52 protein-coding genes, 2 tRNA genes and 1 pseudogene (1 of these 55 cut by a window edge) are annotated in these 47,696 nt (G+C 62.7%); 36 read left to right on the plus strand and 19 right to left on the minus strand.

All coding sequences use genetic code 11. The annotated features are described in order from the left end of the window. Positions 1-310, minus strand: the 5' portion of a protein-coding gene (locus ACUY2Y_RS01130) for an RNA polymerase sigma factor (RefSeq protein ID WP_259902468.1). Its footprint begins 233 nt before the window's first position; 310 of the gene's 543 nt are visible here — the first part of the coding sequence; its start codon is at positions 308-310; its stop codon lies off the left edge, out of view. A gap of 197 nt (positions 311-507) precedes the next feature. On the opposite strand from ACUY2Y_RS01130, the gene ACUY2Y_RS01135 reads away from it, so the two are divergent. The 3 genes from ACUY2Y_RS01135 (at position 508) to ACUY2Y_RS01145 (ending at position 2,916) form a co-directional block, all read left to right on the plus strand. Next, a complete protein-coding gene (locus ACUY2Y_RS01135) occupies positions 508-2,067 on the plus strand; it encodes a catalase (protein WP_448324451.1) in 1,560 nt (519 codons plus the stop codon). Positions 2,068-2,233: 166 nt separating this feature from the next. Next, positions 2,234-2,518 carry an antitoxin gene (locus tag ACUY2Y_RS01140; protein ID WP_448324452.1) on the plus strand — a complete coding sequence of 95 codons (285 nt, stop codon included), beginning with the start codon at positions 2,234-2,236 and terminating at the stop codon, positions 2,516-2,518. Then, positions 2,515-2,916 carry a type II toxin-antitoxin system VapC family toxin gene (locus ACUY2Y_RS01145; RefSeq protein WP_448324453.1) on the plus strand — a complete coding sequence of 134 codons (402 nt, stop codon included), beginning with the start codon at positions 2,515-2,517 and terminating at the stop codon, positions 2,914-2,916. Before ACUY2Y_RS01140 ends, ACUY2Y_RS01145 begins: the two co-directional genes overlap by 4 nt. 3 nt (positions 2,917-2,919) lie before the next feature. Here the strand turns inward: ACUY2Y_RS01145 and ACUY2Y_RS01150 are convergent, their stop codons facing one another. From ACUY2Y_RS01150 to ACUY2Y_RS01175, 6 genes are read right to left on the minus strand one after another with little or no spacing between them, the layout of a single operon-like run. Then, the gene (locus tag ACUY2Y_RS01150) at positions 2,920-3,255 is read right to left on the minus strand and encodes a Na+/H+ antiporter subunit G (RefSeq protein WP_448324454.1); all 336 of its coding nucleotides are present in this window, start codon (positions 3,253-3,255) and stop codon (positions 2,920-2,922) included. Then, positions 3,255-3,521, minus strand: coding sequence for a cation:proton antiporter (locus ACUY2Y_RS01155; RefSeq protein ID WP_210575411.1), 267 nt, complete (start codon positions 3,519-3,521; stop codon positions 3,255-3,257). Before ACUY2Y_RS01155 ends, ACUY2Y_RS01150 begins: the two co-directional genes overlap by 1 nt. A 2-nt stretch (positions 3,522-3,523) precedes the next feature. Then, on the minus strand, positions 3,524-4,033 hold the full coding sequence (locus ACUY2Y_RS01160; RefSeq protein WP_448324455.1) for a monovalent cation/H+ antiporter subunit E: 510 nt from the start codon (positions 4,031-4,033) through the stop codon (positions 3,524-3,526). Further along, the gene (locus ACUY2Y_RS01165; protein ID WP_448324456.1) at positions 4,033-5,562 is read right to left on the minus strand and encodes a monovalent cation/H+ antiporter subunit D family protein; all 1,530 of its coding nucleotides are present in this window, start codon (positions 5,560-5,562) and stop codon (positions 4,033-4,035) included. Before ACUY2Y_RS01165 ends, ACUY2Y_RS01160 begins: the two co-directional genes overlap by 1 nt. Further along, entirely contained in the window at positions 5,562-5,951 is a 390-nt protein-coding gene (locus ACUY2Y_RS01170) for a cation:proton antiporter subunit C (RefSeq protein ID WP_259902460.1), read from the minus strand. Before ACUY2Y_RS01170 ends, ACUY2Y_RS01165 begins: the two co-directional genes overlap by 1 nt. Continuing rightward, a complete protein-coding gene (locus tag ACUY2Y_RS01175) occupies positions 5,948-8,917 on the minus strand; it encodes a DUF4040 family protein (protein ID WP_448324457.1) in 2,970 nt (989 codons plus the stop codon). The genes ACUY2Y_RS01170 and ACUY2Y_RS01175 overlap by 4 nt, the downstream gene beginning before the upstream one ends. A 120-nt stretch (positions 8,918-9,037) precedes the next feature. On the opposite strand from ACUY2Y_RS01175, the gene ACUY2Y_RS01180 reads away from it, so the two are divergent. Together ACUY2Y_RS01180 and ACUY2Y_RS01185 are read left to right on the plus strand one after the other, a co-directional pair. Beyond that, a complete protein-coding gene (locus ACUY2Y_RS01180; RefSeq protein WP_448324458.1) occupies positions 9,038-10,603 on the plus strand; it encodes a hypothetical protein in 1,566 nt (521 codons plus the stop codon). Positions 10,604-10,697: 94 nt separating this feature from the next. Next, positions 10,698-10,922 carry a hypothetical protein gene (locus ACUY2Y_RS01185; protein WP_296146347.1) on the plus strand — a complete coding sequence of 75 codons (225 nt, stop codon included), beginning with the start codon at positions 10,698-10,700 and terminating at the stop codon, positions 10,920-10,922. A 57-nt stretch (positions 10,923-10,979) separates the two neighbouring features. Here the strand turns inward: ACUY2Y_RS01185 and ACUY2Y_RS01190 are convergent. Next, positions 10,980-11,056 (minus strand) — tRNA-Pro (locus ACUY2Y_RS01190). Between the two features lie 94 nt (positions 11,057-11,150). Continuing rightward, positions 11,151-12,065, minus strand: coding sequence for a metallophosphoesterase (locus ACUY2Y_RS01195; protein WP_448324459.1), 915 nt, complete (start codon positions 12,063-12,065; stop codon positions 11,151-11,153). Positions 12,066-12,106: 41 nt separating this feature from the next. Here ACUY2Y_RS01195 and ACUY2Y_RS01200 point away from each other — a divergent pair, with 41 nt between their 5' ends. Beyond that, the gene (locus ACUY2Y_RS01200) at positions 12,107-12,556 is read left to right on the plus strand and encodes a GatB/YqeY domain-containing protein (RefSeq protein ID WP_448324460.1); all 450 of its coding nucleotides are present in this window, start codon (positions 12,107-12,109) and stop codon (positions 12,554-12,556) included. Here ACUY2Y_RS01200 and ACUY2Y_RS01205 read toward each other — a convergent pair. Then, complete coding sequence (locus ACUY2Y_RS01205) at positions 12,553-14,946, minus strand: penicillin-binding protein (protein WP_448324461.1); 2,394 nt, start codon at positions 14,944-14,946, stop codon at positions 12,553-12,555. The genes ACUY2Y_RS01200 and ACUY2Y_RS01205 overlap by 4 nt on opposite strands. A 287-nt stretch (positions 14,947-15,233) precedes the next feature. On the opposite strand from ACUY2Y_RS01205, the gene ACUY2Y_RS01210 reads away from it, so the two are divergent. The 5 genes from ACUY2Y_RS01210 to ACUY2Y_RS01230 all read left to right on the plus strand — a co-directional run bounded on the left by ACUY2Y_RS01210 (position 15,234) and on the right by ACUY2Y_RS01230 (position 17,495). Beyond that, on the plus strand, positions 15,234-15,491 hold the full coding sequence (locus tag ACUY2Y_RS01210; RefSeq protein ID WP_448324502.1) for a WhiB family transcriptional regulator: 258 nt from the start codon (positions 15,234-15,236) through the stop codon (positions 15,489-15,491). Between the two features lie 10 nt (positions 15,492-15,501). Further along, positions 15,502-15,654, plus strand: coding sequence for a DUF4177 domain-containing protein (locus ACUY2Y_RS01215; RefSeq protein ID WP_087117007.1), 153 nt, complete (start codon positions 15,502-15,504; stop codon positions 15,652-15,654). Next, a complete protein-coding gene (locus ACUY2Y_RS01220; protein WP_448324462.1) occupies positions 15,654-16,130 on the plus strand; it encodes a RidA family protein in 477 nt (158 codons plus the stop codon). Before ACUY2Y_RS01215 ends, ACUY2Y_RS01220 begins: the two co-directional genes overlap by 1 nt. 53 nt (positions 16,131-16,183) lie before the next feature. Further along, on the plus strand, positions 16,184-16,996 hold the full coding sequence (locus ACUY2Y_RS01225) for an MBL fold metallo-hydrolase (protein WP_448324463.1): 813 nt from the start codon (positions 16,184-16,186) through the stop codon (positions 16,994-16,996). Between the two features lie 67 nt (positions 16,997-17,063). Then, a complete protein-coding gene (locus ACUY2Y_RS01230; RefSeq protein WP_448324464.1) occupies positions 17,064-17,495 on the plus strand; it encodes a hypothetical protein in 432 nt (143 codons plus the stop codon). 87 nt (positions 17,496-17,582) lie between these two features. Here ACUY2Y_RS01230 and ACUY2Y_RS01235 read toward each other — a convergent pair whose 3' ends face one another. Continuing rightward, positions 17,583-18,650, minus strand: a complete 1,068-nt coding sequence (locus ACUY2Y_RS01235; RefSeq protein WP_448324465.1) for an HNH endonuclease signature motif containing protein — start codon at positions 18,648-18,650, stop codon at positions 17,583-17,585. Between the two features lie 124 nt (positions 18,651-18,774). Next, positions 18,775-19,458, minus strand: a pseudogene (gene glxR, locus ACUY2Y_RS01240) (CRP-like cAMP-activated global transcriptional regulator GlxR). Positions 19,459-19,694: 236 nt separating this feature from the next. Between glxR and nth the strand changes: the two are divergent. Genes nth through ACUY2Y_RS01260 form a run of 4 tightly spaced genes read left to right on the plus strand, consistent with a single transcriptional unit; the run spans position 19,695 to position 22,939 of the window. Beyond that, entirely contained in the window at positions 19,695-20,495 is an 801-nt protein-coding gene (gene nth, locus ACUY2Y_RS01245) for an endonuclease III (protein WP_448324466.1), read from the plus strand. After that, positions 20,492-21,040 carry a TlpA family protein disulfide reductase gene (locus ACUY2Y_RS01250; protein ID WP_448324467.1) on the plus strand — a complete coding sequence of 183 codons (549 nt, stop codon included), beginning with the start codon at positions 20,492-20,494 and terminating at the stop codon, positions 21,038-21,040. The genes nth and ACUY2Y_RS01250 overlap by 4 nt, the downstream gene beginning before the upstream one ends. Further along, on the plus strand, positions 21,041-21,727 hold the full coding sequence (locus tag ACUY2Y_RS01255) for an NUDIX hydrolase (protein WP_296148449.1): 687 nt from the start codon (positions 21,041-21,043) through the stop codon (positions 21,725-21,727). Positions 21,728-21,754: 27 nt separating this feature from the next. Beyond that, positions 21,755-22,939, plus strand: a complete 1,185-nt coding sequence (locus ACUY2Y_RS01260; RefSeq protein WP_448324468.1) for a MarP family serine protease — start codon at positions 21,755-21,757, stop codon at positions 22,937-22,939. Here the strand turns inward: ACUY2Y_RS01260 and ACUY2Y_RS01265 are convergent. The 3 genes from ACUY2Y_RS01265 to ACUY2Y_RS01275 all read right to left on the minus strand — a co-directional run bounded on the left by ACUY2Y_RS01265 (position 22,936) and on the right by ACUY2Y_RS01275 (position 25,382). Next, positions 22,936-23,835 (minus strand): alpha/beta fold hydrolase, encoded by a 900-nt coding sequence (locus tag ACUY2Y_RS01265; RefSeq protein WP_448324469.1) that lies wholly within the window; start codon positions 23,833-23,835, stop codon positions 22,936-22,938. The genes ACUY2Y_RS01260 and ACUY2Y_RS01265 overlap by 4 nt on opposite strands. Before the next feature lie 68 nt (positions 23,836-23,903). Further along, positions 23,904-24,464: a phage holin family protein gene (locus tag ACUY2Y_RS01270; RefSeq protein WP_448324470.1), complete on the minus strand. Its 561-nt coding sequence runs from the start codon at positions 24,462-24,464 to the stop codon at positions 23,904-23,906. 78 nt (positions 24,465-24,542) lie between these two features. After that, positions 24,543-25,382, minus strand: coding sequence for an HAD family hydrolase (locus tag ACUY2Y_RS01275; RefSeq protein WP_448324471.1), 840 nt, complete (start codon positions 25,380-25,382; stop codon positions 24,543-24,545). A gap of 310 nt (positions 25,383-25,692) precedes the next feature. On the opposite strand from ACUY2Y_RS01275, the gene ssd reads away from it, so the two are divergent. From ssd to ACUY2Y_RS01310, 7 genes are all read left to right on the plus strand, one after another. Beyond that, the gene (gene ssd, locus ACUY2Y_RS01280; RefSeq protein ID WP_448324472.1) at positions 25,693-26,751 is read left to right on the plus strand and encodes a septum site-determining protein Ssd; all 1,059 of its coding nucleotides are present in this window, start codon (positions 25,693-25,695) and stop codon (positions 26,749-26,751) included. Then, positions 26,744-27,889, plus strand: coding sequence for a TadA family conjugal transfer-associated ATPase (locus tag ACUY2Y_RS01285; RefSeq protein WP_448324473.1), 1,146 nt, complete (start codon positions 26,744-26,746; stop codon positions 27,887-27,889). The genes ssd and ACUY2Y_RS01285 overlap by 8 nt, the downstream gene beginning before the upstream one ends. Further along, positions 27,886-28,665, plus strand: a complete 780-nt coding sequence (locus ACUY2Y_RS01290) for a type II secretion system F family protein (RefSeq protein WP_448324474.1) — start codon at positions 27,886-27,888, stop codon at positions 28,663-28,665. Before ACUY2Y_RS01285 ends, ACUY2Y_RS01290 begins: the two co-directional genes overlap by 4 nt. Further along, positions 28,662-29,267: a type II secretion system F family protein gene (locus ACUY2Y_RS01295; protein ID WP_448324475.1), complete on the plus strand. Its 606-nt coding sequence runs from the start codon at positions 28,662-28,664 to the stop codon at positions 29,265-29,267. The genes ACUY2Y_RS01290 and ACUY2Y_RS01295 overlap by 4 nt, the downstream gene beginning before the upstream one ends. Positions 29,268-29,397: 130 nt before the next feature. Then, positions 29,398-29,598 (plus strand): DUF4244 domain-containing protein, encoded by a 201-nt coding sequence (locus tag ACUY2Y_RS01300; protein ID WP_210576092.1) that lies wholly within the window; start codon positions 29,398-29,400, stop codon positions 29,596-29,598. 8 nt (positions 29,599-29,606) lie between these two features. Then, positions 29,607-29,921, plus strand: a complete 315-nt coding sequence (locus ACUY2Y_RS01305) for a hypothetical protein (protein WP_448324476.1) — start codon at positions 29,607-29,609, stop codon at positions 29,919-29,921. Further along, positions 29,918-30,265, plus strand: a complete 348-nt coding sequence (locus ACUY2Y_RS01310; RefSeq protein WP_448324477.1) for an Rv3654c family TadE-like protein — start codon at positions 29,918-29,920, stop codon at positions 30,263-30,265. The genes ACUY2Y_RS01305 and ACUY2Y_RS01310 overlap by 4 nt, the downstream gene beginning before the upstream one ends. On the opposite strand, the gene ACUY2Y_RS01315 is transcribed toward ACUY2Y_RS01310, so the two are convergent. After that, on the minus strand, positions 30,262-32,616 hold the full coding sequence (locus tag ACUY2Y_RS01315; RefSeq protein WP_448324478.1) for a DEAD/DEAH box helicase: 2,355 nt from the start codon (positions 32,614-32,616) through the stop codon (positions 30,262-30,264). The genes ACUY2Y_RS01310 and ACUY2Y_RS01315 overlap by 4 nt on opposite strands. A 167-nt stretch (positions 32,617-32,783) precedes the next feature. Here ACUY2Y_RS01315 and ACUY2Y_RS01320 point away from each other — a divergent pair, with 167 nt between their 5' ends. Next, entirely contained in the window at positions 32,784-32,987 is a 204-nt protein-coding gene (locus ACUY2Y_RS01320) for a cold-shock protein (RefSeq protein ID WP_076598122.1), read from the plus strand. 79 nt (positions 32,988-33,066) lie between these two features. Here ACUY2Y_RS01320 and ACUY2Y_RS01325 read toward each other — a convergent pair whose 3' ends face one another. Further along, entirely contained in the window at positions 33,067-33,693 is a 627-nt protein-coding gene (locus tag ACUY2Y_RS01325) for a DedA family protein (RefSeq protein WP_210573024.1), read from the minus strand. Positions 33,694-33,914: 221 nt separating this feature from the next. Here ACUY2Y_RS01325 and topA point away from each other — a divergent pair, with 221 nt between their 5' ends. Next, positions 33,915-36,851 (plus strand): type I DNA topoisomerase, encoded by a 2,937-nt coding sequence (gene topA / locus ACUY2Y_RS01330; RefSeq protein ID WP_448324479.1) that lies wholly within the window; start codon positions 33,915-33,917, stop codon positions 36,849-36,851. A gap of 221 nt (positions 36,852-37,072) precedes the next feature. Here topA and ACUY2Y_RS01335 read toward each other — a convergent pair whose 3' ends face one another. Continuing rightward, positions 37,073-38,599, minus strand: a complete 1,527-nt coding sequence (locus ACUY2Y_RS01335; protein WP_210572781.1) for an adenylate/guanylate cyclase domain-containing protein — start codon at positions 38,597-38,599, stop codon at positions 37,073-37,075. Positions 38,600-38,673: 74 nt separating this feature from the next. On the opposite strand from ACUY2Y_RS01335, the gene ACUY2Y_RS01340 reads away from it, so the two are divergent. The 12 genes from ACUY2Y_RS01340 to ACUY2Y_RS01395 all read left to right on the plus strand — a co-directional run bounded on the left by ACUY2Y_RS01340 (position 38,674) and on the right by ACUY2Y_RS01395 (position 46,925). Beyond that, entirely contained in the window at positions 38,674-39,909 is a 1,236-nt protein-coding gene (locus ACUY2Y_RS01340) for a DNA polymerase III subunit delta' (protein WP_448324480.1), read from the plus strand. Positions 39,910-40,054: 145 nt separating this feature from the next. Further along, positions 40,055-40,130: transfer RNA gene (locus tag ACUY2Y_RS01345), tRNA-Thr, on the plus strand. An 89-nt stretch (positions 40,131-40,219) separates the two neighbouring features. After that, a protein-coding gene (locus ACUY2Y_RS01350) for an IS3 family transposase (RefSeq protein ID WP_448324481.1) occupies positions 40,220-41,562 on the plus strand; the annotation gives its coding sequence in 2 pieces (ribosomal slippage) (positions 40,220-40,661 and positions 40,661-41,562; 1,344 coding nt in all). A gap of 207 nt (positions 41,563-41,769) precedes the next feature. Then, the gene (locus ACUY2Y_RS01355; RefSeq protein ID WP_448324482.1) at positions 41,770-41,925 is read left to right on the plus strand and encodes a hypothetical protein; all 156 of its coding nucleotides are present in this window, start codon (positions 41,770-41,772) and stop codon (positions 41,923-41,925) included. Continuing rightward, a complete protein-coding gene (locus tag ACUY2Y_RS01360) occupies positions 41,864-42,787 on the plus strand; it encodes an aminoglycoside phosphotransferase family protein (RefSeq protein WP_448324483.1) in 924 nt (307 codons plus the stop codon). The genes ACUY2Y_RS01355 and ACUY2Y_RS01360 overlap by 62 nt, the downstream gene beginning before the upstream one ends. Positions 42,788-42,950: 163 nt before the next feature. Then, positions 42,951-43,496, plus strand: a complete 546-nt coding sequence (locus ACUY2Y_RS01365) for a hypothetical protein (protein WP_448324484.1) — start codon at positions 42,951-42,953, stop codon at positions 43,494-43,496. Next, complete coding sequence (locus tag ACUY2Y_RS01370; RefSeq protein ID WP_448324485.1) at positions 43,493-44,029, plus strand: flavoprotein; 537 nt, start codon at positions 43,493-43,495, stop codon at positions 44,027-44,029. The genes ACUY2Y_RS01365 and ACUY2Y_RS01370 overlap by 4 nt, the downstream gene beginning before the upstream one ends. Position 44,030: 1 nt before the next feature. Continuing rightward, positions 44,031-44,540, plus strand: coding sequence for an N-acetyltransferase family protein (locus ACUY2Y_RS01375; RefSeq protein ID WP_448324486.1), 510 nt, complete (start codon positions 44,031-44,033; stop codon positions 44,538-44,540). Beyond that, the gene (locus ACUY2Y_RS01380; RefSeq protein ID WP_448324487.1) at positions 44,527-44,937 is read left to right on the plus strand and encodes a nuclear transport factor 2 family protein; all 411 of its coding nucleotides are present in this window, start codon (positions 44,527-44,529) and stop codon (positions 44,935-44,937) included. The genes ACUY2Y_RS01375 and ACUY2Y_RS01380 overlap by 14 nt, the downstream gene beginning before the upstream one ends. Next, complete coding sequence (locus ACUY2Y_RS01385; RefSeq protein ID WP_448324488.1) at positions 44,934-45,362, plus strand: ester cyclase; 429 nt, start codon at positions 44,934-44,936, stop codon at positions 45,360-45,362. The genes ACUY2Y_RS01380 and ACUY2Y_RS01385 overlap by 4 nt, the downstream gene beginning before the upstream one ends. After that, a complete protein-coding gene (locus ACUY2Y_RS01390; protein WP_448324489.1) occupies positions 45,295-46,110 on the plus strand; it encodes a class I SAM-dependent methyltransferase in 816 nt (271 codons plus the stop codon). Before ACUY2Y_RS01385 ends, ACUY2Y_RS01390 begins: the two co-directional genes overlap by 68 nt. Further along, positions 46,107-46,925 carry a hypothetical protein gene (locus ACUY2Y_RS01395; RefSeq protein WP_448324490.1) on the plus strand — a complete coding sequence of 273 codons (819 nt, stop codon included), beginning with the start codon at positions 46,107-46,109 and terminating at the stop codon, positions 46,923-46,925. Before ACUY2Y_RS01390 ends, ACUY2Y_RS01395 begins: the two co-directional genes overlap by 4 nt. Here the strand turns inward: ACUY2Y_RS01395 and ACUY2Y_RS01400 are convergent. Then, the gene (locus ACUY2Y_RS01400) at positions 46,922-47,278 is read right to left on the minus strand and encodes a ribbon-helix-helix protein, CopG family (RefSeq protein WP_448324491.1); all 357 of its coding nucleotides are present in this window, start codon (positions 47,276-47,278) and stop codon (positions 46,922-46,924) included. The genes ACUY2Y_RS01395 and ACUY2Y_RS01400 overlap by 4 nt on opposite strands. Between the last annotated feature and the right edge of the window lie 418 nt (positions 47,279-47,696).

Here is a 47,696-nt window from a genome sequence, read left to right on the forward strand (position 1 = left end):
CGTCGTACTCCGCCGCCGCTTTCCGAGGTCGGGCCATGTCGTGGCGTACCGAATCCACCCACGCACGCCGCGCCAACGACAACAACCACGTCCGTGCACTCGATCGCGCCGCGAAGCGGGGGAGCGCCCCCAACACCCGCAAATACGTCTCTTGCGTCAAGTCATCCGCCTGCTCCCTGCCCGCCAAATGAGCCAGCAGGCGCCACACATCGTCGTGGGTCAAGCGAATGAACTCAGACAACGCCTGCTTATCGCCACGCCCAGCCCGCAAGGCCAGATCCGTGACATACGCGTCGTCCCTTTTATTCACGAGTGCAGACGTTACCAGCATAAACAGCGATGACCTGCGAACGATTGCTGATTAGCGTTCTAAAGCTGACAGCCCGCTGCGGAATAGTTCAAACAAAGGAATGAGTTAGGGCGAACTTGGTTGAAGGGCCTATAGCGCGTGCGTAGTGTCGGATTCACCAGTGAATCAAACCTGATTTAACGAGGAGGGCCATCTACATGGCTGAGAACAAACCCGCTGAAGAAATTGTGAAGAAGGGCGAGCGCGCTGCCGGTAACGGCAAGACCACCCGCCTGGGCGGCCAGCCGGTCGCGTCGGAGAACATCTCCGTCACCGCCGGTCCGCAGGGCCCGAACCTGCTCGACGACATTCACCTCGTCGAGAAGCTCGCCCACTTCAACCGCGAGAACGTCCCGGAGCGCATCCCGCACGCCAAGGGCCACGGCGCATTCGGTGAGCTGCACGTCACCGAGGATGTCTCCAAGTACACCAAGGCCAAGCTGTTCCAGCCGGGCACCGTCACCCCGATGGCTGTGCGCTTCTCCACCGTCGCCGGTGAGGCTGGCTCCCCGGACACCTGGCGCGACGTCCACGGCTTCGCTCTCCGTTTCTGGACCGAGGACGGCAACTACGACATCGTCGGCAACAACACCCCGACCTTCTTCCTGCGCGACCCCGTTAAGTTCCCGGACTTCATCCACTCCCAGAAGCGCCAGCCGGACTCCGGCCTGCGCAACGACGAGATGCAGTGGGACTTCTGGACCCGCACCCCGGAGTCCGCTCACCAGGTGACCTACCTGCTCGGTGACCGCGGCACCCCGAAGACCTCCCGTCACCAGGACGGCTTCGGTTCCCACACCTTCCAGTGGGTCAACGAAGAGGGCGACGCAGTCTGGATCAAGTACCACTTCAAGACCCGTCAGGGCTGGGAGTGCTTCACCGACGAAGAGGCAGGCAAGATGGCCGGCGACAACGCCGACTACCACCGCCAGGACCTGTTCGAGGCCATCGAGCGCGGCGACTACCCGATCTGGGACGTCAAGGTCCAGATCATGCCGTTCGAGGACGCGGAGAACTACCGCTTCAACCCGTTCGATCTCACCAAGACCTGGTCCCAGAAGGACTACCCGCTTGTCGACGTCGGCTACTTCGTCCTCAACCGCAACCCCAAGAACTTCCACGCTCAGATCGAGCAGATGGCTCTCGACCCGGCCAACATCGTTCCGGGCGTCGGCCTGTCCCCGGACCGCATGCTGCAGGGCCGTGTCTTCGCATACGCAGACCAGCACCGCTACCGCATCGGACCGAACTACAAGGACCTGCCGGTCAACCAGCCGATCGTTCCGGTGAACACCTACGCTGAGCGTGGCCCGATGGCGTTCTTCTTCAACAACGAGGGTGAGCCGAACTACACTCCGAACCGCACCGACAAGGGTGCCGGCTACCTCGACAACGGTGAGGACTCCTCCTCCAACCACACCACCTACGGCCAGGCTCACGACCTGTACGTCAACCCGGACCCGCACGGCACCGACCTGGTCCGCGCTGCGTACGTCAAGCACGCCGAGGATGACGACTTCGGCCAGGCAGGCACCCTGTACCGCGAGGTCTTCGACGACGCTGAGCGCGAGCGTTTCATCGACAACGTCACCAACAAGATGCTGCCGATCCAGGACAAGGACGTCGAGGAGCGCACCTTCGCCTACTGGGGCAAGGTCGACGCCGACCTCGAGCTGAAGCTTCGCGAGGTGCTTGCTGAGAAGCGCAAGAACGCTTAAGGCTTAAGTTTCAAAGCTCAGCGCTAGCTGCACCAAGCTAGGCGCCAAGCACGAAGCCCCGCCGGGCCGCTGCCACGAAAGGCAGTGCCGGCGGGGCTTTGTTTTTCCACGTCTTCGTCGAGACGACGCGTGTATATTGCGGGATATACAGACGGGAAGGAGGGGCATGATGACTCAGCGAATCGAAACTAGCGTTTTCAAGTCCGGAAACAGTCAGGCAGTACGCATTCCAAAAGCTTTTCGCTTTTCGACGAGTGCAGTTACCGTAGAGAGCGTCCCCGAAGGTCTGCTCCTGCGTCCGAAAGAAGACACTGTTGCCGATACCCTCAGGCGCTTGCGGTCGTTTCAGGAAAAACACGGAATTGTCGGCGGCCTGCTCGAGGATGTTGACGATCTTCCACCTGAACCAGTCGCCGATTTCGACGAACCGCAGAGCCGGAAGCGTCCATGAAGTATCTGCTGGACACGAACGTGTGGATCGACCTGGAGCGGGGCTCCGATGAACAGGTAATGAGCCGCTGTTCTGTTCTTCCGCTGAGCAGTATTTGCCTTTCGGAGATCGTGCTTGGCGAGTTGCTGTACGGCGCGAAACGATCCCGTGAGCCCGAACTGGCGCAGAATTCAGTGGAAAACCTCGTGCACGGTTTTCCCCGAGTGGGCATCGATTCCGCTGTCGCTCAAGCGTATGCGGAGATCAGGTCCTGTCTCGCTGCCAGAGGCGAGATCATTGGGGCCAACGACATGTGGATTGCAGCCCAAGCCAGGGCCTTCGGTCTCACACTTGTGACCGCTAACGTGGATGAGTTTCAGAGAGTGCAGGGGGTGGAGGTGGAGGACTGGCGTCGATAAGCGTTATTGCTCCTCGCGCGACAGCGTGGCCCGCGGATCGACGACGGTGACGCCGTGGATCGAGCGGCCCATAATGAACGAGCCGACGGAGCCGACGATCCACACGCCGAGGATGGCGATGACGGCGCGGATGAAATCGCCCACGTTGAAGCCCTCGGTGGCCCAGTCAGCGGTGAGCTTGGCCAGAATGAGCGCGGGGAACGCCAGGCACACCAGCGGGCCCATGAGGTTGACGCGGGTCAGCGCGTTGGGGGCGCGCAGCTGCAGAATGAGGGTCGCCACCGACATGAAGACGGCGAAGAACACGAACACGAGCACGATGATCTGCCAGATAGCCATTAGCGGCGCCCCCTCGAGATGATGCGGGACATCGACAGCGTCGGGATCGCGCCGCAGACGAGTGCGGCGAGGATCGCGATTTCGTAGCCGATGAACGTGTGGTTGAACAGGGTCCAGATGAGGTAGAGGCAGACCATCGCGTAGAAGATGTAGTCCGCCATGACTGCCCTGGTCAGCTCGTCTTTGTTGAGCAGGATTGCCGCCAGGCTGACAACCAGGCACACGGCCATGATGCCGATGCAGACGGTGAGGATCGTTTCAAACATGGTTAGTTCCTCTCTTTCGTGGCGCGCACGGCACGGCGCCTGCGGGCACGAGCGCGGGCGCGGCGTTCGCGGCGAGCACGGTCGGCGGCGTCGACGGGGTCGGCGGCATCCGGGTCGAGGCGGTCGCGGAAGTCACGGTAGGGCTCCCACAGCACCTGCGCGGGGTCGATGGGGTCGTCCTTGACGCGGGGGGCGACGTGCTCCTCCATGTCGGCGAGCCCGGCGACGATGTCTTCGGGGTTCGAGCCGAAAGCGGCTTGGACGAGCATCACCTGCGGCTTGCCGGGAATATTGTCGCGGAAGCCGAAGGACAAGGTGGAGGGGGTCGCGGTGACGGAGGTGGAGAACCAGAAGAGTTCCCAGTCGCGGTCGATACGCAATGGGTAGTAGATGATGATCGGGTCGATGCCGGAATTCGGCCGGAAAGCGGCGAGCGCGGTGGAGAGCCCGGCGAGGATGATTTCCTTGACGATCCAGAAGAAGTAGCCGATTCCGTGCAGGATTGTCTTCATTACTGGCCCCCTTGCAGGTTAGCGGTGTCAGGCACGCCGACTGGGTCGGAGCCGAGGACGGCGGAGGAGTAAGAGTCGACGTCCAAAAGCGCGTCGATGGAGCCCGTCGCTGCGCTCCAAAGCGGGCCGGCGGAGATGAACATCGCGAGCGAGATGAGCATCAAGCTTGCCGACGGCGCCAGCAACGCCCCACGCACCTTCAGGTTCCCCGGGAATCGCTGCATCGGCTTGCCCCAGAACACTTCCCGCCAGACGCGGAACATGGCCAGCATCGCGCCGAACGACGCGATGATGATCGCGGCGATGACCACCCACGAGCGGGCGTCGCCGGCGCGGGCAGCCGCGAAGACGAGGGAGAGCTTGCCCCACAGGCCGGAAAACGGCGGGAAGCCGATGACGGAGAACGCGCCTGCCGCGAACACCCACGCAGCGAGCGGGTCGCGCCGCGCCAGCCCGGAGAGTTTCGAGATCGTGCCGGTGCCGTACGTTTCCTCGATTGCGCCGGCGTTGAGGGTGAGCGCCCCGATGGTGATCATGTGGTGGAGCGTGTACATCAGGCCAGCGGAGAGCGCATAACGCGGCTCCTCCTGTGTGAAGGCCAGCATGATGAGGATGAACGGCATGCCGTTGACCATCTGGTAGCCGAGGACCTGGCGGATCGTCGATTCCGCGAGGCCCGCGTACGCGCCGACGAGCATGGAGACGACCATCACCGCGATGATCAGCCAGTTCCAGCGCGGATCCATGTCGAAGATGACGACCCAGATGCGGAACAGCATGTACACCGCGACCTTCGTGTGCAGGCCGGAGAACAGACCCATGACAGCAGCGCTTGTCGACGTGTACGTCCGCGGCAGCCACGTATGCAGCGGGAACACAGCGGCCTTCGCGCACACGGCGATGACCACGATGCCCATCGCGACTGTGACGGGGCCGTTGCCGGCCGCCGCGCCCTTCAAAGCGCCGATATTGACCGCCCCGGCGACCGCGTAGACGAAACCGACGCCGATCAGCAGGAACGTGGACGCGGAGAGGTTGACTAGGACGAACAGTCGCGCCGACTGGAGACGGTGGCGCGTACCGGTCATGGCGATGAGGCCGTAGGACGGCAGGAGCATGACCTCGATCATGACGAAGAAGTTGAACAAATCCGCCGTGAGCAGCGCACCTGAAACACCAGTGAGCAGCACCAGCGACAACGGGGTGTAGTACCGCGCGTGGGTCTCACCGGAGATGATGGCGAACCAGTTGGAGACCAAGGCCACCAGCATCGTCGTGATGAGCATGATCGCGGAGAACTGGTCAGCACCGAGTGCGATGCCTGCGCCGCCGGGGTAGAGGCCGATGACGTGGCCGATGGGGCCGTGTGCGGCGGTGTGGGCGTAGAGCCAAATGCCGCCTGCCAGGTTCACGGCCGGAATGATCAGTCCGAGCGCGCTATTGAGAGCGCGGGACGGGGAGATCGCCGTGATCGCTGCGACGATGAGAGGCAGCGCGATGAAAACAGGAAGAATCGTGTCGGGAGCCATTAGCCACGCACCCCCTTGTGGGCTTTGCGGCCGGCGGTGGTGAGTGCGCCGGGGCCGAGCTTGGCGGCTTGCTCGGCGTCGAGAATGTTGTCGATGGTGTCGTCGTCACGCCCCAGCGCGGCCATGAGCAGCAGGATCGTGGTGGTGGCCATCGCGATCACGATCGCGGTGAGCACGAACGCTTGGGGGAGCGGGTCCGCCATCTCGTCCATCGACGTCTGCGACGGGAAAGCTTCCCCGCGCCACGCCCCATTGCCCGCGGCGAGCAACATCAAGTTGCCCGCGTGGCCCAGCAAGGACATGCCGAAGACAATGCGCACCATGCCGCGCTGCATGATCAAATACACCGCTCCGGCGATGAGGATTCCGACGGTGGCTGCGTATATCATCGTGCGCCTCCTTCATTAGCGGGAGCGTCCTTCTCAGACTTGCTCCGCGCTGGGTTGCCGCGCGAGCCGGAGGTGACGGCCCGGGCGAGGTCCACCGGCTTGGATGCCGGGTTGATGGGCTTGGGACGGGGGTCCACAGGCTGCTCTGCGGCGATCGCCAATGGGACATCCGGCAGCGGGTTTTCCTCGCCACGGTGGTAAGCGAGCTGTTCGCGTTCCGCACCGGGGCGGAGGTAGCCGCCCATGCCATTGATCGCCATGGTGAGCATGCCCAGCACAGCGAGGTAGATGCCCGCGTCGAAGATGAGCGAGGTGGTCAGGTGCTCCCCGGCGATCTCGCCGTGGATGGCGTAGAGGAAGCCACCCTCGAGGAATCCGATGAAGCCCGCCGCCAGCGCGACGATCACACCGACACCTGCGAGGTAGACCGGAGTCTTCTCGCCGACGGCGTTGTCGTCGGAACCCTGCGAGAGGTAGCTCAAAACGAATGCGGTGGCCATGACCAGCGCCGCGATGAAGCCGCCACCGGGGACGGTGTGGCCGCGGAAGAAAATCAGCACGGACAGCACAACCAAGATCGGGATGATCAGCTTGGTCACCTTGCGCAGTGGCAGGGTGTTCAGACGAGATTGGCCGAACGGGGCGGGGCGGGTGCCCTCCTGGAAGTCGTGGCGCGGCACGGAGGTCGTCACGGCGGCGATAACCACAGCAGCCATACCGAGGACGGAGAGCTCGCCCAAGGTATCGAAGCTACGGAACTCGACGAGAATCACCGCGACGATATTGTCGCCGCCGGTCAGCGGACCGGTCTCGTTGAGGTACCACATGGCCAGCTCGGAACGGTCCTGACGGCCGGTCAGGCCGTAGACTGCCGCGAAGGCCACGACACCCGAGATCGCAGCGAAGATGCCCGAGAGGACCTTGCGGCGCTTCGACACATCGGGGAACAGGTGCGGCTGGTAGCGCAGCACCATCATGATCACCACGACGGTGAGGGCCTCCACCGTGAACTGGGTCAGGGCGACATCCGGGGCGCCGAGCAGCAGCATCTGCAAGCTCACGCCCACACCGGCGGTTCCCAGCATCAGCGCCGCCGTCATGCGCTTCTTGGTATTCACCATGCCGATCACCGACACAACGATGATCGCCAGCGGGAGCAGATCCCAGTAGTTGTCCACGCCCTCGGTGCGCGGCGTCAGATCAACACCGTCGACGCCGGTGGTGAGCAAGATCGTGACCAAACCCAGCGCAACGACCACGCCGACCGGCCACTTCAGGTGGCGCGACGGGTTGTACGAATCAGCCATGGAGCCGGCGAGGCGGCCGACCTGCTCCGAGGCGTTCACGATCATCCGCAGGATCTCGTTGCCGGTGTAGGGGAGAAGCATCTTGTTCTCCAGTGCCTTGTACACCGGCTTGCGCACGAAGATGAACGCGATGCCCACAGCCAATACCAGTGCAGACACGATGAACGGCCACGTGATGCCATGCCACAGCGCGAGATGCGACTCATACGAGTCGTCCCCGGTGATGGAGTGGACGGCGCGGGTGACGGGGCCGTCGATAAGCGAAAGCCCGAAGACCGCCGGGACGGACATGAGGCCCGGAACCGCTGCAGGCAGCCACAGCGAGACCGGCGCTTCGTGGACGCCGCTCATGTCGCGCGTGCCGTCGATGAACGCGCCGAAGACGATTTTCGCGGAGTAGACGAACGTCAAGAATGCTGCGAGACCAGCGAGGACAAGCAGGACCGTGCCGTATTGCGTCTGGTGGAACGCCTCCAGGATCGACTCCTTGGACACGAAACCGAACAGCGGCGGGACCGCAGCCATCGACGACGCCGCCACAACGACCGACGCGAAAGTGAACGGCATCTTGTTGTAGATCTTGCCCAAGCGGCGGATATCGCGGGTGCCCGTCTCGTGGTCGATGACACCGATGAGCATGAACAGCGACGATTTGAACAGCGCGTGGGCGAGCGTGTGCACCAGCGCTGCCGCGAATGCCACCGGGGTACCGATGCCCACCGCCGCCACGATCCAGCCCAGGTGCGAGACCGTCGAGTACGCGGTGAGGTGCTTCAGATCCGTCTTCGTGATGGCGAACAGTGCCGACATCAGCGCCGTGCCCAGGCCGAAGACGACCAGGATCGTGTTCCATGTCGGGTTCGATCCGAAGATCGTGGAGAATCGCAGCAGCAGGTAGACGCCGGCCTTCACCACGGCTGCCGCGTGCAGGAACGCCGAGACCGGGGTCGCCGCCGCCATCGCCTCCGGCAGCCAGAAGTGGAACGGGAACTGCGCGGCCTTGGTGAAGCCGGAGAATGCGATCAGCACAGCCACCGTCGTGGTCAGCTGTGGGTTCGCGGCCCACACATCCGAGGTCACGATGCCGTCGATCTGTGTTGTGCCGGCGCTCACCGCCGCGACCGCGAGGCCAGCCAGCAGCGTCAGGCCGCCGAAGAACGTCAGCGCGAGCGTGCGGAACGAGCCCGCCTCGCCCGACGAACCCGAGCGCGCGATGAGCAGGAACGACGCGATCGAGACGAGCTCCCAGGCGATGAACAGCACCACGACATCGCTCGCCGTCACGAGCAGGAGCACCGACAGCGAGAACGCGGTCATGATCGTGTAGAAGCTCGTGTTGCCGTCGTTTTTTGGCAGGTACGACGCGGAATACAGCATCACCACGCCGCCGATGACGAGCGCGAGGAGCCCGAAGAACAAGCTCAGCCCGTCCGCGCGCACCCCGAGCTCCACCACGGTGCCCGGCCCGAGCAAATCATTCGCCCAGGTAGTTGAGAAAGTCGGTGTCGCGCCGTCCCGCGCAGCGTTGGCGAGGATGCCGGCCGCGACGAAGAAGACCGGCCCGATCACCCACCCGGCTCGGCGGTCGATTGCGCGCACCAACACGGGGGATAGCACCACGGTCGCGGCAACTAGCCCAAAGACCAAAAGAAGAGCCATGTGTGCTCCAGCCTGTGTAGCGGTTGGCAAACATGTAAAGAGTAACAGTAAATCGACGTAGAGTTCGACCTGCGGTGTGTCACATACATAACATTCGCCACAATCATTACATTGCTCGGTATGAAGTGGAACGCCATCACGCCTGTCGCCGCCCTTCTCGTTCTGGTCGTCGCAGCATTCGCACCCATGAGCCCCGCGTCCACGTGGGTTCCGCGCGGTGCCGAGAACGCCTCCGGCGCACCCGCCGCCTACGCCGGCGCCGACAACCTCGGCAACGCACGCCGCGCCGCCGGCGACGCCAGTGCACAAGCAGGCTTCCTCACCCAGGGCACCAGCAAGCTCAAGGACGGCACCGAAGAGCTTCGCGACGGCTCCGGCGAACTCGCCGACGGCATCTCCGCCGCCAAAGACGGCGCCGATGAACTCTCCAACGGCATGATCGAAATCCAGGCAGGCACAGGCCAGCTTGCCGACGGCGCCACCCGCCTCGCAGACAACGTCGGCGGCGCCGTCGACCAAGTCGTCGGATTCGACGCCATCCGCGGCCAGGTCCTCTCCGCCATCGACGACACCCTCGAAGGCACCCGCGACAGCAACGACCCTGATGTCAAAGAGCTGCGCCGCCAGCTCGAAGACCTCCGCAAACAAGTCGACACCGCCGAGCTGCCCGAAGACTGGACCGACAAACTCACTGAGCTCAAAGACGGCTCCCGCGAGCTCGCCAACCAGCTCTCCACGCCCGGGTACGCCTACCACGACGGCATCTACTCCGCGACGAACGGCGCCTCCGACCTCGCCGATGGACTCGGCGAAATGGACGACCGCGTCGGCGAAGCAAAAGACGGCGTTCAAAAGCTTGTCGACGGCGCCACCAAAGTCGACGACATGTCCAACTCCACCAAAGACCGCATCGGTGACATCCAGCGCGCCCTCCCTGCCGCTGCCCCGGTAGCAGGAGCTGCGGGATCGGCGGGGACCGGGGCTGCTGATGGGGCGTCGATAAGCTCTTCGCTTCCTCCGCTGGCCGCGATGCTCGTCAGTGCCCTCGCTGTGCTCGGCGGAGTCGCTGCAGCCCTCGCTGCCTACGGTGTGACCCGGTCCCGGTGGACCATCCTCGGCCTGGGAGTCCTGCTCGCTGCTGGCGCCGGCACCATCCTCGTGACGATCCTCGGCACCGGACTCACCCCCGCCGCCATCGGCATGACCGGCCTCGCTCTCGCCCTGGGCACCCTCGCCTCCGCCGGCGTCACCTGGATTCTCCGCGACACCTTCGGCGAGCTCGGCGGCACCGCCACCGCCGGTGTCTTCGCCCTCGCGCAAACCGGACTCGTCGGCTGGGTCTGGTCCCGCACGGCCACCGGCGATGTTGACGCCGTCGTCCGCGCCCTGTCGTCAGCCATGCCGATGCACTGGAGCACCGCCGCCATTTCGTCCGCCGGCAACAACGGATCCCTCATGGCCCTGTGGGTCGGCATCGGGCTATCCGCCCTGCTCGCAGCGCTTGGAATCATGGCGATGCGAGCTAGCAGTTCTGTCGTCTCTTCCGCGGGGGAGGCCGATGACTATGACGACTACGACGACCTCGACGACCTCGACGACTTCGAAGACGAAGATGTCGAGGATGTCGAGGATGTCGACGACGCTGACTCTGCGGCCGACGCCGCCGTCATCGAACACAAGCGCTAAAACGCGCCTTCGTCTGTCGCGACCGTGTTGTAGGCTCCTGCGCTGTTCCCCAAAAACGGGCGAACACCCACATAACTGAACAAGGGAGTCGCGCATGACCACACTGAACGTCCGTCAGATCCTGGAGCGGGAAGGTCGCCCGCTCACCGCCGACGCGCTCGGGCCTGTCAGCGGATACCGGCATTCGCCGAATTCCGTGCGCCGCTGCTCGAAGTGCTACGACGAGATCATCCTCCACGGCAGCTACGGATGGTTGCACTGCGAATCGCTCGAGCACGACTGCCTCGACGCGGAGAACACCGCCACCTGCGCCCGTTAGGGGGCGTACACGAAAAATGGGGCCGCCCCCGCTGCTGGAGGGTGGTCCCATTTCTTTTGGTCGGGATAACAGGATTTGAACCTGCGACCTCTTCGTCCCGAACGAAGCGCGCTACCAAGCTGCGCCATATCCCGGTGCACTTATTGAGTACCCGGGCTACTTTAGTCCACGCCCCCGCAAGCTCCAAAACGCCTGTTGGGCAGGGCTATGGCGCGCTAAACCAGCCGGCTACTCCTCGCGAGGAGTGAGCGTCAGCAGCGCGGCGGACGGCCGGCAGAAAATGCGCACCGGCGCGAATTTAGAGGTGCCGAGACCGTTGGAAACCTCGAGCCACATGTCGCCGTAGCGGTGGAGGCCGGAGGCGCGTTCACGGTCGATATCGGCGTTGGTCACGAGGGCTCGTTCGCCGGGCAGGCAAATCTGCCCGCCGTGGGTGTGGCCGGCCAGGACCAGGCTGTAGCCGTCGGCGGCGAAGCGGTCGAGGACGCGGCGGTAGGGCGCGTGGGTGACGCCCAAAGCGAGGTCGGCATCCGGGTTGGGGGCGCCGGCGACGGAGTCGTAGTCGTCGAGGTCGTGGTGGGCGTCGTCGGTGCCGGTGACAGCGAGGCGCAGCCCGCCGGCTTTGAATTCGAGGCGCTGGTGGGTGGCATCACGCCAGCCGTGCTCGATGAAGGCGGCGCGCATGCCTTTCCACGGCAGGTCGACGTAGCTGGGTTCGCGTTTCTGGTCGAGCAGGTATTTCAGCGGGTTGACCAGGCGCGGTGCCCAGTAGTCGTTGGTGCCGAATACGAAGACACCGGGGCGTGAAAGCAGCGGGCCTAATGCAGCAAGCACGTCGGGGACGGCGCGGGCGTCGGACAGGTTGTCGCCGGTGTTGACCACGAGGTCCGGGTTGAGTGCGTCGAGGGCAGACACCCACGCGATCTTGGTCTTTTGGCCGGGGATCATGTGCAGGTCGGCGACGTGGAGGATGGTGAAGGGGTCAGTACCTGCGGGGAGGATCGGCAGTTCGTACTGCTTGAGCCGGAATTTGGTGAGCTCGCTGACGCCGTACGCGAAGGTCGCGGCGCCGAGGGCGAGGCCAGTTGCGGCGACGAGTCCGACGCGCCGCAGCACGGTGCGGGTTGAATGCTTTGTGGTCATTGCTCCGAGGGTACCGCCCCTGCCGCGCTACGCTCGTTGACATGAGTGATTTGAAGAATCAGATTCGCGCTGACTTGAAAGAAGCAATGAAGTCGAAGGAGAAGGAGCGTACGGGCACGATCCGTATGCTGCTCGCTGCGATCCAGACGGAGGAGACGGAGGGCACGAAGCACGAGTTGACGGATGAGGAGGTGCTGAAGGTCGTGGCGCGCGAGATCAAGAAGCGTCGCGAGTCCGCGCAGGTGTACGCGGAAAACGGTCGCCAGGAGCTCGCGGACGCGGAGCTTGCAGAGGTTGCGGTCCTCGAGGGGTACCAGCCAAAGCAGCTTGACGACGCTGAGCTTGCAGAGCTTATCGACGACGCCATTTCCCAGACCGGTGCCACCTCCATGAAGGAAATGGGGCAGGTCATGAAGCTCGCCACGGAGAAGGCCGCCGGCCGCGCCGACGGCAAGCGTCTTTCTGCCGCGGTGAAAGAGCGCCTCTCCTAGCGGAAGAGGTTCGCCAACTCGTCGGCGAGCTGTCCCAGATCGACTTCTTCGGGGGCGGGCTCTTCTTCCGCCTCGGCTGCTGGGGAAGTGGGGGAGGAAGAAGGGGTGCTGGGGGTCGTCGATACGCGTTTTTTGGAACCGTCGGAAACGACGAGCGTGATGGTCGAACCTGGCCCTGCGTCCTCGGCCGAGCGGGTGTCCACGACCTGGTCGCGAGGCGCATCCGTGTCCGACTTCGTCGTTTCGCGGACCCGAAACCCGGCGTCCTCGAGCATCTTCCGCGCCTCGTCCTTATTCATCCCCACTGCGCGCTTGAGCAACTCGTCGCGCGCCTTCGGGTCGAACAGCGGACTCGGATCCGGAAGTCCCGCATCCTGCGCACCCGGAATCTGGTTCGCCATCCGGAACCACGAATGCGCCGCCTCCTGGCCACCGAACAGCGACCCGTTCGAGCACTGGCGCACAGGGCCCGTGCACAGCGGGGTGGTCTGCGTGCCGTCGTTATAGATATACGTCGCGGCCGCGACCTTCTTGTTGAACCCGAGGAACGCCGACGACTGGTGCGACTCCGTCGTGCCCGTCTTCGCCGCGACCGCGCCGCGCCAGCCCGTCGCTTCCGCAGCCTTCTTCGCGGTGCCCGACACAGCGTCTTCTGCCATGCCTCCCGCGAGCCCGGCGGCGAGCTCCGGCTCCACCGCCTGCTCGCAATCCGGGCGGTCGATGGCGACCTCGTCGCCGTAACGGTCCACGACGCTCTTGATCGGATTCGGCTCGCACCACATGCCCTCGGAGGCGAGCGTGGCCGCCACGTTGGAGAGCTCCAGCGGATTCACCGCCGTCGGGCCCAGCGTGAACGAACCGAGGTTGTTCTGGCGGAAATAGTCCGCGATCGAATTCTCCCCGTCGAATGTGCCCTGGTCCTCGTACGAACGCAGGCCGAGACGCACAGCCATATCGACCGTCGGTTCCACACCCACGCTCTCGATCAGCTTCACGAACGGGGTGTTCGGCGACTTCGCCAACGCGTCCCGCAGTGTCATCTCGCCCGGGTACTTGCCGGCGTTTTCCACGCAGTATGCCCCCGCCGGACAATCGCGCGCGCCGCCTTCGCCCATGCCGTAGACGACCGCGCGGTCCGGCACCTCGAGCTTGGACTCCAAGTTATAGCCGTTCTCCAGTGCTGCCGCGGCCGCGAAAATCTTGAACACCGAGCCGGCGCCGTTGCCCACCAGCGTCGACGTCTGAGGTAGGACCGTCTGGCTTTCGTCCTGGTCGAGGCCGTAATCGCGTGACGATGTCATCGCTAAGATATCGTGGCTTTCCTTGCCCGGCTGGACCACATTGATGACCTCCGCCACGCCCGGCTGTCCCTTGTTCACGGCGCTCGTCGCGGCGTCGTGGGCGACCTCCTGTACCTCGGGGTCGAGCGTCGTCGTGATGGTGTAGCCGCCGCGCTCGATTTCCTCCATGCTTAGGCCTTTGTCCGTGAGGTAGCGCAGCGCGTAGTCGCAGAGGAAGCCCGCGCCACCTGCGGTGATGCAGCCGTGGGGCAGGAGCGCCGGCTCGTCGAGCACGCCGAGTGGCTCGCTCGCGTACTTATCCGCGTCGGCCTGGCTGAGGTAGCCCGATCCCACCATCGCCTGGAGCACTGTGTTGCGGCGTTCCTTCGCGCCATCCGGATTCGTGTACGGATTCAGCATTTCCGACGACTGCAGCATGCCGACCAGCAGCGCCGACTGCGGCACCGTTAGCTTTGCGGCCGAGGTGTCGAAGTACGTGCGCGCCGCCGCCTCAATGCCGTACGAGTGGTTGCCGAAAGACACCAGATTCAAATACCGCGCCAGAATCTCCTCTTTGGACAGTTGCTTGTCCAAGTCCGAGGCCATGCGCATTTCGCGCAGCTTGCGTGGAATTGACTGTTCCACGGCCGCCGACTGTTCTTCCGTCGTGTCGGCGTTGACGAGCAACAGGTAGTTCTTCACGTACTGCTGGTCGATCGTGGACGCGCCTTCCTCCACGCCGCCAGCGAGAACATTTTTCACCATTGCGCGGGCGAAGCCTTGCATATCGACGCCGTCATGCTCGTAGAACCGACGGTCCTCAATAGCGACCAGGGCATCCTTCGCGGATTGGGAGATCTCGTCGGGCTCCACCTCGTAGCGCCGTTGCGCGTACATCCACGCTATCGGGTCGCCGTTGGTGTCGGTGATCGTCGTGACACCGGGTGCAGTGCCGTCGGTGAGGTCGGCGAGATTGGACTGCATCGTGTCGTCGACACGCGTTACTGCAGCCCCGCCGATTCCCGCCGCGGGGGCAAGGCACAGCGCGATGCCGAGGCCCGCCGCCAACAGGCCGACGAGCAGTTTTCCCAGGGAACTTAGCGCAGACACCTCACTTACACTACGGCCTTTAGTCCGTCAGCGGAATCACCACCTACCCCCACGTGTGTGATCTATTCGACAAAAAACTGCGTGCGTGAATACACTTACATAGGGACAGCATGGTGATAGCAGCCCTGCTGATAACGCATAGGTATAACGGCCGGAAGGAGACTGTGGTGACCACTACGATCAGAAACCGCGCACTGGAAAATGCAAGCTCTGCCCTACGACTTGGGCAGCAAGTACGACAGCGCTCCTCCGTAGACTCCGAGAGGTCCTTCGAACGTGGCGAGTGGATCACCATGGCGGTCTGCCGCTCCGGCGATCCCGACGCCCTCTTCGTCCGCGGCGCCGAGCAGCGCAAAGCCGCAGCTATCTGCCGCAGCTGCCCCGTCCAGATGGAATGTCGTGCTGATGCCCTCGACAACAAGGTCGAATTCGGCGTGTGGGGAGGCCTGACTGAGCGTCAGCGTCGCGCCGTCCTGCGCAAGAACCCTCACGTCACTGATTGGGCGGAGCACTTGGCGGAGGGGCGCGAGATTATCGGCCTGTAGGGTGGTGCCCATGAAGAAATGGGAATACGCAACAGTTCCGCTGCTCACACACGCAACAAAGCAGATCCTGGACACCTGGGGTGAAGACGGCTGGGAGCTTGTCGCTGTCACTCCCGGCCCGAACCCGGAGAATGTCGTCGCCTACATGAAGCGGGAGCTCTAATGGCTGCGGCGTCGACGTCGCCGAGCGAGCGCCTCGCTGAACTGGGTATCGAGCTCCCGGCGGTCGCGGCGCCCGTCGCCGCGTACGTCCCCGCGACCCGAGTGGGCAACCAGGTGTGGACCTCCGGCCAGCTTCCGTTCGTCGACGGCGAGCTGCCCGCCACCGGCAAGGTCGGCGCGGATGTCGACCCCGATAACGCGTACGGTCTCGCACGCACTGCGCTGTTGAACGCGTTGGCTGCTGTGGATGATCTTGTCGGTATCGACAAGATCGAACGGGTGGTCAAAGTCGTGGGCTACGTGGCGTCGGACATCGGGTTCGCGGCACAACCGGGCGTCGTCAATGGCGCTTCCGACCTTGTCGGCGAGATCTTCGGCGACGCGGGCGCCCACGTGCGTAGCGCAGTCGGCGTCGCCGTCCTTCCTCTCGACGCCCCAGTTGAAGTCGAGCTCATCGTCGAGGTCGCGGCCGCCTAACCGCCCCCGCCGCCGAATTACACATCCTGCCTATTGACGGTAGGGTTGAAGGCATGCAGCATCCTGCCTACAGCCAACTGCGTCCTGTCACTCCCTCCGCCGCTGTCGTGCTGGCTCCCAATCCCAGCTACGCCGCACTGGAAGGCACGAATTCCTGGGTCATCCGCGACCCGGAAGACGAATTCAGCATCGTCATCGATCCGGGCCCGGAGGATGAAGGCCACCTCAATGTTCTGCAGTCCGCCGCAGACAAGGTGGCGCTGGTGCTGTTGACGCACCGCCACCACGACCACGCGGACGGTGCCCAGCGCTTCCGCCAGCTCACCGGCGTTGAGGTTCGCGCGTTCGACGAGCGCTATTGCATCGGCGGCGAGCCGCTCGAAGACGGCGAGATCATCTCTGTCGATGGTGTCACTCCCCGCATCAAGGTCGTGCACACTCCAGGCCACACGTGCGATTCGGTGTCGTTCTACATCTACTCGGGCGACCCGGAGTCGTCGGAGCTTGAAGGTATCGTCACTGGTGACACGATCGCCGGCCGCCACACCACGATGATTTCCGAGACCGATGGTGACCTCGGCGCATACCTGGAGTCGCTGGCCAAGCTCGAAGAAGAGGGCACGGGCATCACGTTGCTGCCGGGCCACGGTCCGGAGGGCGCAGATCTCTCCGAGTTCGCGCGCAAGTACATCGACCGCCGTAACTACCGCCTCGATCAGATCCGCAAGGTGCGCGAAGAGCGCGGAACGGATCTGAGCATCAACGAGCTTGTCGACGCAATGTATGACGACGTCGACCCCGTCCTCCGCGGCGCCGCTGAGCAGTCCACCCGCGTCGCACTGCGTTACCTCGACGGCAAGAACTAAGCCGCATACCCCGCGACGGGCCCCTTTTTCCAAGGGGCCCGTTTTCGCTTTTGTATATACTTCCTGCATGGAACACTATGACGATCCGGAACTGAGCTTTTCGGAGGTATCCGTTCCGCCGCGCTTGCGCGACTACGGGATACTCAAGTGGCCGACGATCGAGTTCGCAGTTGTCTTCTTCCTCGCTGTCGCCTCTGCTGTCGATATGTCGGAGACCGGTACTGATGCTGGTTTCGCCGCAGTTTTCATGTACATTCCGGCGATCGTGTTAATCACGATCTGGTGGATTGTCTTCCTGCCCCTCTTGAACGTCAAGGTCAACAATTTCAGGTGGGACATCTTCCTCGCAGTCCTCATCTTTGACGTGGCCCTCGTGTGCATTCTCGTAGAGAGTTATTGGTTTATTGTCACGCCATGCGCGCTGCTTGTCGTTGTGGCCGTGATGGTGCGCAGGTTCATCGCGTTCAGGAAGTGGAAGAAAGGTGAGACCTTCGACTAGGAATCGCTTTTTGGGCGTGCGGAAGTGGCCGTGGACATGCCTGATTCACGCGATGTGCGTGGTCAGACTGTGTCTGCGGCCTTTTCGCTATTTCCCGAACAAAAGGTGCATCGCACCGTATTGGTGTGTGCTGTTTGGTACTGGTGTTCCGCGCGGTGAAACCCATGTTGGTGTCCCATCGCGCATCTGTATTCGGCCCCTGTTGTGTCTGTCGGGGTCATCGTCGTTGGTGCGGTTGTGGTACCTGCACAACACCGACAGGTTGTTCATGTTCGTCTGTCCACCCCGGGCCCACGGTTCGATGTGGTGGACTTCGCAGTTATCAGCAGCATGCCGGCAATCCGGTACTGGACACGTCGTCAGTGTTGCTCGGGCGAGGTCGCGTTGTTTCTGATTGGCGAACCGTTTCGTGTTGTATAGGTTCACCGGACCTGCCTGTGGATGGAAGAGTGCCACCTCGAGGTCCTTGGAGTGATGGTGCATCAGATACTCCGCACCAGTCATCGTCGTGCCATCAGACAGCCCCAGGATGGTGTCATCGCCTTGGCCGCCGAGGATTGAGATGTAGTCCGGAAGCGGGATCTGCACCAGTGGGCGTGGGACAGCATCCGCAACAGCACCGTCGTTGTGCAGCAGGTCGTGGAATGCCTCGTACATCTGCGGGCCCTCAGGACGGTTAGCGTCGAGTTTTTGGCGCAGGGCGTACTCAAGGGCAGCAATATCCCGCGCATCACCGGTGGCACTGAAGGTGCGCTTTCCTTTCCGCTCCTTGCCGAACCGCACCGATGATTCAGGGGCAGGTGTATCCACCTCAGGGACGATGTCTTTGGCGCGGCGTTTCAACGTCTCGTAGTTCCCGCGCACAGACAACAAGGCGAGGCGGATCTTCCACTTTTCTTTTTCGGTGCCCAACTTGCGGACTCGTTGCTCGATGAGCACCAACTGATCCAGTGACTTCGCTGTCTGGCGGGCAACACGCACAGCATTAGCCTGCTGCCGGGAAAACCGAGTCTTTCCGTAGTAGACCTCGTAGACGCCTTTCCAATCGGCAACGCGGGTGGGGTTGGCGCCGGCGTCGACAAGCTGCTGGGCGTCGAAGCTACCCAGCAGGTCGATGGCGTTGCCTGCGCCGACGTGCGCCGCGAATTGGTTCATGACACAAACGTTAAACGCCCCGCAACCCATCGTCTACGAAACGATGTCTACTTCAGTAGACATCGCCCAAACGAGCAGGTCACAGGGCGTGAAAAGGGGCGAAAACGCGAGCAGGCGGCGTCGATTAGCGTGCGCGGCGCGCGAGGTGCTCGGTATCGACGATGACGACGGACTTGCCCTCAAGGCGAATCCAGCCGCGCTGGGCGAAGGTGGCGAGGGCCTTGTTCACGGTCTCGCGGGAAGCGCCGACGAGCTGGGCGATCTCTTCCTGGGTGAGGTCGTGGTTGACGCGGAGGCCGCTGCCTTCCTGGATGCCGAAGCGGTTCGCGAGCTGCAGGAGCGTCTTGGCGACGCGACCGGGGACGTCGGTGAAGATGAGGTCGGCGAGCGACGCGTTGGTGCGGCGCAGGCGTCGCGCGAGGACGCGGAGGAGCTGCTGGGAGATCTCCGGGTGATCGTTGATCTACGTGCGGAGCATCTCGGAGTCCATGGTGGCGGCTTTGACCTCGGTGACGCACACGGCGGACGAGGTGCGGGGGCCCGGGTCGAAGATGGACAGTTCGCCGAACATATCGGAGGGGCCCATGACGGACAGGAGGTTCTCGCGGCCGTCGGGGGCGTGGCGGGCGAGCTTCACTTTCCCCTCGATGATGATGAAGAGGGTGTCGCCGGGCTCACCTTCGTCGAAGATGGTGGTGCCGCGGGGGAACGACTCCGTCTGCATCTGTGAGATCAGGTTGACCACTGCATCGGGGTCTACTCCCTGGAAGATCCCGGCGCGGGACAGTGTTTCCTGCACGCTTTGCATCGAAGCTCCTTGTATTTTTTGGTCCGTGTGGAGTTGGTCACCGGAATCTCAGCTCGCGGGCCATGTCACAATGGTCCACCCTAGCATCTCGCTATGAGTCGTTTGGCATAGTTAGGTGTCGGTGTGGACGACGGCGATTTCGAGGCGTTCCATGCCGACGAGGAAGACGGCGAGGAAGGCGGGTGCGAGTAGCGCGAGGAGAGTGCTCAACATATGTGCCCAGTATAGTGAACGCCATGTCTGCTTCTGCTTCGAGGACGCCGCAGCGGTTTCGTCGGCCGGGTTCGCATCCGGCGGCAAAGGGTGCGGAGACGGACTTGGGGCGTACGCGTCGCGCGCGGAGGATCAATCGGACGTTAGCGGCCATGTTTCCAGATGCGCATGCTGAGCTGGATTTTTCGACGCCGCTCGAGTTGCTCATGGCGACGATGTTGAGTGCGCAGACGACAGATGTGCGGGTCAACAGTGTCACGCCCGAGCTTTTTGCACGCTTTACGACGGCCGCGGCCTACGCCGCGGCTGACCCCGCCGAGCTGGAGAGCATCATTAAGCCGGTCGGGTTTTACCGTGCGAAGGCGGGGCATTTAAAGGGGATCGGGGAGAAGCTGGTGGCCGAGTTCGGCGGCGAGGTGCCAGTGGCGATCGAGGACTTGGTGAAATTGCCTGGCGTGGGCCGGAAGACGGCGCACGTGGTGCGGGGCAATGCGTTCGGGTTGCCGGGCTTGACGGTGGACACGCATTTTCAGCGGTTGGTGCACCGGTTGGGGTTGACGGATGAGAAGGATCCGGTGGCGATTGAGGAGGCGATCGGGGAGATGATCGAGAAGCGGGAGTGGACGATGTTCTCGCACCGGATCATTTTCTGCGGTCGCCGGGTGTGTCATGCGCGGAAGGCTGCGTGCGGGGCGTGCCCGTTGGCGTATGACTGTCCGTCGTTCGGCCAGGCGGGACCCATCGAGTGGACCGAGGCGGAGAAGCTGGTGACAGGCACGGAGCGCGACCACATCCTCTCGATGGTGGGGGAGAGCCGCGAGTGAAAAAGCAGGTTTGGCTGAGTGTTGTGGTGCTGGCGGCGGTGACGGCACTCGTGGTGGTGGCAGCAGTGTCGTTGTTGCGGCCTGCGGACGAGCCAGCGGAAGAGGCCGTGGGAGAACAAGAGGTTCCGGCTCGACCGAACTGCCCTGGCGGGAGTGTCGGCTCGGTGGATCTGCCGTGTCTCGGGGGAGGGGACAGCGGGGACACCGCGCAGGAGATCACGGTCGCGAATGTGTGGGCGTGGTGGTGCGAGCCGTGCCGGGAAGAACTGCCGGCACTCGAGGAATTCGCGGAGGAGCACCCGGAATACACAGTGGTGGGGGTACATGCGGACACGAATGCGGCGAACGGGGCGGCGCTGCTGAACGATCTCGGAATCGACCTGCCGAGTTACCAGGACAGTGAGAATGCTTTCGCTGGGCAGTTGGGGTTGCCGGGGGTCGTTCCGGTGACGGTCGTCTTCCGGGGAGAGGAGAAGGTGGGGGTCGTGGGGAGGGCTTTGTCGTCGTCAAGCGAAATTGCGGAAGCTGTCGAGGAGGTGCTGTAGATGGCGCAGTGGCTGGATGGGCTGGCTGGCGTGCTGTCGGCGCCGGGCAACGCGAAGCTGGTGAACAAGATGCAGGGGCACATGCGGCTCGCGTCGCGGAAATCGCGCAGGTCGGCGGTGCTGATGTGTTTCACGGGCGACGCGCAGGCGCGAGAGCTGCCGCAAGACGCGCGAATTCTGCTGACGCACCGCACCCCGACGCTGCGCAATCACTCGGGCCAAATGGCCTTTCCCGGCGGGCGCCTGGAACCGGACGACGCAGGCCCCGTCGACGCCGCGCTGCGTGAAGCGCACGAGGAAACGGGCCTGGAACCGTCGCGCGTGGAGACGCTGGCCGTGCTCGAATCCATCGCCGTCGGCCCGTCGGGCCACCCGGTGAATCCGGTGCTCGCGTACGCGGAGGACCCAGGCGACGTGTGGTGCGCCAGCCCCGAGGAAAACGACGACGTCTTCTTCGTGGACCTCGAGCAGCTGATCGACCCAGACAACCGCTTCCGCGTCGCGCGACTGGGCTGGTCGGGGCCCGCTTTCGACGTGGGCGGCTACGTCGTGTGGGGGTTCACGGCGTCGCTGCTCGCAGTGATGATCCGCGAAGCGGGATGGGAAGAGCCCTGGGAACATAAGGACGCTGTGGATCTGCGGAAGGCGCTGCGTGCGTCGCGCAACGGCGAGGGACATGGGTTTTAGCGCGCCCGGCGCGTAGGGTGACTCCCCATGACCGCTCTCATCGTCGACCTCGTGCTCGTTGTGCTCTTTGGCGCGGCGCTCGCGGGCGGCCTGCGGCAGGGGGCGTTTTCTTCGGCGTTCGCGGTTCTCGGCGTAGTGGCGGGGCTCGTGGTGGGTCTCGGGGCGGCAGGCCTGTTGGTGCGCGTGTCTGATGCGGCGAGCATGCGCGTGCTGCTCCTTCTCGCCACGGTCGTCACGTTCGTCGGCGTCGGCAATATTGTCGGCGCGACGGTGGGCGCGGCGCTGCGCGACAGGTTGCGCTCGAAGTCGACGCAGGCGTGGGATTCGGCCCTGGGGGCGCTTTTGCAGCTCATCATGGCGGTCGTGGTGGCGTGGGTCGTGGCGGTTCCTGTCGCGGCGAACGTCGGCGGGCCGCTGGGTAGCGCGGTCCGAGGTTCGCGTATCCTTGGCGCGATCGACAGCGTCGTGCCCGAGTGGGGAAATAAGGCGCCGGAGCACATTGCACGGCTTATCGACGTCACCGGCCTTCCCCCTTTGGTTTCTCCCTTCCACGGAGGCGGCGCGGAGGTGGAGGCTCCGGACCCTGCGAGCATCGACGAGGGCGTCGTCGAGGAGGTGCGCTCCAGCATCGTGCACGTGGTGGGGGATGCGGAGAGCTGCCGGCGCAGGTTGTCGGGGTCGGGATTCGTGTCGGCGCCGGATTATGTGGTGACGAACGCGCACGTCGTCGCCGGCACCGAGACCGTGGAGTTGGACACGGTGCTGGGGCTCAAGCGCGCGACAGTGGTCCTGTACGACCCGGAGGTGGACATCGCGGTGCTGCACGTGCCTAACCTGGGGCTCGAGCCACTGCGGTCGTCGCCGGGCACAGCGAAAAGCGGCGACGACGCGATGGTCATGGGCTTTCCCGGAAACGGCCCGTTCACGGTTTCGCCGGTGCGCGTGCGCGAGCGGCTGAATATTTCGGGGCCGAATATCTACGCGACAGGCCGCACCGAGCGTGAGGCGTTCACGCTGCGCGGCAGCATCCGCCAAGGTAATTCGGGCGGGCCGCTGCTTTCTCCGGCGGGGGAGGTCCTCGGCGTGGTGTTTGGCACGGCCGTCGACGGCCATGAGACGGGATATGCGCTCACGGTCCGACAGATGGAGCTGGTCGTGGGGGAGTATGAGGGGCTGACGGAGCCCGTCGATACGCAGGCGTGTGTGTCTTAGTGCAAGAATGCGGCGAGTGCAGCCACGAAACCCTGCGGGTTCTCCACGTGCGGCACGTTTTTCGTCCTCGCGATAGTGTCGGTGACAGGTGGGGTTGCCAGGCGTTTTGCAGCCCGGGTGTCGATGCGCGCCCAGACGGACTGGCGGGGGTGGAGGAGGAGAGTGGGGGCGTCGATAAGCGTGCGCGTTTGGCGTGAGGCGGTGAGCATGCGCGTGTTGCGGACGATGCCGCGCAGAGCGTTGTCGATGCGCGCGGCGCGAATACGCAGCTGTAGCGCGTCTTCGAATTCGGATGTGCCCGCGAAACCTGGGGCTGTGTTGAGCGTCAATTCGCGGCGCCACACCCGCGGGAGGAGTCCGGCGCAGGCGTGGTGCACCCCGATCGGCAGACGCCCCACAGCCACGCGGACCAGCATGAACATCAATTCCCACGGCCGGGCACGCAGATGTGCGCGCATGTCGCCCGGGTGCGCCGCGGAGACGGATACGAGGCTGGCCGTGCGTTCCGGGTACATGTCGGCGAACACCCAGGCGATCGCGCCGCCCGTGTCGTGGCCGACGATGTGCGCGCGGTCGTGGCCCAGCGCCGTGATCGCCCCCGCGATATCGCCCGCCGCAATGCGCGTCGGGTCGCCCGCCCGAGCTGGAGGTTTGTCCGACATGCCATAACCGCGCATGTCCATCGCCGCCACGCGGAAACCACGCTCGGCGAGCGGTGCGATGACGCGGCGGAAATCCACCCATGCGCCGAACGTCCCGTGGACGAGCACGACAAGGGGGTCGCGCGGATCACCTGCTACCGCCGCATGCAAGCGGATGCCGCGCGTGTGCAGCCAGACATGCTCGTACGGTCCGTCGAGGGCGATCGTCTTCGGGGAAACCGGCTGGGAATTCATGGTTCATGAAAAAGCGCCCGGGACGCGTTGTCCTGGGCGCTTGCCATGCACGCGGTCGTGCGCGGCGTTTAGTTGACCTTTGTGGAGCCGCCCGCGGTGTGCGGGACGGTGGAGCCGGTGCCGTAGGAGGTGTAGAGCTCCGTGGTGTCCTTCTCCAGGTTCTTCTGCGCCTGGCCCGGGACGAGGTTCTTCAGCTCGTTGACGGAGTTGATGGTCTTCTCCGGCTTGCTCATGGCCTTGAAGCGCTTGACACCGATCAGCGCGAGGATGCCCGCGGTGATGATCATGATCAAAAAGACGATGCCGAAGCCCCAGGCATCGTTGGTCCAGATAGCGATCAGCTTGGCCAGGAAGAAGAAAAAGAAGAAGGACGAAAATGCGGCCACGACACCTGCGGCAGCGAGCATGCCGGAGCCGATCGCGGCTTTCTTCGCTTCGCCGACGACCTCGGTCTTAGCTAGTTCGATTTCGCTGCGGACCAGGCTGGAGACCTGCTCGGTCGCGTTGGACACCAAGGTGCCCAGGGAGTCGCTTCCCGGCTGGGTCACGTCTGTGTCGCGGAGCGGGATGGAATCGACCTTGGCTTTATAGCTCGTCGACCCGCTGGTGTACAGACCCTTGTCGCTCATTTCTGAAACCTTCCTCAGTGCGCAGGGTGCGCAGCTTACTCGTCAGTTGTACCGGATCTTATAGTAACGCACAGCACATTATGAGGTCGCCCCGCCGCGGCCTCGTTGCGCCAGCCAAATACCGAAGGCGGTCAATGCGGTCACAGTGACGACGACACCTGCGCCGATACCGATTTCTTTCGCGCCGGGTGGGTCGAAGAGAGGCTCGGGGTTTTTGAATACACGTGTGTCCCAGCCATGTTCGGCGGCGTGCTTTTTCAAGCCGCGTTCAGGGTTGACGGCGACGGGGTGGCCGACGAGGGAGAGCATGGGGACGTCGGTAAGCGAATCTGAGTACGCGTAGCTCGCCGCAAGGTCGTAGCCTTGCTTTTCGACGAGCTCCCGCATCGCCTCCGCTTTTTGTTCTCCTTTGAGGTAGCGCGTGATTTCTCCGGTGAGTTTGCCGTCGACGATTTCGATCTCGGTGGCGACGACCCGGTCGATGCCCAGCTCCTGCGCAATGGGCTCCACCAGCAGAGACGCTGACGCCGACAGGATGACGATGTCGTGGCCACGGTCGCGGTGCCATTCGATGAGTTCGCGCGCCTCGCTGTAGATGGCGGGGGTGACCACTGTGTTCATGGTCTCGGCGACGACGCGCCGCACGTCGGCGACGGGCCACCCGGCGACCATATCGGCGAGGCGGTCGCGCGTGGCGTCCATCTTGGAGCTCGACTGCCCGTTGAGCATGTACGACGTTTTTGTGAGGAAGAGCTCGAGCGCGTCGGTGCGCGTGATCATGCCGTTGTCGAGGAACCCGCGGCCGAATGCGAATGCGGACGAGGTGGCGATGATCGTTTTGTCCAGGTCGAAAAACGCCGCGACGCGCCCGGAATCTGCTCCGGGTGAGACGCGGTGTTCGGCACCTGAATCTGTCATGGGGATAGTCTACGCCCCCAGCACATGTGCCCGGTCGAAGAATAGTTCGATCATCGCCGAGTCGTCATTGTGTTTGGTTGTGCCCGTATGCCATAATTATCCGCGCACGGCCCCGATATACAGTGCGGCCGGCCCCGGCCCTACCCCCCCCTTGTGGCCGGGTAACGGCGGCCCGCGCGCACCCCCCCGATAGCGCGGGCCGCCCCCTATTTCCACAGCTTTTTGGTGACGTGTCCCGCTAAACCGGGGTTATCCACAGGGTTGCCGCCTGTCCCTTGAGCAGGCGTGTGCGCTGGGCGAAGGTGAAGCCATGACCAGCGAAACAGCACCTATTCTCATTGCCGTCGATGACGCTTTGCTCCACCCTGAAGCCACGCACCTCGCGGCTGCGACAGGCCGCCCGATCATTGATTCGCGGGGCCCGGACGACCTCGTGCGTCATTATTCGCGCGCATTCGCCGTGCTTATCGACGTCGCCCGCGCCCCCGACCTCGACCCCCTTCCCCCGCGCCCTGGTGTTTTCCTCCTACGCGGTGACACTGATGTCGATGCCGGCGCTGATTCGGATGCGTTCATTCTTCCCGCGCAGGCAGCCGACCTGCTCAAGGCGTTGGGGAGGCTCGCGCTAGCTGCGAAGGGTGAAAAGCACGGGGCAGCAGCACCCCAAGCGCGGTCGAGCGCGGGCACGGTCCTGTCGTTCGTGGGTGCCGCCGGCGGTGTTGGAACGTCCACGATCGCGGCGGCGGTAGCCCGGGTGGCATTGCAGGACGCAGACCCGGTGGTGGTGGATGCCCACCGTTATTCCGGCGGGCTCGATCTGCTGCTGGGCGTGGAGGAAGAGATCGGTGCACGGTGGGGCGAGATCGAGATCGGGGAGGGGTCCGTCGACCGGGCGCAGCTCCGCCGGGCGCTACCCCGAACCAGGGACGGGATCGCGGTGCTCACCTGCGCGCGGACGACGGTGCCCGCCGCAGCAGCGAAGAGTCTGCGTGCGGAGGTGGACCGCGTGACCACGGTCCTGGGCGCCGGCGGGCTCACAGTGGTGGACGCACCACCGGACGTGCTTCCGAACCGGTGCGACCACACCTTCGTCATTGTGCCCGGGGAAGTGCGGGCGGCTGCGGCAGCGGCGCTGATCAGCGCGGAGTGCCGTGCGGCGAATACCCCGGTGTCGCTGGTGCTGCGGCATCGTGGCTGGTCGGGGTTGAGCGCGCAGGAAGTCGAGCGGGTGGCTGGCGCGGATGTGGTCGCGGAAGTCAAGCACCTGCCGCGGCTGGTGCGTACGTGCGAAGTCGACGGGCTGCCAGTGCGTTTGCCTTCTCCGTTAGCCGCCGCGGCGGAAAAGGTGCTGGAGGCCGCCAATGGATAAGGCATCGATCGTGGCGAAGGTGCAGCGCCGCCTCGCGGAAGATCCGGCGCAGAATTCCCCGGCGGAGCTCGCGGCACTGATCCGCGAAGAGGCGGTGGTGATCAGCGACCTCGACGTTTTGGACATTATGAGGGCACTGCGGGATGAGACGGTCGGGATCGGCCCGCTCGAGCAGGTGCTGGCCCAAGACGGGGTCACGGATATCTGCGTCAACGGCCCCGACGACATCTTCTTCGACCGCGGCCGCGGACTGGAACGCGCCAGTCTCACGCTTGGTGGGGAAGCGGAGGTCAGGCGTTTGGCGACACGGCTCGCCAGCAGTTGCGGCTGCCGTCTCGACGATGCGCGTCCCTTCGCCGACGGCCACATTTCGCGTGACGACGGCACTGTACTACGCTTCCACGCCGTCCTTTCCCCCACCGCGAACTGCGGGACCTGCATGTCGTTGCGCGTGCTCCGGAATAAGACAGCCACCTTGGACCAGATTCAGGCCTCGGGAGGAGTGGACGGGGAAAGGGCGGGGGTGCTTAAGGGGATCGTCGATAAGCGGAAAGCTTTTCTCGTTGTCGGCGGAACCGGAACGGGCAAGACGACGCTGCTCGCGGCGATGCTGGCGGAGGTCGCGGCGCACGAGCGCATCGTGGCGATCGAGGACACCGTCGAGCTCACGCCCGCGCATCCGCACGTGGTGAACCTGACCTCGCGCGGCGCGAATGCGGAGGGTGCGGGCGAGATCACCATCGCTGACCTGCTGCGGCAGTCGCTGCGCATGCGTCCCGACAGGATTGTGGTGGGGGAGATCCGCGGCGCCGAGGTCGTCGATCTGCTCGCGGCGCTCAATACCGGGCACGACGGCGGCGCGGGCACCGTCCACGCGAATTCGATCGAGGAAGTTCCCGCGCGCTTGGAAGCGCTCGCCGTGCTCGGCGGCCTCGGCCGTGAGGCGCTGCACTCGCAGCTAGCCGCCGCCGTCGATGTTGTCGTGGTGATGCGCCGTGGCTCCGACGGGGTGCGGCGCGTCCACCAGATCGGCGTGCTGGACGGCAACCCCGTGGTCCCGCGTGTGGTGTGGGATGCCGACACCGGCCCGGGCGACGGCTACGACGCGCTGCTGCGCGAACTGGGGGTCGCCGCATGACTGCGTTGCTGCTCGCTGCCGCTTTCGCCCTCGCTCCCGCACACCCGGTCCGTCGCGTCGGGCCCGCCGAGTCCGCTCCCCGCGCACGGAACCTCGCCGCATTGCTGCCTGTGCTGTCCGCGCTGGCGGCCCCCATTGTTCTGGCCACTGACCGGTTGCTCGTCGTCCTCGCCGCGGGCGTGGCGTGTGCGACATGCGCACACACTGTCGTGCGGGCACGACGCGCGAAAGCCGCCGTCGCCCGACTCGAAGCGACCGCGACGTACCTCGGCCACCTCGTCGCCGCCCTCCGCGCCGGGACCACGGTCGCCGACGCCTGCGCCCGCGCCGCCGACCAGCTTCCCGACAGCGCCCCTGTTGACCTCGCCCGTGAACTCGGACGCGCCGCCGCCCACGCGCGCCGCGGCGGCAACGGCGCCTCGGTGCTCGCCGACTCGCCCGTGGCTGAACTCCGCGACGCCGGCACCCTCTGGCTCTTATCTACCCGCCTCGGAATTCCTATGGCTGACCTGCTAGATAGCGCCCGCTCGCGCATAGACAATGCCCTGCGTCACCGGCAAACGACGTCCGCGGCCCTTGCCGGGCCGCGCGCCACTGCCGTCGTGCTCTCCGTTCTTCCCCTCGCCGGAATCCTCATGGGCCAGGCGATGGGTGCCCGCCCCGTTGCGCTGCTCACCGGCGGCGGTCTCGGCAGCCTGCTCCTGCTCGGCGGCACAGCTCTGGTGTGCGCCGGGTTCTACACCTCGCAATTCATCATCGGGAGGGCCGCCGCATGATCAGCCTGTCTACCGCCTTTTTCCTCGGCGCCGCCCTTGCGCTACCGCCTGCCGCCCGCCCGCACAGCCGCCTGACACCGCACACCACCGAGGCCGCTCACACCCCGAAGGCCCCGCGCGACGGCCCGCCCGACAGGCACCGCATCGCCAGCGACATTGAGCTGTTCGCCGCGTGCTTCCGCGCCGGGCTGCCCGTCTCCGCCGCCGCGGGGGCGGTCGCCGACAGCTACGGCACAGCGGGGCACGTGGGCGGGGGCACGCTCTCGCCGCTCGCCGACAAATGGCGGCGGGTGGTGGCGTACCACGACCTCGGGGTCGAACCCGAACGCGCGTGGTCCCCGCTGGACGGAGTGCCCGGGTGCGAGGAACTCGCATCGCTGGTCACCTTGTCCCACACGTCCGGCTCAGCTGTCGCCGACGGGTGCGACCGCATCGTGGCCGACCTTCGCGAGGAGGCTGCCTCTGATGCGACCGCAGCCGCCGAACGCGCAGGGGTCCTCATCAGCATCCCGCTCGCCGCATTCTTTCTCCCGGCCTTCTTCGTCCTCGGGCTCGCGCCCGTGGTCATCGGCCTCGGATCGCAGATGTTCGGCGGGCAATGAATAAGGAGGGCGCTCGGAAAACACCTTGACCATCCGTCCCGACTACCTGACTCACTTTAAAAACACTCACAAAAGGAGAACAACAATGACCGCAGCAATCACGAACACGACCGAGTCCATCAACGCTTTCCTGACCCGCCTGTACATCAAAGCCGCAGCTCGTGCGGCTGCGCTGCGCAGGGACGACGGGATGAGCACAATCGAATACGCCATGGGGAGCCTGGCCGCGGCGGCGCTCGCCGCGGTGCTGTACATGGTGATCAAAGGCGACGGCGTCGTCGACGCGATCGAGGGGATCATCACGGACGCGTTGTCGAATACGCCGTCGTAAGGCACGGCATGTCGCGACGCATTTCGCTTATCGACGACCGCGGTTCCGTCACCATCGAAGCCGCCCTCGCCCTGGCCGTCCTGGTCACGGTGGCGGCAGCGATCGTGGCGGGGATAGCCACCCTGGGAGCGTATATCGCCGCGGTGGACATCGCCGGTGCCGCCGCCCGGTCGCATGCCATCGGAGTGCCGTACGACCCGCCCCGCGAGGGCGTCACCGTGACTGTCGCTGAGCAGGCCGGGGTCGTGCGGGTGACCGCGCGGGTTCCTGCGCCGGTGCGCGCGATGAGCGCCACCGCGGCATTCCCAGTGGAGACACCGTGACATACCGAGTCCCTGCGACCCAGCTTGGGGACGACCGCGGCTACGCCACCATCGCGTCTGCCGGAATCATCGCGGCGGTGGTGGCGTTGGCACTGGTCGTCGCGGCTGCGGTGAGCCGGACCGCGGACACGCACCGCGCGCAGGTCGCTGCGGATCTCGCTGCTGTCGCCGGGGCGACTGCCCTGCACACCGGCGACGGCAGCGGTGATGCGTGCGCCGTCGCGCGCGAAACTGCGCAGCTCAACGGTGCGGACCTTGCGGACTGCGCGATCACGGGCGCGGATGTCACTGTCGCAGCGGAAATCGGCAGGGCGGAGGCGGTCGCGAAGGCAGGTCCGATCTAGGCAGTCATGGTGACGAGGGCGCCGAGGAGTTTCAGCGCGCCCGCCTTGTCGAGGGGCTGATTGCCGTTGCCGCACTTCGGCGACTGCACGCACGACGGGCAACCAGTGGCACAGCCGCAGGATTTCACGGCCTCAAAGGTGGCGGTGATCCATTCGTGGAAGCGGGCGTAGCCTTCGTCGGCAAAACCTGCGCCGCCGGGGTGGCCGTCGTAGACGAAGACGGTCGGCTGCATGGTGTCGGGGTGCAAGGCGGTGGACACACCGCCGATATCCCACCGGTCGCAGGTGGCCAACAGGGGCAGCAGGCCGATGGCGGCGTGTTCGGCGGCGTGCAGGGTGCCGGGGATCTCGCCGGCGGTCACCCCCATTTTCTCCAAGGCCAGCGGGTCGATGGTGTACGCGACGGCGCGGGTGAGGAGTTTCTGTTCGGGGAGGTCGAGGGGGATGTGTTCGGAGGTGGTGCCGTCGGAAAGCTTGACGACGTAACCCGTCACCCGGTCCGTGACTTCGACGTCGACGCTGGCCACCCACAACCCGGGCGAGGGGTTGTGGCGCGCGTGCGCTTCGCCGATGACGCGGATGTCGGTCGTCGATCGCGCCATCGTGCTGTAATCGGGCACTTCGGGATGGGCGAGCGCGACGTAGTTGTCCAGGTCGAGTTCGTCGATGATGAAGTATTCGCCCTGGTGGATGTACACGGCGCCGTCGTGGACCTGCGAGGCGGCGCGCGCGGAGTCGACGGTGCCCAGCAGCCGGCCGTCGGTGGCGTCGACGATCATGACTTCCTCGCCGGCGCCGCCGCGCAGCGACACCGCGCCATGAGCGGTTTCCGGGGAGAGCTCGCCTTCGAGCTGGGGGACCGCGAACCAGCCGCGCGCACGCTTGCGGAGCAGACCGCGATCTACCAGCTCAGCGACGACATCCTGCGCGCCGAAGACCTCCACCTCCCCGTCAGTCAGCGGCTTCTCCACGGCAGCGCAATAGACATGACCGCGCAGGATATAAGGATTGCCGGGGTTGAACACGCTGTTTTCCACCGGCTTGTCCAGCAGCGCTTCGGGGTGGTGGACGAGGTAGGTGTCCATGGGTTCGTCACGGGCGACCATCACGACCAGCGATGATTGCCCGCGGCGTCCGGCGCGGCCGGCCTGTTGCTTGAAGGAAGCGACCGTTCCGGGAAAGCCCGCCATGACCACAGCGTCGAGTCCACCGACGTCGATGCCGAGCTCCAGCGCATTCGTGGTGGCCATGCCGAGCAGGTCGCCGTTGTCCAAGGCGCGTTCGAGTGCCCTACGGTCCTCGGCGAGGTAGCCGGCGCGGTACGAGGCGATGCGGCGGGCGAAGTCGGCGCGTCCGGCAGCGACGAGGTCTTCGGCAGCGCGCATCGCGACGGTCTCGCTGGCCCGCCGCGACCGCACGAAAGTCAAGGTCCGCGCGCCTGCGGCGACGAGATTCGCCATCATCGCGCCCGCTTCAGTGGTGGCGGCGCGACGGACGGGAGCGCCGTTCTCGCCCTCGGCGCCTTCGATGAAGCCGGGCTCCCACAGGGCGTAGGTGCGCTCGCCGGTCGGTGCTCCATCGTCGGTGACGGCTACGACGTCGCGTCCGCACAACCGCGAGGCATGCGCAGCTGGATCAGCGGCGGTCGCGGAGGCGAAAATGAAGGTCGGGCGCGCACCGTAGGCTCGCGCGAGGCGGTCTAAGCGACGCAGCACCAGCGCCACATTCGCGCCGAACACACCGCGGTAGGTGTGGCATTCGTCGACCACCACGTATTTCAGGTGGCGGAGAAACCGCGCCCACCGCACATGCGACGACAAGATGCCCGCGTGCAGCATGTCCGGGTTGGTGAACGCGAAACGGGTGGTCTCCCGGATCGTCGCGCGGGCCTCAGTGGGGGTGTCGCCGTCGTAGGGGGCGGCGTTCACTCCTTTCGGCCCGCTCAAACGGGGATGCCCCTTGGTCAGGGAGCTCATGGCCAGCAATTGGTCGGACCCGAGGGCTTTGGTGGGGGTGATGTACAAAGCGCAGGCAGTCGGGTCGTCAGCGAGGGTACTCAAGACGGGCAGCTGGTAGCCCAGGGATTTCCCGGAGGAGGTCCCCGTCGCCACGACGACATCGCGGCCTTCCCATGCCGCGTCCGCGGTCAGGCGCTGATGGGAATAGAGGTCGCGGATGCCGGCGTCGATAAGCGTGCTTTTGAGTTCGGGGTCCACCCACTCCGGCCATGGCGCGGTGCGCGACGGCTGCGCCGCAACTGTCCGCACATGGGTGAGTGTCGCGGCGGGAAGCGCGCGCGTGAGACCGTCGATGAGCTCGTCGGCGAAACCGCCGTATCCGCTGTGCGCCATGCGATCTCCTTGAAGCCAAAAACACGTCCGACGTAAAAGACTAAAGCATGGCAAAATAGCAGTGGTCGCAGATTTTGTGTGCGCCTTTCACGGGGTGCTCGCGAGTTTTGCCAGCACGACCGCGAACAATCCGGCACCGGCCGGAAAACACGAAAGGTTTTATCACAATGGCTACTGGAACAGTGAAGTGGTTCAACGCCGAAAAGGGCTTCGGCTTCATCGCCCCGGACGACGGCTCCGCTGACGTGTTCGTCCACTACTCCGAGATTCAGGGCAGTGGTTTCCGCACCCTCGAGGAGAATCAGCAGGTCGAATTCGAGATCGGCGAGGGCAGCAAGGGCCCGCAGGCACAGCAGGTCCGCGCGCTTTAAGCTTATCGACGACGCAGCTCACCCCGGCCCCGCGCCGGGGTTTCGTCATGTCGCGACCCCGCTCCTTAGTCCGGCTGCGCTAAATGGCGGACATGCCGCGGCGCACGTCGTTCCACTCCGCCAATCTGGACTGGAGTTTCTGGATGCCGAAGCCCACGAGCGATCCCAGGGTCACGCCGACGAGCATGGCCAGCAGCGGGAAGTCGGAGAGGATGGAGCCGCCGACGTAGCCCACGCCGACGCCGATGGTGACCCAGAGAAAGACACCGATGGTGTCGTAGATGAAGAACAAAAACCAGTTGTAGCGCACTGAGCCCAAAAGGATCGTGGCTACCCAGCGCGCCCACGGCAAAAAGCGGGCGACGATGATGGTCACCCCCGCGCGCTTGTTCTGGTTTTCGCGCACCCACTCGATTGTCTTGCCGGCCCGCGATTCGGGGTCGAGCTGGTTGACCACCCGGATCAGACGGCTGCCCAACATGAAGCAGAGGTTGTCGCCGATGATCGCGCCGATCAGCGCTGCGGCGAAAATCCACCGCACATCCGGCACGCCCTGCGAACCGGAGAACGCGCCCGCCAAATTCAGCACGGTTTCCGACGGCAACAGCGGACAAAGCGCGTCCAAGGCGATGACCAGGCTGAGCAGGGGGTAGAACAGCGGGGTGGTCATGAGCTGCTCCACAAACCCGATGAGCGAGTCGACCACGTCAGTCACAGCTTTTCGTCCTTCCCTTTTGCCACGGCGCATCCGGCACACCCGAGACGCGACCTCTGGCGGAAAGTGTAGTGGGGCGGGAGGGGTGGGGGTGGGCAGTGTTAACGTCGATAAGCGAAAAAGCGCTACCCCTCGTTTACGCGCAGCCGCGAAATTAGTGGTAGTTGTCTTTGAGAGAATCGTTGACGCGAATATTTAAGGAGTCACGCGGCGTGGCTGAGCAGAACGGACAGGGCAAGACCCTGGTGATTGTGGAGTCGCAGACGAAAGCGAAGAAGATCCAGAAGTACCTGGGTGACGCGTATTTCGTCGAGGCGTCTGTGGGCCACATCCGCGATCTTCCCGGCCGCGCGGCGGACATTCCCGCGAAGTACAAGAAGGAACCGTGGGCGAAGCTCGGTGTGAACCCGGAGGCGGAATTCCAGCCGATTTACGTGGTCAGCGCCGACAAAAAGAAGAAGGTCACGGACCTTAAAGCCAAGCTGAAGCAGTCCGACAAGCTGCTGCTCGCAACAGACCCGGACCGCGAGGGCGAGGCGATTGCGTGGCACCTGCTCGAGGTGCTCAAGCCGAAGGTGCCCGTCGAGCGCATGGTGTTCAACGAGATCACCGAATCCGCGATCAAGGAAGCCGCGGAAAACACGCGCGAGCTGGACATGGACCTCGTCGACGCGCAGGAAACCCGCCGTATCCTCGACCGCCTCTACGGCTACGAGGTCAGCCCCGTGCTGTGGAAAAAGGTCATGCCGCGCCTGTCCGCCGGCCGCGTCCAATCCGTGGCCACGCGCGTCATCGTCGAGCGCGAACGCGAGCGCATGGCGTTCATTTCCGCTGCATACTGGGACCTCACCGCATCGCTCGAGCGCTCCGGCGAGACCTTCGACGCCAAGCTCACGCTTATCGACGGCTCCCGCATCGCCCAAGGCAAAGACTTCGACGACCGCGGAAAACTCAAAAACGATGAACTCGTCGTGGTCGACGAACAGGACGCCCGCGCCCTCGCGGAAGCCCTGACCGGCCAGGACATGGAAGTCACCGACGTGGTGTCCAAGCCGTACACCCGCCGGCCCTACCCGCCGTTCATGACCTCGACGCTGCAGCAGGCCGCCGGTGCGAAACTGCACTTCACCTCGGCCCGCACCATGCGCATCGCGCAGCGCCTGTACGAAAACGGCCACATCACCTACATGCGTACGGACTCGACCTCCCTGTCCAAGCAGGGCATTGCTGCGGCTAGGGCCGCAGCAACGGAACTATATGGCGCCAACTACGTCTCCGACGCCCCGCGCCGCTACGACCGCAAGGTGAAGAACTCCCAGGAGGCCCACGAAGCGATCCGCCCGGCAGGCGAACGTTTCGCCACCCCCGGCGAGCTCGCCCGCTCCCTGGACGCCGAAGAGTTCAAGCTCTACGAGCTCATCTGGCAGCGCACCGTCGCCTCCCAGATGGAAGACGCCCGCGGCACGTCCGTCACCGCGACCATCGCGGGCCAAGCGACCTCCGGCGAGAATGTCGAGCTGTCCGCCTCCGGTCGCACCGTCACCTTCCCCGGTTGGCTTCGCGCCTATTCGGACACGCAGGACAAAAACGAGAAATACCTGCCGCAGCTGTCCAAGGGCGATGCCCTGGCCACCCGCGATGTCACCGCCGATGGCCACTCCACCAACCCGCCGGCACGCTACACCGAGGCCAGCCTGGTGAAGAAGATGGAAGAACTCGGCATCGGGCGCCCGTCGACGTACGCGTCGATCATCAAGACCATTCAGGACCGCGGCTACGTCGCCCCGCGCGGTAACGCCCTTGTTCCTACCTGGGTCGCGTTCTCCGTCGTCGGGCTCATGGAGCAGAATTTCGACGCCCTCGTCGACTACGAATTCACCTCGTCCATGGAGGACGAACTCGACGAGATCGCCCGCGGCACCGAGAACCGCACCCAGTGGCTCACCGGCTTCTACTTCGGCGATGCCGATGCCGACGAGTCCACCGCCGAGGCCATCGCGCGCCGGGGCGGCCTGAAAGCGATCATCGAGAACAACCTCGAGTCCATCGACGCTCGCCGCGTGAACTCCCTCGAGCTCTTCCGCGACGACGAGGACCGCCCGGTCTACGTCCGCGTCGGCCGCTACGGCCCGTACCTAGAGCGCCAGGTGGGCACGACGGCTGAGGGTGAGCCCGAGTACCAGCGCGCCAACCTGCCCGAGTCCACCACCCCGGACGAGGTGACCATGGAGATGGCGGAGAAACTCTTCGCCACCCCGCCGACCGGCCGTGAGCTTGGCTCCAACCCGGCCACCGGCCGCACCGTCGTGGCGAAGGAAGGCCGCTACGGCCCCTATGTCACCGAGCTCGTTCGCGACGACGAGCGCGCCACCGCCGAGGCCAAAGCCGAGGAGATCATCGCGCAGGAGCGCGCCGAGGAGGATGCACAGCGCGCCGCCGAGGGCAAGCGTGCCAAGAATTGGGAGACCAAGACCGCGGCCAACCAGAAGGCGAAGCGGATCGAGCAGCTTATCGACGAGCAACTCAAGCCCGCCACCGCCTCCCTCTTCTCCTCCATGGAGCCGTCGTCGGTGACCCTGGACGAGGCCCTGCAGCTTCTCTCCCTGCCGCGCGAAGTCGGTGAGGATCCTGCTGATGGTGAGATGATCACCGCCCAGAATGGCCGCTACGGCCCATACCTGAAGAAGGGCAGTGACTCCCGCTCATTGGCGAATGAGGAGCAGATCTTCTCCATCACTCTCGACGAGGCCCGCCGCATCTACGCCGAACCGAAGCGCCGCGGCCGCGCCGCCGCCAAGCCGCCACTGAAGATGCTCGGCGACAACGACGTCTCCGGCAAACCCATGACCGTGAAAGACGGCCGTTTCGGCCCGTATGTCACCGACGGTGAGACCAATGCGTCCCTCCAGCGCGGCGACACCCCGGAGACCATGACCGACCAGCGTGCGAATGAGCTGCTCTCGGCACGCCGCGCCCGCGAGGCAGAAGAGGGCGCCGGCGGCGGTAAGAAGGCCACTAAGAAGAAGGCAGCGAAGAAGTCCGCCAAGAAAACGGCGAAGAAGACGGCTAAGAAAACCGCCAAAAAGACCGCGAAGAAGCCACCGCAGACCACGAAGCGCGTGGTGAAGGCTGGCTCGCGCCGCAAGTAGTCCCGGTGGTCAGCGTGGCGGAGACCAAGGACCACGACGCTGACGGACCTCAACCTGCTCCCCAGATCCAGCTCAGGGAGCAGGTTTGCCTTTTGTGGTTTGCCTTTTGGGTCGGCGCAGCGGCAAAAGCCCAGGTGGCGTTTCGTCGAAAAGCGCAAAAGGCAAACCACAAAAGGCAAACGTCCTTCGGCGCAGCCTGGGACGCGGGGAGCGGGGGCTAGTTAGTACTTGTCCGCCATCGTCGGGCGGACGGGGCGGGCCAGTTGGGTCATCTTATTGCGGCCGCGTAGCTCGATCGACTTCATCACGGTCCAGCGGGCCTGCTCGATTTCGTTGGCGCCCTTGAGCGTCGACAGGTTGGTTAGGACGCGACCGGGGGAGTCCTTCGCGAGTTCGGTGAGGCGCGCCGCGGTGTTCACGGCGTCGCCGATGACGGTGTACTCGAAACGGTCCTGGCCGCCGATGTGCCCGGCGACGACGTGGCCGGAGGCGACACCGATGCCGGCCTCGAGCTCCAGTCCGTCGAGTTCCTGGCGCAGTTCGCGCGCGGCGGTGAGCGCGTGCGAGGCGGAGTCGTTGAGCGCTAGGGGCGCGCCGAACACGGCGAGCGCGGCGTCGCCCTCGAATTTGTTGATCACGCCCTTGTTGCGGTGCACGACATCCACGACGATCTCGAAGAACTCGTTGAGGGCGTCGACGACCTCCTCCGGGGTGTGGTTCACCGCGAAATTCGTCGAACCGATGACGTCGACGAACACCACGGCCACCTTGCGGTCTTCGCCGCCCAGTTCGGGCTTCTCCTCGAGAGCCTTCTGGGCGACTTCGCTGCCGACGTACTGGCCGAAGATGTCGCGGACGCGCTGACGCTCGTTGAGGCCGCGCATCATCTCGTTGAAGCCGGCTTGGAGTACGCCGAGCTCGGAGGCGTCGTAAATGTCCACCTGGGTGTCGGTCTCGCCGCGGCGGACCCGGTTGATGGCTTCCTGCAGCTCTTTGATGGGGTCAACGACGCTCATGGTCGCGAAGGCGGTGCCGGCCATGCCGGTCACGATCGCTGTGACAGCGAGCGCGGAGACGGACGGCATGAGCTCGCCGGGAGTGTCGCCGAAGAAGCCGTTGCGTTGGGCAGCGAGCAGGAACAGGATGCCGATGAGAGGCACACCTGAGGTCATGAACCAGGTCATGTATAGGCGTTGTTTGATCGGCGGCTCGAGCGTGGTGTCCGCGAAACGCTTGGACAGGGTGTTCGCGGCGATGGGGCGGACGAGGCGTTCAGCCTGCACGTAGGTGAGGACGCAGGTGACCAGGCCAGCCATGAGCGTCGACACGGCGACCACGAGAGCGAGGCTGCCCGCGACGCGTGAGGCGGCAGCGGTGGCGATGAGGATGCCGATGAACCAGATCATCGCCACCACCAGCGTCTGCAGCACCGGGATGCGCAGCACGAGGTTGCGCACCACATAAGGGTCGACGTCGTCGGGTCGGCGCTGGTAGAGCAGCACGGACCTGAAGAGCATGTACGACACGAGGCCGCCGACGATCACCGCGAAGATGAGGTACAGGATGCCGACGGGCGCGAAGCCCGCAGCGACTTCCCCGAGCTGCCGGGCTTCCGGCATGGGGATGAGGTAGCGCACGAATGCCATGATCGCGATCGCGGCTGCCACATTGGTGAAGAGCAAGACGGACGCGTACAGCGGCCATGGGGTGCCCATGAGCCAGCGGAAGCCGCGCCAAAACTTGTTCACGTTCCAATACTCTACGTGGCGCAGTACCGACGTAGTCCCAATACCGTCAACCATCGCGAAGTAGGGTGGTGCCTGTGACTGTCCCGACGACTCCTACTCAGCAGGCCGCGCCGCGGAGCGTGGCTGAGCGGCTCGCCGATATTCCGACGGTCCGCGACACGATCATGTCGGCGGCGGCTGCCGCACGCGGGGCCGCAGGGGCGGACGCGCACGCGATGACGCACTCGTGGTTGTTCACGGGGCCCCCAGGGGCGGGGCGTTCGACCTCGGCGCTCGCTTTCGCGGCTGCGCTCATGTGCACGGACCCCGATGAGATCGGGTGCGGGCGCTGTCGGGCGTGCCGTGACGCGTTGTCGGGTTCGCACACGGATGTCGTGCACATCGTTCCGCAGGAGCTGGGCATCAAGGTGGACACGGTGCGTGGAATCATTGCGCAGGCAGCGCGGTTACCGTCGGTAGGCAAGTGGCGGGTCGTGGTCATCGACGACGCAGATCGCTTTTCGACGGCCGCCGCCGACGCCTTCCTCAAGACCGTCGAAGAGCCACCCGAATCCACCGTGATCATCATGTGTGCCCCGTCCACAGATCCGGAGGATTTCTCGACCACGCTGAGGTCGAGGTGCAGGCATGTGTACGTGCCGGCGCCGTCGACAAGCGAAATCGTGCGTCTGCTCGTCGAAGAGGAAGGTGCCTCCGAAGCTGATGCGCGTCTGGCGGCCGCGACGTCGCTGCACCATGTCGGGCGCGCGCGGCGCCTGGTGCGCAGTGTGGCCGCGCAGCGTAGGCGCGCGAGCGCGATCAACCTTGCCGAGCTCGTCTTCCACGGCGACCAGGCATTTCAAGCTGTCGCCGCGCTGGTGAAATCCGCCGATGCCGAAGCGAAGGACGCCTACGCCGAAGCCGATGAGGAGGAGCGCGAGAAACTTGAAAACGCGCTCGGCATGGGCGCGAAAGGCAAAGGTGCCGCCCGCGCCTTGAAGGGGGCGTCCGGCTCGCTGAAGGAGCTCGAAGCCAAGCAGAAAGCGCGCGGCACGCGCCGGCTTCGCGACGTCCTCGACCTCACCCTTGTCGACCTCGCTGGCATCTACCGCGACGCGATGGTCATCGGCGCTGAGAGCGGGCTTGAACTCATTCACCCCGATTACGAAGGCCTGTCCCGCGAGATCGCCGGCCGCGTGGATCTGGCCGGGCTCACTGAATGCCTCGACGCCATCGCGCAGTGCCGCGAACGCCTCGACCAGTCCGTCCTGCCCGTCATCGCGTTCAACGGCATGCTCGGCCGCATCCGCAAAGCTTGCCGTGCCAACTGACGCGGTTGGCGCGGCAGGCCGGTGTCGGCTGCACATTCTCGATGCAGTCCTAGCACGCCTTTTCACCTGCGATTTTTGTGGCGGCGCACTCGTCGATTAAGCTATCCCCTCGGAACAAGTCGCGCACGCGTGCGCCCTGATCCGCGCCACCTTAGCTCAGTCGGTAGAGCATCTCACTCGTAATGAGAAGGTCGCGAGTTCGATTCTCGCAGGTGGCTCCACACACGAAAGCCCCCGTGGCCTGTTCATGAACTGCTCCCCATTAGTTGGACTGAGAAATCAGTTACCGACTAGTGGGGAGTAGTTTTCTTTGAGAGCACGAAGTTCGCTAAGTGAATATCAGCGCGAGCAGTTGGTTGAACTATTTGAGCAAGGCATGGGCTATGGTGCCGCTGCCAATGCTCTTGGTGTCTCCAAAGACGCCGTCCGTAGGCTGCGTCGTCGGTTTCAGCTGCATGGCAAGCTATGTCTTGTGGAGAAACCGACTAAGCAGCAGTACTCGTTCGAAATCAAGAAGGAAGTTGTCCAACGCCACCTTGCCGGCGAGACGGTGATGGATCTTGCACGCGAATTTGGCCTGTCATCAGAGCAGCTGGTCAGCGGGTGGTCGTGGAAATGGCGTCAAGGTGGCGATGAGGCACTAAAACCGAAGCCGAAGGGCAGACCCAAAGGCTCGGCCGCACCGAAGCGGCTTACAGAAGAAGACAAGCTGCGCCGCCAGATCGCACGGTTGGAAGCGGAAAACGCTTATCTAAAAAAATTGCGGGACTTGAGGAACCAGGGACACGCCTGAAAGTCCAGGCGATCGTCATCCTCAAGTCACGGCATCGTCTCGAGTACCTCCTAGACGCCGCTGGCATCCCACGGTCGACATTCTTCTACCACCAGAAACGACTCAGCGAACCGGATAAGTACGCAGTGCTCAAAGACGCGATCCGGGAAAGCTTCGAACGCAATAAGCATCGCTATGGCTACCGGCGGGTGCTGCTGGACCTGCGTAACCAGGGCTGGGTGGTCAACCACAAACTCGTCTACAAACTCATGCGCGAGATGGGTCTTCGAGCCAAGATCCGCCAACGCAGGCCTTATGTTTCCTACGCTGGGACGATCAGCCACATCGCTGACAACAAGCTCGACCGCAAGTTCACCCCAGATAAGCCAAATGCCGTCTTTGTCAGCGACGTCACCGAGTTCAGGGTCGCAGGCCGCAAGGTCTACCTGTCACCGGTGATGGATCTGTTCGACCGTTCAATCGTTGCCCACACCGTTGCCACATCGCCGTCGACAGCGTTTACCACCGATTCTTTGTCCAAGGCGATCGCGGCGTGTGCACCTGAACCCGGGTGGATGATGCACACCGATCAAGGCTTCCAGTACCAGCATGCCTCCTGGCGTGACCTAATCGGCGACAACGGTGGTGTGCAGTCGATGTCGCGTAAAGCCAACTGTTACGACAACGCGGTCATGGAGAATTTCTTCGGGCACTTGAAAACCGAGATGTACCACGGCGAAGTCTTCGACACCGTCGCAGAGTTCAACCAAGCGATCGACGAGTACATCGGGTGGTACAACACCGAACGCATCCAACAACGACTAAAGGGCCTGGCCCCGATGCAATATCGGAATCAGACCCGTAAAGCCCTCACCGCCTAGAATTAAACCAGTCCAACTTTCGGGGGCTAGTTCAGGGTGACCTTCCGGGGGTAATTTTTGATTGCCGATAAAAATGACCACCTGCGGTTACGGGGGAATATATACCCCCAATTTACTTTCTAGGAGAAAAACGTCCATGTTTTCAGCTACCGTCAAATTTGTGCATACGCACACTGCCGATAGCAACCTCCTTTGAAAGGGATCGATATGTCTAACACCATTCTGGAACTCGACCAGCTGCTTTCCGATGTGGATATGCGGGAAGCGGATTCCGTCCAGCAGGCCGTCGTAATCGACGTCGATGACGCAGATTACGAACTGCGTATGGGCAGCACTATCGCGACCATCGTCGCGAAGTGCTAATACGAAATTGAGACGTACGCACCCTGCGGTCGCCGGTAAGCATCTTGCCGACGGCCGCAGAGTTTTTGTAAAAGAAAGTCGAGACGGTCTACGCGAATTAGAGAACATGCGCCACGCTCGACGAGCTATTGTCGCACGCGGGTTTGAAGGCAGAATTAAGGTCCCGGCCCCCTTAAATGCTCACCCCGATTCGATCTCGCAGGAGCGATTATTCGGCTTTGAGACATTGGATAAGGCTTGGCTCAAGGACCCAGCCATCACTTCACGGCACATTATGGATGTTCTTATGCTCATCGCAAATATGCCGTCGCAGGAGGTTCATTGGATGTCATTTCCTGAGACGATGGATGTCGATCTCTCTTTGATCCGACGATCTAATACTCTCCATTATCTATCTCAAAACGCTCTGCAGGATGCAGAGATTAGGGAGATTATCGCGGCCCCTCTGGTCATCTCACGGCCCATGCATTTCATTCACGGAGACCTTAAACCCGACAATCTCCTAGTGTCGGGCGACCGGGGAGACGTTGCCATAGTGGACTGGGAGAATTCCGGACTTGGAACCCCCGATCTAGATGCGGCTTCATTGCTTGCCGGATTGATCTTCGTCTCCGTCCGCAGTGTTGTGAAGGAGAATGAGACCGAGTGGGCACAGCTGTCCATATTTCTTCACCATATCGGGGTTATAGAGAAAGAATGGTTACCCCGCGTAGACGGTTCTAAATCTCTTCACCTTGCTCTTATTAAGTATCTCTTCATTCGCCTCTGTGGCTACTACAACGAAGTTGAGCAGGATGATCGATGCGCCTTTATCCTGAAAGCTTTAATAAAGAACTATGCGACCAGAAGCTACTTTAACTAGCCCACTTCGTTCGACACTGGAGCGTGCCTGTCAGGATCCACGTGTCCGTTTCGAGTACCTCTCTCACCATTGTGGTCTGCGCCTTAAAGATGTTGAGAATTTAACGGCTTTGAGTAAGTACTCTCACTGGTGCGAGAAATCATTGAGGGAAAGAGGTAGGCCAGTGGCGAGGGAAGACTCCCCCCGCGTCCTCTATGAGGCGGCTAGACGAGAAACCATTCACCCGAATTTCACAAAATATTGGGGTTATTTAAATCCCCATTCTGCAAGCACCCTTAATGGGAAAGATGTGTACCAAATCTATTTTACAAGGCCTAGCTTGCGTCAGTTTGACGATCTCTTAAGTCTTGCGTGTTCCGTAAAGAACGTGCTTGTGAAATATGCTCGACTTAAATTTTTGGAAAAACGCCATGACACCGTTGCCGTCTATGTGGTAGGTGCTAATGCGGCTAGGGAAATCTGGGATGCAGGTATCGCTTACGGTGAGCCCTGTGGGCCTGATTCCGTACCAGGTTTCGCAACTGCTTCATATATGAATCTGAGTTTGGCGCGATTGAAAGGGCTGCCGAAAGTGGAAAGTAATGGACAGATGTGGCAGAAGGTTCTTGAAGAGGTGCTAGATGGCACGCAGTCCGTGGATCGAATTATGGAGGAAGTGTCATCCGAGTTTGACCATTTGTGCATGATGCTTAGAGGGGAAATATCATGAATACTTTAATTATCTCGGGTGCCCCTTCGGCCGCTTTCGTTCCCGGTGTCTTAGCCACGCTGGATCAGATGGCAGATCTGAGCTCATTGAATGTCATTGTGACGCGTTCAGCGCATTCTTTTGTTACACCGCTGGCGTTGGAGACCTTTTCCAGTGCCGTGGTAATAAACGATATGTTCGGGCCCGTGGATCATCAAAAGCTTGCACGAGACTCTGAACAAGTCTTTGTGTATCCAGCTACCTTCAATTTTGTGAATAAGCTCGCTGCCGGAATTACGGACAGCCTGTCCCTGATGGTTGCTCAGCTTAGTTTAAACAAAACTCGCCTCTACGTTTCTCTACCTGAGGGATTATTCGGCAATTCCCTATATGAAACCAATCGCTCGAAACTAATTCAAGCGGGTGTTGTGTTTGTGGAAGCCGAGGCTGGCCTAGCTCTTTCGGCGAAGCGCACGACCCCCGGAGGGTGCCCCAGTCCGGATCGATTGTGGCATGACTTAAAAAAATCCGCTGAAAAGAAAGAAACCTATTGAGATGATACGAGAAACACTTCCCGAAGACCTATCCCATATTGAAGTGTGGTTATCAAATCCGAATAACCGCATGGCGCACACCGGGACAGATTTCCAATGGAGCGATTTTGATGATGTTGAACAAGCGGAACTTTCCCCGACTCTAGCAAAACACGTCAGAAGCCACACACTGGTTGCGGAGGGTACTGCCGTCGGGATAGTCGTTACCTACCCCACCTTTGACTATCCGTGGGTTTGGCATTTAGAGGTCTTTGTGGACCCCCTTGAACGGTCTGCGGGATACGGTCTCGAGTTGTTGACCTTTGCGATTGATGATTTATTCCAAAATACATTTTGCACCGTTTTGGAAGGAACGATCGCTGAAGATAACCAAGCGTCCCTTGCGGCTTTTTGCAAATTCGGCGACGTCATTGTCGGGCGTATTGATAATTATTTCATGCGCCGCGACTCGGCAAAAGTGGCCGCAATCCGGGTAGCAATGACGAAGGAACAGTGGAATGCAAGAGTTTAATGTTCAAAAGTATGTGGATACAGTATGGAGGGAGGGGGACTTGGAGAGAATTTCTGACTTCGTCTCGGCAGAGTGTCTATTTCATGATGTGTCGGGAAAGACTCGTCTTCGCGGTATTGAAGAGCTAACTTCTAACCTCCGCCAGTGGTTTGAAGTCTTTGAAGACCCTCATGTTGAAGTTCGTCGGGTTCTCCAGGACCAATCATCGCCCACGATCGGGTGGGATTGGATATTGTCCGTCAAACCTATGATCTCCAGGAATGATTTAGATCAGCGCACTCGGGTGAACATCTACGGTATTACTTTTGCCACGATTTCTGACGGGAAGATCGTGGAGGAAGTGAATTGCACAGATATGAAAGAGTTTATTGATTTGGTGGAAGGTCGGCGCGAATGAGTTCGGCTGATATCGAAATTGTTGCGCGTTATTGCGACGAATTATGGAATAACCATGATTTGTCAGCAGTCCGAAGGTGGTCTAACCCTGCCGGTGTCTACCATGATTACCCCGGAAAAACGGAGTTATTGCAGGCAGAGGAGTTAGAGCGGCGATTGCGACATGTGTTCGCTCTCCTCCCCGATCATCGGCTGAGCATTCTCAGAATGTGGTCTTCGTCTGATGGGGAGGTTGCGTGGAAATGGACCGTTCGAGGGACCTGGCAGGGGCCATGGTCCAAAGGTGCTGAGGTCGATTTTAATGGTTTGACCTGGTACAGGGTCGAAGATGGAAAGATTTGCCGACGTTACGGCGTGAGTGACGCTTACCGATTTGATTATCAGATCGGTAAGCGCCATCGCCTTATCGATCTATATTTACCGTAATGAGGAGCGGGTGAAAATGGTAGGCGATTCTTCCGGAACAACGTATGGGACGCTAAGTGAAAAATTGCTCCATGAGGTGTGGGATGGGCATGAGTTCTGCTATCCAGTCTTGGAAAGACTGATCACCAATATCAAGAACATCGATACTGTTCTTGATTTAGGATGCGGGAGCGGCGAAATGCTCAGCCGTTTATCTAAGCTGAAGAGGAACCTAACTTTCATAGGTATCGATTCTTCTAAGGTTTCTCTTGATTCCGCCTCTCAAAAACTTGGGACATCCGCATCTCTTATCCGCAGAGATGTATCTGATGTTTTCACTGTTGAAGGCGGTCAAGTTTTATTCTACTCTAGCGGGTTCACCTCAAACCTATTCCCTGAAGCGCAATGGAACCGCACGGTCGTGGACTGGCTCCAAGGGTCTCCTGCGGCGTATGCCTTCGTTTACGATGTTTTTTGGTGGGACCCTCTCCCGGAAGAAGAGATGCGCCAAAGTGGCGTATTTGAGGGGAAGAACTCGTCTCTCGACTGGCATGTAAGGCGCGGTACGGAAGAGCAAACATCGTATATATATGATGCGAAAAACGATGTGACTACAACTGTCACCTCGTTTAACCATCGGCGGCGTTCGCTGTTTATGGAGGGGAAGGCTCATTGGCATGTTTACGAAGTTCTGCATAAAAAAGTTAAAACTGGTGAGGGGTTTTTAACTGAATCATGCACTCGCGTGGTGGCGAGGAGCGATAAATGAAAGTTATTTTCCGGTCTCTTCTGGCCAGTGCGCTTATATCTGAGATAGTAGTATTTTTCTTGGTAAACACATCATCCGGCGTGCCGGGTTGGTGGTTCCTTTTGCCGATCACCTTGATCGCTGCGGCACTTTTCATACTGTTTTGGGTGATGTGGCGGGATTGTCACCACAGTGGGGGTTCTTGGGCGAGCTCGCTGTCTATAACTGCTCCGAAATTTGGTGTGCCCCGTAAAGTTCTGGCCTTAATTGTTTCGGAAGTTAGCTCCCTTACTTCTGCCCTGAATATCTTTAGTTCCTCCGGGAATCCTAAACGTGACAGAGAGTTCTATACAGTTCACAAGAATCTGCGAGCTGTAATTTTTGTGGTTTTAGGCCTGAGTGCCGTGGAAATTAGTGTCGTCCACTTAGCTGTGCCTAGTAAATTTTGGCGATATCTTTTTCTTGCCATAAGCATCTACGCGGTGGTTCTCCTAACTGGATTTTACGCATCAGTCCGGGACAGGCCGCATTTCATGACCCCTCAGGGGTTAGTCATCCGATATGGGAAGAGGCTTATTTGTGAAATACCGTGGTCGCATTTGACGAGTGCGAAATCGGTAGGGGCAGGACAGGGGGGAGACATTACAGTTGATGGGAATGGCCATCTTAGGATCCCTGTTTTGAGCGAAGTCAATGTGAGGCTTGAGGTGGACCCCTCAGTTCCAGTGGAGGATCTTTACAAAGGGCGTGTAAAGGCTTCTTCCATTGAAATTTACTGTGATGACAAGGAATCATTTCTTCAAGATGTCGCTAAAAGGCGCTCCCTATTTGCTTAATGGTCGTACGTAGCCTTGTTGGTAGGAGCTTCCTCAGGGTTAGGCACCAAGTCTTGGACTTGGGAATTCAGGTTTTGTTCCTTTCGGTCTTTTTTGAGTGCGTCCTCCATGAATCCGAGGGGGATTTCTTCGAAGGCGTTGATGGCGAGGTCTTCGTAGTCGGCGGCGACCTGGTCCCAGTGCATGTGTTCGAGGTGGGGGAGCATGGCCCACAGGGCCATGCGGATGTAGGCGCTGCGGGGGCGGTGGGTGCGTTTGGCTAGGGCGTCGAGGCGTTCGACGAGTTCGGGTTCGACTCGAACGGAGATCACGGGTCCGCACCCGACCCAGTTCTTCTGTTTTTCGGTGGCCATGGTCGTACTCCTTGTCTCCGCGGGGTTAGGTGCGGGGGTTGTCGGTTCAGCAGTAAACAATGTTTACAGCTGGCTTGCCCTCCCCGCCACCGTTTTGCCCGCGATCCGGGAAAGGTTCGTCAGTGGTGAGTAAACAATGTTTACAGCTGAGTCGGGGATCTGGGACCGGGCCCCGTAATTTTTCTGCCTGTGCGTTAGAACAGGGTTGCCGGGTTCGTTCCGGGGGGCTGGGTGTCGGGGGTTGTTTGTGTCGGGGACTAGTTCATTTTTGGCTGGGGTTTCTTTTTGTCTCCGCCGCCGTGGGTTGTCTCAGGTTGTCAGTTTTATTGCCGAGCACAGACCGAGCATAAACCGAGCACGCTAAAAGCAAGTGAGGCCAATCCAAGCCGTTGATAGGGTCATTGCTGTGCTCCACGCC

It is taken from the genome of Corynebacterium sp. 20-84 (genome assembly GCF_053479455.1).

Bases quoted from the DNA above. Each gene is read 5' to 3' on its own strand.
- ACUY2Y_RS01360 (WP_448324483.1), top strand. From the start codon at position 41,864: ATGACGCAGATTACGAACTGCGTATGGGCAGCACTATCGCGACCATCG.
- ACUY2Y_RS01160 (WP_448324455.1), bottom strand. From the start codon at position 4,033: ATGAAGACAATCCTGCACGGAATCGGCTACTTCTTCTGGATCGTCAAG.
- ACUY2Y_RS01140 (WP_448324452.1), top strand. From the start codon at position 2,234: ATGATGACTCAGCGAATCGAAACTAGCGTTTTCAAGTCCGGAAACAGT.
- ACUY2Y_RS01145 (WP_448324453.1), top strand. From the start codon at position 2,515: ATGAAGTATCTGCTGGACACGAACGTGTGGATCGACCTGGAGCGGGGC.
- ACUY2Y_RS01370 (WP_448324485.1), top strand. From the start codon at position 43,493: ATGAATACTTTAATTATCTCGGGTGCCCCTTCGGCCGCTTTCGTTCCC.
- ACUY2Y_RS01165 (WP_448324456.1), bottom strand. From the start codon at position 5,562: ATGGCTCCCGACACGATTCTTCCTGTTTTCATCGCGCTGCCTCTCATC.
- ACUY2Y_RS01275 (WP_448324471.1), bottom strand. From the start codon at position 25,382: ATGACAGATTCAGGTGCCGAACACCGCGTCTCACCCGGAGCAGATTCC.
- ACUY2Y_RS01180 (WP_448324458.1), top strand. From the start codon at position 9,038: ATGAAGTGGAACGCCATCACGCCTGTCGCCGCCCTTCTCGTTCTGGTC.
- ACUY2Y_RS01375 (WP_448324486.1), top strand. From the start codon at position 44,031: ATGATACGAGAAACACTTCCCGAAGACCTATCCCATATTGAAGTGTGG.
- ACUY2Y_RS01175 (WP_448324457.1), bottom strand. From the start codon at position 8,917: ATGGCTCTTCTTTTGGTCTTTGGGCTAGTTGCCGCGACCGTGGTGCTA.
- ACUY2Y_RS01265 (WP_448324469.1), bottom strand. From the start codon at position 23,835: ATGAATTCCCAGCCGGTTTCCCCGAAGACGATCGCCCTCGACGGACCG.
- nth (WP_448324466.1), top strand. From the start codon at position 19,695: ATGTCTGCTTCTGCTTCGAGGACGCCGCAGCGGTTTCGTCGGCCGGGT.
- ACUY2Y_RS01200 (WP_448324460.1), top strand. From the start codon at position 12,107: ATGAGTGATTTGAAGAATCAGATTCGCGCTGACTTGAAAGAAGCAATG.
- ACUY2Y_RS01185 (WP_296146347.1), top strand. From the start codon at position 10,698: ATGACCACACTGAACGTCCGTCAGATCCTGGAGCGGGAAGGTCGCCCG.
- ACUY2Y_RS01150 (WP_448324454.1), bottom strand. From the start codon at position 3,255: ATGGCTATCTGGCAGATCATCGTGCTCGTGTTCGTGTTCTTCGCCGTC.
- ssd (WP_448324472.1), top strand. From the start codon at position 25,693: ATGACCAGCGAAACAGCACCTATTCTCATTGCCGTCGATGACGCTTTG.
- ACUY2Y_RS01135 (WP_448324451.1), top strand. From the start codon at position 508: ATGGCTGAGAACAAACCCGCTGAAGAAATTGTGAAGAAGGGCGAGCGC.
- ACUY2Y_RS01355 (WP_448324482.1), top strand. From the start codon at position 41,770: ATGTCTAACACCATTCTGGAACTCGACCAGCTGCTTTCCGATGTGGAT.
- ACUY2Y_RS01220 (WP_448324462.1), top strand. From the start codon at position 15,654: ATGGCTGCGGCGTCGACGTCGCCGAGCGAGCGCCTCGCTGAACTGGGT.
- ACUY2Y_RS01270 (WP_448324470.1), bottom strand. From the start codon at position 24,464: ATGAGCGACAAGGGTCTGTACACCAGCGGGTCGACGAGCTATAAAGCC.
- ACUY2Y_RS01295 (WP_448324475.1), top strand. From the start codon at position 28,662: ATGATCAGCCTGTCTACCGCCTTTTTCCTCGGCGCCGCCCTTGCGCTA.
- ACUY2Y_RS01255 (WP_296148449.1), top strand. From the start codon at position 21,041: ATGGCGCAGTGGCTGGATGGGCTGGCTGGCGTGCTGTCGGCGCCGGGC.
- ACUY2Y_RS01385 (WP_448324488.1), top strand. From the start codon at position 44,934: ATGAGTTCGGCTGATATCGAAATTGTTGCGCGTTATTGCGACGAATTA.
- ACUY2Y_RS01225 (WP_448324463.1), top strand. From the start codon at position 16,184: ATGCAGCATCCTGCCTACAGCCAACTGCGTCCTGTCACTCCCTCCGCC.
- ACUY2Y_RS01305 (WP_448324476.1), top strand. From the start codon at position 29,607: ATGTCGCGACGCATTTCGCTTATCGACGACCGCGGTTCCGTCACCATC.
- ACUY2Y_RS01315 (WP_448324478.1), bottom strand. From the start codon at position 32,616: ATGGCGCACAGCGGATACGGCGGTTTCGCCGACGAGCTCATCGACGGT.
- ACUY2Y_RS01320 (WP_076598122.1), top strand. From the start codon at position 32,784: ATGGCTACTGGAACAGTGAAGTGGTTCAACGCCGAAAAGGGCTTCGGC.
- ACUY2Y_RS01195 (WP_448324459.1), bottom strand. From the start codon at position 12,065: ATGACCACAAAGCATTCAACCCGCACCGTGCTGCGGCGCGTCGGACTC.
- ACUY2Y_RS01260 (WP_448324468.1), top strand. From the start codon at position 21,755: ATGACCGCTCTCATCGTCGACCTCGTGCTCGTTGTGCTCTTTGGCGCG.
- ACUY2Y_RS01380 (WP_448324487.1), top strand. From the start codon at position 44,527: ATGCAAGAGTTTAATGTTCAAAAGTATGTGGATACAGTATGGAGGGAG.
- ACUY2Y_RS01235 (WP_448324465.1), bottom strand. From the start codon at position 18,650: ATGAACCAATTCGCGGCGCACGTCGGCGCAGGCAACGCCATCGACCTG.
- ACUY2Y_RS01170 (WP_259902460.1), bottom strand. From the start codon at position 5,951: ATGATATACGCAGCCACCGTCGGAATCCTCATCGCCGGAGCGGTGTAT.
- ACUY2Y_RS01395 (WP_448324490.1), top strand. From the start codon at position 46,107: ATGAAAGTTATTTTCCGGTCTCTTCTGGCCAGTGCGCTTATATCTGAG.
- ACUY2Y_RS01155 (WP_210575411.1), bottom strand. From the start codon at position 3,521: ATGTTTGAAACGATCCTCACCGTCTGCATCGGCATCATGGCCGTGTGC.
- ACUY2Y_RS01290 (WP_448324474.1), top strand. From the start codon at position 27,886: ATGACTGCGTTGCTGCTCGCTGCCGCTTTCGCCCTCGCTCCCGCACAC.
- ACUY2Y_RS01400 (WP_448324491.1), bottom strand. From the start codon at position 47,278: ATGGCCACCGAAAAACAGAAGAACTGGGTCGGGTGCGGACCCGTGATC.
- ACUY2Y_RS01215 (WP_087117007.1), top strand. From the start codon at position 15,502: ATGAAGAAATGGGAATACGCAACAGTTCCGCTGCTCACACACGCAACA.
- ACUY2Y_RS01230 (WP_448324464.1), top strand. From the start codon at position 17,064: ATGGAACACTATGACGATCCGGAACTGAGCTTTTCGGAGGTATCCGTT.
- ACUY2Y_RS01285 (WP_448324473.1), top strand. From the start codon at position 26,744: ATGGATAAGGCATCGATCGTGGCGAAGGTGCAGCGCCGCCTCGCGGAA.